Source organism: Amycolatopsis sp. cmx-8-4, from assembly GCF_046548675.1.
Classification (GTDB): Bacteria; Actinomycetota; Actinomycetes; order Mycobacteriales; family Pseudonocardiaceae; genus Amycolatopsis.
Map to the genome: position 1 here is coordinate 447,540 of NZ_JAEBDZ010000003.1, position 56,448 is coordinate 503,987.

53 protein-coding genes (1 of these 53 cut by a window edge) are annotated in these 56,448 nt (G+C 70.5%); 21 read left to right on the top strand and 32 right to left on the bottom strand.

The window, feature by feature from the left end; all coding sequences use genetic code 11:
• Positions 1 to 179 precede the first annotated feature (179 nt).
• Entirely contained in the window at positions 180 to 761 is a 582-nt protein-coding gene (locus ACLJQZ_RS08195; RefSeq protein ID WP_247059601.1) for a YqgE/AlgH family protein, read from the top strand.
• On the opposite strand, the gene ACLJQZ_RS08200 is transcribed toward ACLJQZ_RS08195, so the two are convergent.
• Positions 758 to 1,171, bottom strand: a complete 414-nt coding sequence (locus tag ACLJQZ_RS08200) for an SdpI family protein (protein WP_326945401.1) — start codon at positions 1,169 to 1,171, stop codon at positions 758 to 760. The genes ACLJQZ_RS08195 and ACLJQZ_RS08200 overlap by 4 nt on opposite strands.
• A 65-nt stretch (positions 1,172 to 1,236) precedes the next feature.
• Between ACLJQZ_RS08200 and ACLJQZ_RS08205 the strand changes: the two genes are divergently transcribed.
• The 3 genes from ACLJQZ_RS08205 (at position 1,237) to ACLJQZ_RS08215 (ending at position 6,266) form a co-directional block, all read left to right on the top strand.
• Positions 1,237 to 2,397 carry an esterase-like activity of phytase family protein gene (locus ACLJQZ_RS08205; RefSeq protein WP_410619439.1) on the top strand — a complete coding sequence of 387 codons (1,161 nt, stop codon included), beginning with the start codon at positions 1,237 to 1,239 and terminating at the stop codon, positions 2,395 to 2,397.
• Positions 2,398 to 2,548: 151 nt separating this feature from the next.
• Entirely contained in the window at positions 2,549 to 5,389 is a 2,841-nt protein-coding gene (gene leuS, locus ACLJQZ_RS08210; protein WP_410619440.1) for a leucine--tRNA ligase, read from the top strand.
• A 139-nt stretch (positions 5,390 to 5,528) separates the two neighbouring features.
• Positions 5,529 to 6,266, top strand: a complete 738-nt coding sequence (locus tag ACLJQZ_RS08215; RefSeq protein ID WP_410619441.1) for an SDR family oxidoreductase — start codon at positions 5,529 to 5,531, stop codon at positions 6,264 to 6,266.
• Here the strand turns inward: ACLJQZ_RS08215 and ACLJQZ_RS08220 are convergent.
• From ACLJQZ_RS08220 to ACLJQZ_RS08245, 6 genes are all read right to left on the bottom strand, one after another.
• Entirely contained in the window at positions 6,263 to 7,000 is a 738-nt protein-coding gene (locus tag ACLJQZ_RS08220) for a TetR/AcrR family transcriptional regulator (RefSeq protein WP_410619442.1), read from the bottom strand. The genes ACLJQZ_RS08215 and ACLJQZ_RS08220 overlap by 4 nt on opposite strands.
• Positions 7,001 to 7,072: 72 nt before the next feature.
• Entirely contained in the window at positions 7,073 to 7,693 is a 621-nt protein-coding gene (locus ACLJQZ_RS08225; protein WP_410619443.1) for a DUF3558 domain-containing protein, read from the bottom strand.
• Positions 7,690 to 8,100: a hypothetical protein gene (locus tag ACLJQZ_RS08230; RefSeq protein ID WP_410619444.1), complete on the bottom strand. Its 411-nt coding sequence runs from the start codon at positions 8,098 to 8,100 to the stop codon at positions 7,690 to 7,692. The genes ACLJQZ_RS08225 and ACLJQZ_RS08230 overlap by 4 nt, the downstream gene beginning before the upstream one ends.
• Positions 8,097 to 8,843 (bottom strand): ESX secretion-associated protein EspG, encoded by a 747-nt coding sequence (locus tag ACLJQZ_RS08235; protein WP_410619445.1) that lies wholly within the window; start codon positions 8,841 to 8,843, stop codon positions 8,097 to 8,099. The genes ACLJQZ_RS08230 and ACLJQZ_RS08235 overlap by 4 nt, the downstream gene beginning before the upstream one ends.
• The gene (locus tag ACLJQZ_RS08240; RefSeq protein ID WP_410619446.1) at positions 8,840 to 10,243 is read right to left on the bottom strand and encodes a hypothetical protein; all 1,404 of its coding nucleotides are present in this window, start codon (positions 10,241 to 10,243) and stop codon (positions 8,840 to 8,842) included. Before ACLJQZ_RS08240 ends, ACLJQZ_RS08235 begins: the two co-directional genes overlap by 4 nt.
• A 60-nt stretch (positions 10,244 to 10,303) precedes the next feature.
• On the bottom strand, positions 10,304 to 10,684 hold the full coding sequence (locus ACLJQZ_RS08245) for a hypothetical protein (RefSeq protein ID WP_410619447.1): 381 nt from the start codon (positions 10,682 to 10,684) through the stop codon (positions 10,304 to 10,306).
• 169 nt (positions 10,685 to 10,853) lie between these two features.
• Here ACLJQZ_RS08245 and ACLJQZ_RS08250 point away from each other — a divergent pair, with 169 nt between their 5' ends.
• The 7 genes from ACLJQZ_RS08250 to ACLJQZ_RS08280 all read left to right on the top strand — a co-directional run bounded on the left by ACLJQZ_RS08250 (position 10,854) and on the right by ACLJQZ_RS08280 (position 18,789).
• Entirely contained in the window at positions 10,854 to 11,366 is a 513-nt protein-coding gene (locus ACLJQZ_RS08250) for a YbaB/EbfC family nucleoid-associated protein (protein ID WP_410619448.1), read from the top strand.
• A gap of 25 nt (positions 11,367 to 11,391) precedes the next feature.
• Positions 11,392 to 11,730: a hypothetical protein gene (locus ACLJQZ_RS08255; RefSeq protein WP_410619449.1), complete on the top strand. Its 339-nt coding sequence runs from the start codon at positions 11,392 to 11,394 to the stop codon at positions 11,728 to 11,730.
• Positions 11,723 to 12,754 carry a hypothetical protein gene (locus tag ACLJQZ_RS08260; protein WP_410619450.1) on the top strand — a complete coding sequence of 344 codons (1,032 nt, stop codon included), beginning with the start codon at positions 11,723 to 11,725 and terminating at the stop codon, positions 12,752 to 12,754. Before ACLJQZ_RS08255 ends, ACLJQZ_RS08260 begins: the two co-directional genes overlap by 8 nt.
• 49 nt (positions 12,755 to 12,803) lie before the next feature.
• Positions 12,804 to 13,949 (top strand): DUF6346 domain-containing protein, encoded by a 1,146-nt coding sequence (locus ACLJQZ_RS08265; protein WP_410619451.1) that lies wholly within the window; start codon positions 12,804 to 12,806, stop codon positions 13,947 to 13,949.
• Positions 13,950 to 14,207: 258 nt separating this feature from the next.
• Entirely contained in the window at positions 14,208 to 15,077 is an 870-nt protein-coding gene (locus ACLJQZ_RS08270) for a ribokinase (protein WP_410619452.1), read from the top strand.
• A gap of 299 nt (positions 15,078 to 15,376) precedes the next feature.
• Positions 15,377 to 17,047 carry a phosphoenolpyruvate--protein phosphotransferase gene (gene ptsP / locus ACLJQZ_RS08275; protein WP_410619453.1) on the top strand — a complete coding sequence of 557 codons (1,671 nt, stop codon included), beginning with the start codon at positions 15,377 to 15,379 and terminating at the stop codon, positions 17,045 to 17,047.
• 350 nt (positions 17,048 to 17,397) lie between these two features.
• Positions 17,398 to 18,789, top strand: coding sequence for an MFS transporter (locus ACLJQZ_RS08280; protein ID WP_410619454.1), 1,392 nt, complete (start codon positions 17,398 to 17,400; stop codon positions 18,787 to 18,789).
• Between the two features lie 74 nt (positions 18,790 to 18,863).
• On the opposite strand, the gene ACLJQZ_RS08285 is transcribed toward ACLJQZ_RS08280, so the two are convergent.
• Positions 18,864 to 19,529 (bottom strand): DUF1707 domain-containing protein, encoded by a 666-nt coding sequence (locus tag ACLJQZ_RS08285; protein ID WP_326945384.1) that lies wholly within the window; start codon positions 19,527 to 19,529, stop codon positions 18,864 to 18,866.
• A gap of 96 nt (positions 19,530 to 19,625) precedes the next feature.
• Here ACLJQZ_RS08285 and ACLJQZ_RS08290 point away from each other — a divergent pair, with 96 nt between their 5' ends.
• Positions 19,626 to 20,648 (top strand): hypothetical protein, encoded by a 1,023-nt coding sequence (locus ACLJQZ_RS08290; protein WP_410619455.1) that lies wholly within the window; start codon positions 19,626 to 19,628, stop codon positions 20,646 to 20,648.
• Here ACLJQZ_RS08290 and ACLJQZ_RS08295 read toward each other — a convergent pair whose 3' ends face one another.
• The 3 genes from ACLJQZ_RS08295 to ACLJQZ_RS08305 are packed head-to-tail and all read right to left on the bottom strand — an operon-like array spanning position 20,649 to position 23,694.
• Complete coding sequence (locus ACLJQZ_RS08295) at positions 20,649 to 21,305, bottom strand: response regulator (RefSeq protein WP_410619456.1); 657 nt, start codon at positions 21,303 to 21,305, stop codon at positions 20,649 to 20,651.
• Positions 21,302 to 22,438, bottom strand: a complete 1,137-nt coding sequence (gene macS, locus ACLJQZ_RS08300; protein ID WP_410619457.1) for a MacS family sensor histidine kinase — start codon at positions 22,436 to 22,438, stop codon at positions 21,302 to 21,304. The genes ACLJQZ_RS08295 and macS overlap by 4 nt, the downstream gene beginning before the upstream one ends.
• Positions 22,435 to 23,694 carry an AI-2E family transporter gene (locus ACLJQZ_RS08305; RefSeq protein ID WP_410619458.1) on the bottom strand — a complete coding sequence of 420 codons (1,260 nt, stop codon included), beginning with the start codon at positions 23,692 to 23,694 and terminating at the stop codon, positions 22,435 to 22,437. The genes macS and ACLJQZ_RS08305 overlap by 4 nt, the downstream gene beginning before the upstream one ends.
• Before the next feature lie 200 nt (positions 23,695 to 23,894).
• Here ACLJQZ_RS08305 and ACLJQZ_RS08310 point away from each other — a divergent pair, with 200 nt between their 5' ends.
• Positions 23,895 to 24,824 carry a hypothetical protein gene (locus tag ACLJQZ_RS08310; RefSeq protein ID WP_410619459.1) on the top strand — a complete coding sequence of 310 codons (930 nt, stop codon included), beginning with the start codon at positions 23,895 to 23,897 and terminating at the stop codon, positions 24,822 to 24,824.
• Between the two features lie 227 nt (positions 24,825 to 25,051).
• Entirely contained in the window at positions 25,052 to 28,183 is a 3,132-nt protein-coding gene (locus ACLJQZ_RS08315; protein ID WP_410619460.1) for a beta strand repeat-containing protein, read from the top strand.
• Between the two features lie 100 nt (positions 28,184 to 28,283).
• Here ACLJQZ_RS08315 and ACLJQZ_RS08320 read toward each other — a convergent pair whose 3' ends face one another.
• Positions 28,284 to 29,048, bottom strand: coding sequence for a dioxygenase (locus ACLJQZ_RS08320; RefSeq protein WP_410619461.1), 765 nt, complete (start codon positions 29,046 to 29,048; stop codon positions 28,284 to 28,286).
• 67 nt (positions 29,049 to 29,115) lie between these two features.
• Positions 29,116 to 29,496 carry a MarR family winged helix-turn-helix transcriptional regulator gene (locus ACLJQZ_RS08325; RefSeq protein ID WP_410619462.1) on the bottom strand — a complete coding sequence of 127 codons (381 nt, stop codon included), beginning with the start codon at positions 29,494 to 29,496 and terminating at the stop codon, positions 29,116 to 29,118.
• 65 nt (positions 29,497 to 29,561) lie between these two features.
• Between ACLJQZ_RS08325 and ACLJQZ_RS08330 the strand changes: the two genes are divergently transcribed.
• The gene (locus ACLJQZ_RS08330) at positions 29,562 to 30,017 is read left to right on the top strand and encodes a MarR family winged helix-turn-helix transcriptional regulator (RefSeq protein WP_247059568.1); all 456 of its coding nucleotides are present in this window, start codon (positions 29,562 to 29,564) and stop codon (positions 30,015 to 30,017) included.
• Between the two features lie 3 nt (positions 30,018 to 30,020).
• Here ACLJQZ_RS08330 and dnaB read toward each other — a convergent pair whose 3' ends face one another.
• The 12 genes from dnaB to ACLJQZ_RS08390 form a co-directional block, all read right to left on the bottom strand.
• The gene (gene dnaB / locus ACLJQZ_RS08335) at positions 30,021 to 31,427 is read right to left on the bottom strand and encodes a replicative DNA helicase (RefSeq protein ID WP_328459140.1); all 1,407 of its coding nucleotides are present in this window, start codon (positions 31,425 to 31,427) and stop codon (positions 30,021 to 30,023) included.
• A 508-nt stretch (positions 31,428 to 31,935) separates the two neighbouring features.
• Positions 31,936 to 32,721, bottom strand: a complete 786-nt coding sequence (locus ACLJQZ_RS08340) for an ESX secretion-associated protein EspG (protein ID WP_410619463.1) — start codon at positions 32,719 to 32,721, stop codon at positions 31,936 to 31,938.
• A gap of 88 nt (positions 32,722 to 32,809) precedes the next feature.
• Entirely contained in the window at positions 32,810 to 34,219 is a 1,410-nt protein-coding gene (locus ACLJQZ_RS08345; protein WP_410619464.1) for a hypothetical protein, read from the bottom strand.
• Between the two features lies 1 nt (position 34,220).
• Positions 34,221 to 34,823: a DUF3558 domain-containing protein gene (locus ACLJQZ_RS08350; RefSeq protein WP_410619465.1), complete on the bottom strand. Its 603-nt coding sequence runs from the start codon at positions 34,821 to 34,823 to the stop codon at positions 34,221 to 34,223.
• Positions 34,820 to 35,173, bottom strand: coding sequence for a hypothetical protein (locus tag ACLJQZ_RS08355; protein ID WP_410619466.1), 354 nt, complete (start codon positions 35,171 to 35,173; stop codon positions 34,820 to 34,822). Before ACLJQZ_RS08355 ends, ACLJQZ_RS08350 begins: the two co-directional genes overlap by 4 nt.
• Positions 35,174 to 35,300: 127 nt before the next feature.
• Positions 35,301 to 35,756 (bottom strand): 50S ribosomal protein L9, encoded by a 456-nt coding sequence (gene rplI / locus ACLJQZ_RS08360; RefSeq protein ID WP_247059561.1) that lies wholly within the window; start codon positions 35,754 to 35,756, stop codon positions 35,301 to 35,303.
• A gap of 12 nt (positions 35,757 to 35,768) precedes the next feature.
• Positions 35,769 to 36,017, bottom strand: coding sequence for a 30S ribosomal protein S18 (gene rpsR, locus ACLJQZ_RS08365; RefSeq protein WP_003098744.1), 249 nt, complete (start codon positions 36,015 to 36,017; stop codon positions 35,769 to 35,771).
• Between the two features lie 41 nt (positions 36,018 to 36,058).
• Positions 36,059 to 36,583, bottom strand: a complete 525-nt coding sequence (locus tag ACLJQZ_RS08370; RefSeq protein ID WP_410619467.1) for a single-stranded DNA-binding protein — start codon at positions 36,581 to 36,583, stop codon at positions 36,059 to 36,061.
• Between the two features lie 17 nt (positions 36,584 to 36,600).
• Positions 36,601 to 36,936, bottom strand: coding sequence for a 30S ribosomal protein S6 (rpsF, locus tag ACLJQZ_RS08375; RefSeq protein ID WP_247059559.1), 336 nt, complete (start codon positions 36,934 to 36,936; stop codon positions 36,601 to 36,603).
• A gap of 113 nt (positions 36,937 to 37,049) precedes the next feature.
• Positions 37,050 to 37,970 (bottom strand): hypothetical protein, encoded by a 921-nt coding sequence (locus ACLJQZ_RS08380; protein WP_410619468.1) that lies wholly within the window; start codon positions 37,968 to 37,970, stop codon positions 37,050 to 37,052.
• Between the two features lie 100 nt (positions 37,971 to 38,070).
• Complete coding sequence (locus ACLJQZ_RS08385; RefSeq protein WP_410619469.1) at positions 38,071 to 38,976, bottom strand: hypothetical protein; 906 nt, start codon at positions 38,974 to 38,976, stop codon at positions 38,071 to 38,073.
• Positions 38,977 to 39,099: 123 nt separating this feature from the next.
• Complete coding sequence (locus ACLJQZ_RS08390; RefSeq protein ID WP_410619470.1) at positions 39,100 to 39,918, bottom strand: hypothetical protein; 819 nt, start codon at positions 39,916 to 39,918, stop codon at positions 39,100 to 39,102.
• Positions 39,919 to 40,032: 114 nt separating this feature from the next.
• Between ACLJQZ_RS08390 and ACLJQZ_RS08395 the strand changes: the two genes are divergently transcribed.
• Positions 40,033 to 40,806 carry a deoxyribonuclease IV gene (locus ACLJQZ_RS08395; protein ID WP_410619471.1) on the top strand — a complete coding sequence of 258 codons (774 nt, stop codon included), beginning with the start codon at positions 40,033 to 40,035 and terminating at the stop codon, positions 40,804 to 40,806.
• Here the strand turns inward: ACLJQZ_RS08395 and ACLJQZ_RS08400 are convergent.
• Positions 40,803 to 42,353 carry a glycosyltransferase family 87 protein gene (locus ACLJQZ_RS08400; RefSeq protein WP_410619472.1) on the bottom strand — a complete coding sequence of 517 codons (1,551 nt, stop codon included), beginning with the start codon at positions 42,351 to 42,353 and terminating at the stop codon, positions 40,803 to 40,805. The two genes, ACLJQZ_RS08395 and ACLJQZ_RS08400, sit on opposite strands and share 4 nt — an antisense overlap.
• A gap of 48 nt (positions 42,354 to 42,401) precedes the next feature.
• On the bottom strand, positions 42,402 to 43,460 hold the full coding sequence (locus ACLJQZ_RS08405; RefSeq protein ID WP_410619473.1) for an ROK family transcriptional regulator: 1,059 nt from the start codon (positions 43,458 to 43,460) through the stop codon (positions 42,402 to 42,404).
• A gap of 56 nt (positions 43,461 to 43,516) precedes the next feature.
• On the opposite strand from ACLJQZ_RS08405, the gene ACLJQZ_RS08410 reads away from it, so the two are divergent.
• Entirely contained in the window at positions 43,517 to 44,563 is a 1,047-nt protein-coding gene (locus ACLJQZ_RS08410; protein ID WP_410619474.1) for a Gfo/Idh/MocA family oxidoreductase, read from the top strand.
• Between the two features lie 67 nt (positions 44,564 to 44,630).
• Here ACLJQZ_RS08410 and ACLJQZ_RS08415 read toward each other — a convergent pair whose 3' ends face one another.
• The 4 genes from ACLJQZ_RS08415 to ACLJQZ_RS08430 all read right to left on the bottom strand — a co-directional run bounded on the left by ACLJQZ_RS08415 (position 44,631) and on the right by ACLJQZ_RS08430 (position 53,052).
• Positions 44,631 to 47,090 carry a transglycosylase domain-containing protein gene (locus ACLJQZ_RS08415; protein WP_410619475.1) on the bottom strand — a complete coding sequence of 820 codons (2,460 nt, stop codon included), beginning with the start codon at positions 47,088 to 47,090 and terminating at the stop codon, positions 44,631 to 44,633.
• Between the two features lie 78 nt (positions 47,091 to 47,168).
• Entirely contained in the window at positions 47,169 to 49,433 is a 2,265-nt protein-coding gene (locus tag ACLJQZ_RS08420) for a transglycosylase domain-containing protein (protein ID WP_410619564.1), read from the bottom strand.
• Positions 49,434 to 49,841: 408 nt separating this feature from the next.
• Positions 49,842 to 52,586 carry a transglycosylase domain-containing protein gene (locus ACLJQZ_RS08425; protein WP_410619476.1) on the bottom strand — a complete coding sequence of 915 codons (2,745 nt, stop codon included), beginning with the start codon at positions 52,584 to 52,586 and terminating at the stop codon, positions 49,842 to 49,844.
• Between the two features lie 67 nt (positions 52,587 to 52,653).
• A complete protein-coding gene (locus ACLJQZ_RS08430) occupies positions 52,654 to 53,052 on the bottom strand; it encodes a DUF5318 domain-containing protein (RefSeq protein WP_247059540.1) in 399 nt (132 codons plus the stop codon).
• Between the two features lie 245 nt (positions 53,053 to 53,297).
• On the opposite strand from ACLJQZ_RS08430, the gene ACLJQZ_RS08435 reads away from it, so the two are divergent.
• The 4 genes from ACLJQZ_RS08435 to ACLJQZ_RS08450 all read left to right on the top strand — a co-directional run bounded on the left by ACLJQZ_RS08435 (position 53,298) and on the right by ACLJQZ_RS08450 (position 56,362).
• Positions 53,298 to 53,852, top strand: coding sequence for a PadR family transcriptional regulator (locus ACLJQZ_RS08435; protein WP_247059539.1), 555 nt, complete (start codon positions 53,298 to 53,300; stop codon positions 53,850 to 53,852).
• 68 nt (positions 53,853 to 53,920) lie between these two features.
• Positions 53,921 to 55,009 (top strand): inositol-3-phosphate synthase, encoded by a 1,089-nt coding sequence (locus ACLJQZ_RS08440; RefSeq protein WP_247059538.1) that lies wholly within the window; start codon positions 53,921 to 53,923, stop codon positions 55,007 to 55,009.
• 94 nt (positions 55,010 to 55,103) lie between these two features.
• Entirely contained in the window at positions 55,104 to 55,634 is a 531-nt protein-coding gene (locus tag ACLJQZ_RS08445; protein WP_410619477.1) for an RNA polymerase sigma factor, read from the top strand.
• Positions 55,631 to 56,362 (top strand): hypothetical protein, encoded by a 732-nt coding sequence (locus tag ACLJQZ_RS08450; RefSeq protein ID WP_410619478.1) that lies wholly within the window; start codon positions 55,631 to 55,633, stop codon positions 56,360 to 56,362. The genes ACLJQZ_RS08445 and ACLJQZ_RS08450 overlap by 4 nt, the downstream gene beginning before the upstream one ends.
• Here ACLJQZ_RS08450 and ACLJQZ_RS08455 read toward each other — a convergent pair.
• On the bottom strand, positions 56,328 to 56,448 hold the end of the coding sequence (locus tag ACLJQZ_RS08455; RefSeq protein ID WP_410619479.1) for an HAD family hydrolase. 518 nt of this gene lie beyond the right edge of the window; the window shows 121 of its 639 coding nt (coding positions 519-639); its start codon lies beyond the right edge, outside the window; the stop codon is at positions 56,328 to 56,330. The two genes, ACLJQZ_RS08450 and ACLJQZ_RS08455, sit on opposite strands and share 35 nt — an antisense overlap.

The window sequence follows — 56,448 nt, forward strand, 5'->3', positions numbered from 1 at the left end:
ACGCACTGAGGTCGCCTCTCGGCGGCTATGCGCAGTGTGGCTCCAGCCGGACGGTATTCCACAAAGGCGGTTCTTCAGTGAGCCCGGGGGACACGGAGTGCGCCGACCACTGTTTCAAACGAGGCGGGTGGGGCGATTGTTCCCGAGCCGAAGTAATTCGCCGGGCCAGAGGTGAGATCATGGGTCGCGTGCCAGCGGACGCCGAGGTTGAGCCGGGAACGCTCCTGGTCGCCGCCCCCACCATGGTCGACCCCAATTTCCGGCGGACCGTGGTGTTCGTCATCGATCACCGCGACGAGGGCACGCTCGGCGTCGTCCTGAACCGGCCGAGCGACGTCGCCGTGCACGACGTGCTGCCGAACTGGGGCGGCCACGTCGCCGAGCCGCAGTCCGTGTTCGTCGGCGGGCCGGTGGAGAAGAAGACGGCGTTGTGCCTGGCCGCGCTGCGCACCGGCGAGACCGCGGCGAGCGTGCCGGGCGTGATCGCGGTCCGCGGGCCGGTCGCGCTGGTCGACCTGGACACCGATCCCGAGGTGCTGGTGCCGAAGGTCCGCGGCGTGCGCGTGTTCGCCGGCTACGCGGGCTGGGACTCGGGCCAGCTGGCGGGCGAGATCGAGCGGGACGACTGGGTGATCGTGCCCGCGCTGCCGAGCGACATCCTGGCCTCGCCGAGCGGAGACCTGTGGAGCCAGGTGCTGCGCCGTCAGGGCGTGCCGATCGCGCTGCTGGCCACCCACCCGGGTGACCTCCAGCGGAACTAGGCCTTCTTGAAAACGCCGCAGCCGCCCTCGCCGCACGCGCAGCCGCTGCAGCCGGCGGGTGCCGCCGGGGCCGGCGCGGGGACGGTCAGCGCGGCCCGGTTGCCGAGCACGCCACCGCCCACGACCAGCACGAACATCGCCACGATGCCCCCGAGTGCGGCGGCGATCAGGCCACCGGTGGACGGCATCGCGAGCCCGGCCAGCCCGGAGAGGATCGAGATCGCCCCGCCGGCCGCGGTCGGCAGCCCGGCGACGCGGTTCGCGAGCTTGAACGCGTCTTCGCTGCGCAACGCGGCCTGCGTGCGCACGCCGGTGCCGCCTTCGCGCGTCAGTTTTTCGCGGACGCCGAGGACACCGCCCCAGCCGACGACGACACCGAGCAGGATCGGAACCAGCGCGATAGCGAACACGGGTCAAGGATAAGCGTGACGTCCTGGCAACCTGCCGGATACCCTGATCGACTGTGCTACAGGCCATGTCACCCCGTGTACTGCCCACCGTGTTGGCCCTTGCCCTGATCGGGGGATTGGCCGCCGCGGCGCCGGCCGATGCCACCGAGAGTCACCAGCGGCCCGTCCGGCTGCTCGGCGAGAAGATCGTCCCGAACTCCCTGCAGTACCAGGGGACGACGGTCGGCGGCCTGTCCAGCATCGACTACGACCCCCGGACCGGCGGCTACGCCCTGATCTGCGACGACCGGTCGGCGATCAACCCGGCCCGGTTCTACACCGCGACGTTCCCGGTCACGGCGAACGGCGTCGGCGACGTCACCTTCACGAGCACGAAGCCGCTGCTGCGGCCGGACGGCACGCCGTACCCGCCGCTCACGCAGAACGACCCCGCCAAGCCGCAGAACGAGCAGACGATCGACCCCGAAGAGCTGCGCGTCGACCCGTGGACCGGCGACTACTACTGGTCACAGGAGGGCGAGCGCACCGCGACGACGTTGATCGACCCGTCGATCCGCGAGGCGCGTCGCGACGGCAAATACGTCCGTGACCTGCCGATCCCCGCGAACGAGAAGATGACGCCGACGGCGGGCCCGCGGCAGAACCTGGTGCTCGAGGGCATCACGTTCGCCGGCTTCGGCGCGCTGCTGGCCAGCGACGTCGAGGGGCCGCTCCTGCAGGACGGCCCGGAGTCGACGCCGACGACCGGCGGCGTCTCCCGGATCACGCTGCAGGGCCGCTACGGCCCAGTCCTCGCCCAGTACGCCTACCCGCAGGAGCCGATCTTCGCGTCACCGGTCCCGGCCGGCGCGTTCGCGACGACCGGCGTCTCGTCGATGCTGGCCGTCGACCAGGCCGACCCGACGAAGTTCCTGATGATGGAGCGCTCGTTCGTCACCGGCGTCGGCAACAAGGTGCGCGTCTACGAGATCGACACGAAGGGCGCGACGAACGTCCTGAACGTGCCGTCACTGGGTGCGGCGAAGCACGTCACGCCGGTCAAGAAGCGCCTGCTCTTCGACGCGGCCGACCTCGGATTGTCCACTGTGGACAACATCGAGGGCATGACCTGGGGCCCGAAGCTGCCGAACGGCGAGCGCAGCCTGGTGATCGTCAGCGACAACAACTTCTCGCCCACCCAGGTCACGCAGTTCGTCGCTCTGGCGGTCCCCTCCGAACGGCTTTGACCAGCAAGTTACGATGAAGCTATGAACACGGCTCGGCTGCTCCTTAGCCTGCCGCGCTGACCGGGCCCCGGCCGGCGCGGCGACCCCTCATGCCCTCGAGGCTGAGGGGTCGAGTTGTTTCTGGAGTACCTCGCGACGAAGGAAGACGGCGATGACCGAGACAACAGGGACCGACGTCCCGGCGCACCGCTACACGGCCGCGCTGGCCGGTCAGATCGAGCGGCGCTGGCAGGACTTCTGGGCCGACCACGGCACGTTCCACGCGCCCAACCCCGTCGGGCCGCTCGCGGTCGAGGGGCAGCCGGTCCCCAGCGACAAGCTGTTCGTCCAGGACATGTTCCCGTACCCGTCGGGCTCCGGCCTGCACGTCGGGCACCCGCTGGGCTTCATCAGCACCGACGTCTTCGCCCGCTTCCATCGGATGATCGGGCGCAACGTGCTGCACACGATGGGCTTCGACGCGTTCGGCCTGCCGGCCGAGCAGTACGCGGTCCAGACCGGGCAGCACCCGCGCAAGACGACCGAGGAGAACATCCGGACCTACCTGCGCCAGATCCGGCGCCTGGGCCTGGGCCACGACGAACGCCGTCGCATCTCCACGATCGACCCCGAGTACTACCGCTGGACGCAGTGGATCTTCCTGCAGATCTTCAACTCCTGGTACGACGTCGAAGCGGGTGGCGCGCGGCCGATCGCCCAGCTGGAGGCCGCCTTCGCCGACGGCTCGCGCCCGACACCGGACGGCCGTGACTGGGCGTCCCTGAGCGCGGTCGAGCGCAAGACGATCATCGACGACCACCGTCTGGTCTACATCTCCGAGGCGCCGGTCAACTGGTGCCCGGGCCTGGGCACGGTGCTGTCGAACGAAGAGGTCACCGCCGACGGCCGCAGCGAGCGCGGCAACTTCCCGGTGTTCCGCCGCAACCTGCGCCAGTGGATGATGCGGATCACCTCCTACGCCGATCGCCTGGTCGACGACCTGGACCTGCTGGACTGGCCGGAGAAGGTCAAGTCCATGCAGCGGAACTGGATCGGCCGCTCGCACGGCGCCCGCGTCACGTTCAAGGCCGGCGAAGACGCCATCGAGGTCTTCACGACCCGGCCGGACACCCTGTTCGGCGCCACCTACATGGTGCTGGCGCCGGAGCACCCCCTGGTCGACAAGCTGACCGCGGCCACCTGGCCCGAGGGCGTCGACAAGCGCTGGACCGGCGACGCGGCGACGCCCGCCGACGCCATCACGGAATACCGCGTCGCGGCGTCGCGCAAGTCCGAGCTGGACCGGCAGGAGAACAAGGAGAAGACCGGCGTCTTCACCGGCGCGTACGCGACGAACCCGGTCAACGGCAAGCAGATCCCGGTCTTCGTCGCCGACTACGTCCTGATGGGCTACGGCACCGGCGCGATCATGGCCGTCCCGGGCCAGGACGTCCGCGACTGGGAGTTCGCCGAGAAGTTCGGGCTGGAGATCATCCGGACCGTGCAGCCGTCCGACGGTTTCGACGGCAAGGCGTTCACCGGTGACGGCCCGGCGATCAACTCCGGCTTCTTGGACGGCATGGACGTCGCCGAAGCCAAGAAGACGATCATCGAGCGCCTGGCCGAGGACGGCACCGGCGTCGGCACCGTGCAGTTCAAGCTGCGCGACTGGCTGTTCTCGCGCCAGCGCTACTGGGGCGAGCCGTTCCCGGTGGTCTACGACGAGGACGGCCAAGTGCACGCCGTCCCGGAGTCGATGCTGCCGATCGAGCTGCCCGAGGTCGCCGACTACTCGCCGGTGACGTTCGACGCCGCCGACCGCGACTCGATGCCGTCGTCCCCGCTGGCCCGCGCGACCGACTGGGTCGAGGTCGAGCTGGACCTGGGCGACGGCCCGAAGACCTACCGCCGCGACATCAACACGATGCCGAACTGGGCCGGTTCGTGCTGGTACCAGCTGCGGTACGTGGACCCGACGAACGCGGAGTCCTTCTGCGCGCCGGAGAACGAGGCGTACTGGATGGGCCCGCGCGCCGCCGAGCACGGCGCGGACGACACCGGCGGCGTCGACCTGTACGTCGGCGGCGTCGAGCACGCGGTGCTGCACCTGCTGTACTCGCGGTTCTGGCACAAGGTGCTGTTCGACCTGGGCCACGTGACGTCCAAGGAGCCGTACCGGAAGCTGTTCAACCAGGGCTACATCGAGGCGTACGCCTACACCGACGCCCGCGGCGTCTACGTCGCGGCCGAGCAGGTCGAGGAGCGCGACGGCAAGTACTTCTTCGAGGGTGAGGAAGTCAGCCAGGAGTACGGCAAGATGGGCAAGAGCCTGAAGAACGTCGTCACGCCGGACGAGATGGCCGAGAACTACGGCGCCGACACGTTCCGGTTTTACGAGATGGCGATGGGCCCGCTGGCCATGTCCCGCCCGTGGGCGACCAAGGACGTCGTGGGCTCGCACCGGTTCCTGCAACGGCTGTGGCGCCTGATCGTCGACGAGGCGAGCGGCGAGCTGCGAGTGTCCACAGAGGACGCTTCGGAAGCGGATCGCAAGGTGTTGCACCGAACGGTGGCCGGCGTCCGCGAGGACTACGCGGAGATGCGCTTCAACACGGCCGGCGCCAAGCTGATCGAGCTGAACAACCACGTGACGAAGACGTACGGCGCGACCGCGTCGACACCACGCGAGCTGGCCGAGCCGCTGGTGCTGATGCTGGCACCGTTGGCCCCGCACATGGCGGAGGAGCTGTGGCGCCGCCTGGGCCACGCGGACTCGCTGGTGCAGGGCCCGTTCCCGGTGGTGGACGAGAAGTACCTGGTCGAGGACTCGGTCGAGTACCCGATCCAGGTGAACGGCAAGGTCCGCTCCCGCATCACGGTCCCCGCGAACGCCGCGCCGGACGCGGTCCAGGCGGCAGCACTGGCCGACGAGAAGGTCGCATCCCTGGTCGGCGACGGCACGCCACGCAAGGTGATCGTGGTCCCGGGCAAGCTGGTCAACATCGTCCTGTAGGCCGGTGGTGGCCCACCCAGTCCGCTGGGTGGGCCACCGTCCGCCGCAGCGCGACGGCGGAAAGGTGCCAGTGCTCGCAAGGTGTTCTCGATTTGATTGAGCGGTCAAGGAAATCCGCTCGATCGAAGGAGAACCCGGCATGACCCTCGACGGCAAGGTGGCCCTGGTGACGGGCGGCAGCCGCGGCATCGGTGCGGCCACGGCACTGCGGCTCGCCGAGGACGGCGCGGACGTCGCCCTGACCTACCAGCACAACGCCGGGCAGGCGGCCGAGGTGGTCGACAGGATCAAGGCCCTCGGCCGGCGTGCCCTGGCGATCCAGGCGGACTCGGCGGACGCCGCCGCGGTGTCGGCGGCGGTGGAAACCACGGTCGCGGAGTTCGGCCGCCTCGACGTCCTGGTGAACAACGCCGGCGTCGGCTTCGTCGGGCCGCTGTCGGACACCGCGATCGAGGACGTCGACCGCGTGCTGGCGGTCAACGTCCGCGGCGTGCTCGCGGTGACGAAGGCCGCGGCCGCCCACCTGGGCGAAGGCGGCCGCGTGATCACGATCGGCAGCTGCGTGGCCGACCGCGTACCCGGCCCGGGCATGGTCCTGTACGCGACGAGCAAGGCGGCCATGACCGGCCTGACCAAGGCCCTGGCCCGCGAACTCGGCCCGCGCGGCATCACGGTCAACCTGGTCCACCCGGGCCCGACGGACACGGACATGAACCCGGCCGACGGCCCGTACGCGGCCGACCAGCGCGCCCTGACGGCGTTCGACCGCTACGGAACGGCGGCCGAGGTGGCGTCGGCGGTGGCCTACTTCGCCGCCCCGGCCAACGCGTACGTGACGGCGTCGACCCTCTCGGTCGACGGCGGCCACGCGGCCTAACTGCGGTCGAGCCCGATTTCCTTCGCGAGGTCGATCAGCATGGCCTCGAACAGGACGTCCGGCTTGGACATCGGGATCGGGTAGTTGCCGAAGACCTCGAGCGTGACGTGCCCGTAGAGCCGGGCCCAGAACTGGATCATCAGGTACGTCACGCCGAGGTCGAGCCGCTCCGCCGGGATGTTCTGGCCGGACTCGGAGAGCACGTCGGCCAGCGACTGCTGGAACGTCATGAGGTCGTCGCGCAGTTCGTCCGGCACCCCGCTGCTGGGCGGCGTGACCAGGTCGTGCATCGCGAGCACCCGCCCGGCGGCGGCCAGGAAGATCCGCCCGAACGGCTCGTCGACCCGGCTCAGCGCACTCCCGGCCGCGGACCCGACCCCACCGGTCGGCGACGCGAACACGAGCGTGAATTCCTTCGTGTGGGTGAGCGCCCACCGCCGGAAGCCCTTGCAGATGGCGAACAGCTGCAGCATCCCGTCATCGGGGATCTCCGCGATGTCCTCGGCCAGCTCGTCGGCCAGGTCCGCGCAGACGTCCAGCCGCAGGTTCTCGACCAGGTCATCGCGCGACTCGTAGTACCGGTACAAGGCGGGCGCGGTGATCCCCAGCTCCCGTGCGATCGCGCGCAGGGTGACCGCCTCGGGCCCCTGCTCGACCAGGAGCCTCCGGGCGGTCCGCCGGATGTCCAGTTCGGTAGCCGCACGCGCGCGACCCCTCCGCGTGGGGTGGCTCATCCGAACAGTCTAGGCGCTTACGACAACAAGTCCCGAACCAACGCGGCGGCGAAGGTTACGGAAAGGTGCAGCTCAGGCCTTCGCCTTGAGGTTGGTCAGCACCGTGTCGGCGACGCCGCGCCCGAGATCGCACGCGTCTTTGCCTGCTGCCGTGGCTTTGTCCCCTAGCGTCAACGACACCGAGTAGGCGAGGTCATCCGAGACGCCGACCGTGATCACGCAGGTCCGGTTGTCCGAAGTCCCCACGTCCACGTAGCCCACTGCGGGATAGCCCTGGACGGGTTCCAAGTCGTCGACCCACCGAGACGCTTTGGGTTTGACGTTCTTGTAGGTGAGGCTGAGTCCTTGGCCGGTCTTGGTCTCGTAACCGACGAGGATGCCGGCTCCGCTGCCGGACTCACTTGCCCAGTCGCAGGACGGCCCCAAGACTTCGGTTTTTTCCTTGGGTGCGGATGTCCTCCCCAAGAAGCCGTTGAGCTGCTCTTTTGTGAGTGCGGTGTCGCAGGGACTGCCGTCCAACACGTTTTCCGGCAACGGGTTGTCCACCTTGGGGGCGCCGCTGTTGGGCAAGCCGGCTTCGGTGGAAGGTGCCGGCGTGGCGCTCCCTGGAGTCTTGTTGCCGCCAGTGCAAGCTGCCAGGAGGACCATCCCGACCGTGATGCTGGCGGCAATGGGCAGGCTGAGCCGTTTCATTCGACCGAACCGCCTGTCTGCTTGGTCGAGTCGGCAGCCTGCTGGTCCGCCGTCTCGGTGATTCCGAGCGCTTGTTCCATTCTCCGAATCAGCTCCGTGTAGTAGTCGTACTGGTAGCGCAAGTGGCCGAGGTAGTAGCTCCCGGTTTCGTTGATACCGTTCGGCCCGTTGACCGCGGCGTTGCTCACTGGCTCATCCGCAGGCGGTACTGCCTTGGTGATCCACTCGTTGGACCTGAGCTGAACGCCGATTGTTTGCCGCTGGTCTTCGGCCTTCTTGAGCATTGCCCGCATCTCCGAGCTGCTCATCGCGAACCCCTGCCCACCGGCCGGCCGCGAAGCCCCGCTGGGCATATCGGTCGCCCAGAAGCCGATGCCGCTGAAGATCGCTCCTCCTGGCGCCGTCATCGCGCTCCTTCTCCCAGTCCGTTGAGCGTCGCGTACAGCACGTCGACCAGTGCCGCGCGGGTGCCCGGCTGGATGCTGACCATCCGTTCACGCGCCGGGAACGCGTACGTCAGCACCCGCCCGACTCCAGCCGCGTCCACCGCCGTGATCGGGGCGCTGCGGGAACCGCCGTTGACCGCGTAGCACTGGTGCAGCCCCGTCCGCTTCGCCGCCATCAGCCGGCGGGCCCACGGCAGTGGGTCACGGGCGGCGTCGGACGTCGGGTCGGCGAGGTCGTACGACTCTTCGCGGCCCGAGAACCGCGACTCCGGGATCGCCACCCGCTCGATCCGGGCGGGCGGGACCGGCGGCAGCACGTCCACCAGCGACTCGGCGATCCGCGACGCCTCCACGGCGTCGATCCGGATCGTGTCGTCCTTCCGGATCAGCCGGAACGCGCGCGGGCCGTCGGCCGAGACCAGGACCGTGCCCGACTCGTCCGCTTCGATGTCGCCCAGCCACGCCGTGAACTGCCGCGGTCCGCGCGCCAGGACGCGCAGGACGTCGCGGAACTCGCGTGTCAGCGTGCCGCCGGTGGCGAGGCGAAGCGACGCGAGGACGTCGAGCACCTTCTCGTCGAGCCGCTTGCGGGTCTCGTCGCCGAGCCAGAGGTTGTCCGGGCCGAGGACCGCCGGGGGCGGGCCGTGCCGCTCCCACTCCCAGGCCGTCAGCAGCGCGGACTTGGGCAGGTAAAGCACCGTCACAGCCCGATCACCGGGGGCACGGTCCTTTCGTCGGACGCCCCGAAGATGCTCTCCGGGTCGGCTTCCACCAGGTACGACGCCCGCTGGTGCTCTTCGTCCTCGGTCTTGCCGCCCTTGGCTCCCTGGCCCATGCCGCCCATCCCCGGCGAGCCCGGCTTGCCCGCCGCGCCGCCGCGGATCCCGCCGGCCGCGCCCGGACGTCCTTCGCCGGGAAGCCCCGCGCCGGTGGACGCGCCGGGAGCACGGGCGCCGGTGGCGCTGCCCGTTCCCGGCGACGAGCCCGGGCCGAACCCGCCGCTGCCGCCTGGGCCGAAGCCACCGCCGGGCCCGAAACCGCCACCACCGGGGTCGAAGCCCGGGCCGAACCCGCTGCCGGGTGAAGAGGGCGAAGAGGGCGAAGAAGGTTGGTAGCCCGGCGGGAACTGCGTCGACGGCGGGACGTAACCCTGCGCCCGGACGTTGTCGTCCACGCCCGGTACCTGCGGGTGCGAGCCCGGCGGCACGACCTGACCCGGCGGCGTGACCTGACCGGGAGGCGGCGGCTGGACGGCTGGTGGCTGCACGCCCGGCGGGTGGACCGCCGGCGGCTGGACCTGCGCGCCGATCGGCCGGTGGTCGTCGTCGCCACCCCCGACGCGGGGGCGCTTGGCGGGCGGCTCGACCGGGTCCTTCGGGTCCTTGACCTCGAATTCGCCGCCGGTGTACTCGCGCAGCTGGCCGTAGTCGATCGTCCGGCCCGCGGTGTTCGTGCTGGACTGCTGCGAGTACGAGGTGTACCGCTCGACGTTCTCCTGGGCCTTCTGGTTGTACTGGTTGATCTTGTCTTCGGTGTCGGTGTCCCACGGCGTCGCGACGTCCCAGGCGCTGCGCGTCGGCGGCTGGTCGGTGACGTCCGGGTGCAGCGAGTTCTTCAGCTGGTGGAACTGGTCGATCTGCGTCTGGGACAGCGTCGAGTTGCGGTCCAGCGTCGCCGACGCCGAGGTCGCCGACGCCGTCAGCGGCTGGAGCCGCTCCCGTGCCGCGTCCGCGGCGCCGCCGGTCCATGCGGATTCGAGGCCGGACGTCAGCTCGCGCGTCCCCTGCTCCAGCTGCAGCTGGTACTTCGACTGGTCCACGCCGGCCCGGTGCACGCTCTGCAGCGACTCGGTGCCGGGCCCGGTCAGCACGGCCTGCACCAGCTGCCCGGGTGACAACCCGGCGGCCTGCGGGTTGTCCGCGCCCGTGCCGGTCTGTGAAGCGATGTAGCCACCCGCGACCGCGCCGAGCGGACCGCCCGCGAGCATGCCGATGCCGGCCCCGTTCAGGACCTTGCCGAGACCCTCGGCCCCCGACTCGACGGTGTGCGCGATCTCCGACCCGACGTGCTTGGCAGCGTCGAGCATGTCGCCGAACAACCCCACCGAACTGCGCTCCCCTCGCGTTCGATCTCCCCTCTTGCGTTACGCACGATAGCGCACCGGTTACAGCTGGTGGGAGGAATCGACCTGGTCGGGGACCCGGGTCTGCCACCGCGTCAGCGGCCGCAGCAGCCACATGCACGGAACGGCCATGCCCAGCGCGCAGAAGAAGTGCACGATCCAGGCCCCGGCCAGCGAGGGCCCGCCCCAAGACCCGGCCGCGTCGGCGTCGCTCCAGAAGAGCCCGTAGGTCGCGATCCGCCCGACGAGGTACCAGACCAGCAGCGCGACCGGGAACGCCGCGGCACTGGCGCCGACACCTCCCCGCCGAAGCTCGGCGCCCAGCAACCGCCGGGCCAGCCGTCGCCGCGTTTCGGGGCCGCCCAGGTACGCGGGGAGCGCGAGGAGGGCGTAGATCGTCCGCTTCCAGTCGGAAATGCTCATGACGCCGACGCTAGGACGCGCTGAGCAGCGCAAACATCCGGTTGACCGCCCACTCGGGTAGGGAAAGCCACGGGGCGTTCGTCACAAAAAGCGGAACCGCCCGCGACTGTCGGTGCCATATGCCACACTCGGTCGCCGTACGGTTACTGACGTGAACGGGGAGGTTCGCGTGACGAGCCCTGAGCAGCTTTTCGCGACCTTCGAGGCCAAGATGGCGCAGGCGCAACAGAAGGCCGACCGGATGCGCGCCGAGATGGCGACGGTCTCCGTCGCCGAGCGCAGCAAAGACGGCCAGATCGCCGTCAAGGTCAACCACCTCGGCAACCTCGTCGGCCTCGAGATCGGCCACGCGGTCCGCGACAAGCCGGATCTGGCCGGAGAGATCCTCCGGACCGTCCAGGTCGCGCAGAGCAGGCTCGCCGCCGCGGTCGAGTCCGGCGTGCCTTCGATCGCGGGCACCGAGACGATGAACGAGCTGGTCGGCCAGTTGCACCGCGAGTACCCCGAACCCGAGCCCGGCGGCTTCGTCGAAGGTGGCGGCGGTTACGGAGTTCGCACCGACGACGGTTCCCGCTTCATCGCCGAAGAAGAACCACCGAAGCCGGCTCCGCCCGCGGTCCGCCCGCCGGCGAACGACGGCGTGGACGACGACTACTTCGGCGACGGCGACTACCTGCGCTGAGCGCAGGAAGAGGGGGAAGGTAGACGTGGCCGGACAAACTGGCCCCGGGTTCGACGAGAACCCCGAGGCGATCGACGAGCACGCCAAGCAGATGGAAGCGACGTTCGACGTCCTCAAGCAGGCGTTGGCCCTCAGCCGTGACGACCCGATCGGCCCGGACGCGTTCGGGCTGATCGGCCGGCTGTGCCAGCTCAGCACCTGGTGCGGGCATCTGGCGGGGCAGGCGACGGACACGCTCGAGTCGGTGGTCGCCGGAGCCGACTACCACGTACAGGCGGTGCAGGCCTGGGCGAAGGCACGCCGGGTCGACGAAGAATCGGCGTCGGCACTGGTGAACCGGGCCTCGGAGGTCAGCCGTGGCTGAAAACCCGCTCATGGCGGAAGCCAAGCGTGAGACGGATTCCGAGAAATACCACGCTGACAGCCTCCTCGAAGGGGCCGGAGCCCTGCAGGACTACTACGGCGGCTTCGAGAAGATCCTGCACGGCGACTGGACCGAAGGCCTGTTCAGCCTGGCGAACGCCGGCCTCGGCGCCATGGACCTGGTCAAGGACGGGAACCCGCTGGAGACGCTGGTGAGCTGGGGTTTCGGCTGGGTGATCGAGCACGTCGACTTCTTGAAGGAACCACTCGACTGGGTCACCGGTGACCAGGACGCCCTGGATCTCGAAGGCAAGAAGTGGGAGACGATCGGCGAGCACGTCCAGAAGACCGCCGAGGAACTGACCGCCGAAGTGCGGAAGAACTGCCTCGACTGGAAGGGCAAGGTCGCCGACCAGTACCGGGTTTACGTCCAGCAGCAGCTGGACGCGTACGCGGCGCTGTCGGACGCGGCGACGAAGGTGGCGCAGGTCATCGGGATCTGCAAAACGATCCTCGACGTGGTCCGCACGTTGATCCGTGACCTCATCACCGACACGCTCGCGAAGGTCGTCATGATCCTGCTCCGCTACCCGCCGCCCGGGTATCCCGCCGCGCTGGCCGCGGAAGGCGTGCCGTTCGCGGTGAAGCAGGGCGGGAAGATGGTCGAGGAGTGCAGCCGGCTCGCGCGAGCTTTCTCGCGGGCGAAAGAGTTTCTCGGCGCGCTCGGCGACTTCTTTCGCAGGGTGGTCTCCGCCGTCGGAACCGCGGGCAAGGAAATGTTCGACGGCTTCGCGAAAGCGGCAGCACGGGAAACCGGCATGAAGGCGTTCGAGCAGCTGGCCACCGGACCTGGTCAATCCGCCGGGGAGTCGCAGCACGACCGTGACGCGACGTCGATCGTCCCGGAAGACCACTCGACCGCTTATCCGGTCGACAAGGTGCCTCGCTCCGGCCCGGTCACCGCCGACGACGGCCGGCCGTTTTCCGGGCAGCCGGGCGCTCAGCGGATCTCCGGGTCGATCTAGTCGCCGTGCCCTCGACATCGGAAGAGTTCAGGACCCGGAAGGCCGTCGCATGACCATTCCCACGGTCGGCCGACCGCAGTGGGTGCGAAGCGTCGTCATCGCGGTTCTCGCCGTGCTGTTCGTGGTGGGGTCGTGGACGGGGGTGGCGTGGGTGACCGCGAGCCACGGTCCGGACCGCGGCGGCACGCCCGTCGCTCTCGCGCGCGTCAAGTCGTGTGAGCGGCTCGGGCCGATCAGCCGCGGAGGTATCGGGTTCTACTGGATCTGCGTGGCCGACGTGACTCCCGTGGGTGACGCGACCAGGTCCGTGCGGTTCAGCCTGGACGAGCTGACGCCGGACGACTTCGGGAAGGCCGTTCCCGTCGTGGGCCGGAAGACGGATTTCCACCGTGATGTCGTGAAGTGGAAGATGCCGTCGTGGGTGCCGGCTCTGGTGGTCTTGCTTCTCGTCTTTTTGTGCTGGGCGGAACGTCGACGCTTCAGGCGGCTGCGGCGTCCGGTCGTGCACCACCCGGCCGATGTCCGGCTCACGGAGCCGGTCCGGGTGCCGAACCCGCCGGCTGCCGGCAGTCCCGACAGTGGTGCGTCGGTGATTTCGCCCGCCGAGTGGTCTCCGCGGAGGTACTGGCGCACCGCCGGTGCCTTGGTGGCGGTGGGGGGCGTGATCGCCGCGCTCGCGCTGCCGCTCGATGATCCTGAAAGCCGCAGAGCGCTCCTCACCCTCGCGGGGTTCGGGTTCGCCGCGCCGGTCTGGTTGATCTGCTGCACACCGCGCTGGTACCGGAAGAGCTCCTACTCCGCACAACTGACCATTTCGGCTGAAGGAATCAGCTGGAAGCGTCGCCGGCGCGAGGAGCACTTCACACTCGCCTGGCCGGACTTGGCCGAGGTCCGGGTCCTCACGGTCACCCACGACGAGCTGACTCTGCGCGTGGTCGATCTGCTCCCCGTCGATCCGGAGGCGCCGGACCGGCATCCCGAACTCCGCCGGTTCTGGCAGATCGGGGCGAAACTCGGCGTGTACCGGCTGCCCGGGGAGCCCCGGACCGTTCGGGTGCCCGAGGCGTTCAGCGACGCCGCGATCGGTCAGGTGCGGGCGGCGATGGCCGTCTTCCGGCCGGATCTCTTCCGGGAGTACGCCGCGGGCGTGGCGGCGGGGGCGCCGCCGACGCCGATCACTCGGGGGGCTACGTGATCGGCGCCGGCGACCCGATGCCCTGCCCGGCTCGCGCCGGTCGGGCAACGTCATCACGTCTCCGCGATGACGCTCCAAGAGAGCGGAGCCGGTCTGTGAAGTGACGTCCGGGGGACATGCATCCCCCGAACGAGTGACAGACATCCGCTGCTCGCATGATTGTCGCACCCAGCCCCGGATAAGTTACAAAAACCTTCACTTTCTTCCGCGGCGACCCTGATGACCTGGTCGGACGGCGTTTCGTGGCAAAGTACGGAGATGAACTCCGACGTGCTCGTGGTGGGATCCGCCAACGCCGACCTCGTCGTCGCGGTGGATCGGCGGCCGGGTGGGGGTGAGACCGTGCTGGGCGGGGACACCGTGCTCTCCCCCGGCGGCAAGGGCGCCAACACGGCGGTCGCGGCGGGGCGGCTCGGGGCGGACGTCGCGCTGCTCGGCGCCGTCGGCGACGACACCTACGGCCGGCTGCTGCTCGGTTCGCTCCGCGCGGCGGGCGTCGACACCGGGCTGGTCCGGACCAGCGACCGGCCGACCGGCATCGCCTACATCACCGTCACCCCGGACGGCGAGAACTCGATCCTGGTCTCCCCGGGTGCCAACTCGAGCCTCGAACCGGCCGACGTCGAGGCCGTCTTCGACGGGGTGCGGGTCATGGTCGCCTCGCTCGAGGTGCCGCTGCCGACCGTCGAGCACGCCGTCGCGAAGGCCGCCGAACAGGGCGTCAAGGTCCTGCTGAACCTGTCGCCGGCGGCGAAGCTCTCCGCCGGGACGCTGGCCAAGCTGGACGTCCTGCTGGTCAACGAGCACGAAGCCGCCTGGTTGACCGGGCCGGACGCGGACTTCCGGAAGCTCCTCGACTTCGGGCCGCGCGCCGCCGTCGTCACGCTCGGCGCGGCCGGCGCGGTCGTCGTCGAAGCCGGTTCCACCACCGAAGTCGCGTCGCCGAAGGTCGAAGCCGTCGACAGCACCGGGGCCGGGGACGCCTTCGCCGGCGCGCTCGCGGCGTCCCTCGCCGACGGCGCCGACCTGGTCTCCGCGGCGAAGCACGCGGTGCGGGTGGCGGCGTTCAGCGTGACCCGGCACGGCGCGCAGCCGTCCTACCCGACGGCCGCTGACCTGGGGGAATGATCGTCCGGACGCTCGTGCCACTCGACGAGACGCTGAAGGCGCTCGGCAGGCAGTTCGAGATCGACGAAGCCGCTTCGGCCTGTGGCTCGACGATCCGGCCGACTGGTTCCGGCTCGCCGACTCGGCCGAGGCCTGGGAATTCCGCCGTATGCTGGCCGGACGGCCGGTGTCCAGCCGCGGCGAACTGGCCGAAGCCTGGTGGCACGAGGAGGTCCGGCCGGTGCTCGATCAGGTACGCCGGCGCGGCTTGTGCCCGCCACCACGAGATATCCACGTCTATCTGAGCTATGGTCTAGACCATGTCGTCTGAGCTTGATGCCGCCTCCGCTGAGGGACGCACGTCGGCGGGGCCTTTGTCCGGGGTCGCCGTCAGCCCCGGCCGCGCGAGTGGTCCCGTCGTTCGCGTCGCGGAGCCGCTGGGTGAGCCCGCCGCCACCCCGGCCCCGGCCGATCCGGCCGCCGAGGCCGCCCGGATCGTGCCCGCCGCCGAAGCCGTGGCCGCGCGTCTGGAGAAACAGGCCGAGACGGCGTCCGGCGAAGCGGCGACGATCCTGATCACGACCGCCGCGATGGCCGCCGACCCGGCGCTCGCCTCGCAGGCGGAACAGCTGGTCAAGACCCAGGGACTGCCCGCCACGCGCGCCGTCTACCAGTCCGCCGAGGGCTTCGCCGAGGCGCTGGCCGCCGCGGGCGGGTACATGGCGGAGCGCGTCCGCGACGTCCGCGACGTGCGTGACCGGCTGATCGCCGAGCTGCTCGGCATCGCGCCGCCCGGGGTGCCCGAGCTGGCGACCCCGAGCGTGCTGGTCGCCCGCGACCTCGCGCCCGCCGACACCGCCGGTCTCGACCCGGCGAAGGTGCTCGCCCTGGTCACCGAAGAGGGCGGCCCGACCAGCCACACCGCGATCCTGGCCCGCGCGCTCGGCATCCCGGCCGTCGTCGCGGTCCGCGGCCTGCTGGCGCTGGACGCGCAAGCGCTTGCGGTCGACGGCGACACGGGTGCCGTCGAGGTCGCCGACCCCGCGGCCCCGGTCGTCACCGCGACGGTGGCGCAGCTGGCCGACTGGAACGGCACCGGCGCGACGTCCGACGGCCACCGCGTGAAGGTCTACGGCAACGTCGGCTCCCCGGCCGACGCGCAGGCCGCGGCGGACGCGGGCGCCGAGGGTGTCGGCCTGTTCCGCACCGAGTTCTGCTACCTGGACGCACCGGCCGAGCCGTCGGTGGCCGACCAGCGCGCGGCCTACACCGCGGTGCTGTCGCCGTTCCGCGGCAAGCCCGTGATCGTCCGGACCTTGGACGCGGGCGCCGACAAGCCGCTCGCCTTCCTGTCCCCGGAGGCCGAGCCGAACCCGGCGCTCGGGGTGCGCGGGCTGCGCGTGGCGTTCGACCGCCCGGAGATCCTGGACCGCCAGCTCGAAGCGATCGCGGGTGCCGCGGCGGATTCGGGCGCCGAGGTCTCGGTGATGGCTCCGATGGTCGCGACGGTCGAGGAGGCCGCCTGGTTCGCCGACCGCGTCCGCGCCGCGGGGATCGCCCGGGCCGGCGTGATGATCGAAATCCCGGCGGCGGCGCTGAGCGCCCGCGAAATCCTCGAGGTCGTCGACTTCGTCTCCGTCGGCACGAACGACCTGGCGCAGTACACGTTCGCGGCGGACCGCCAGCTGGGCGCGGTCGCGAAGCTGAACGACCCGTGGCAGCCGGCGCTGCTGCGCCTGCTCAAGCTGATCGGCGACGCGGCCAAGGCCACGGGCAAACCGGCGGGCGTCTGCGGCGAAGCGGCGGCCGACCCCCGGCTGGCGCTGGTCCTGGCGGGCCTCGGCCTGACGAGCCTCTCGATGAACGCCCCGGCGGTCCGCACGGTGGGCGCCGGCCTGGCGAGCGTGACGCTGGCGGAGTGCGAGGCGTTGGCGGAAGCGGCCCTGGCGACATCGAACCCGACGGCGGCGCGAGCAGCCACCCGCACCTGACCTGCGATCGGCCGTCGGTGCCCGGTCGTGAGGCTGGGCACCGAGGCGGATCCCCGGAGAACGGCGCGAACTCAACCTCCCGACGCGCCCCCCACCCTCCCCAGGGGGGCAGCCCCACGCTCAGTCTATCGGTCATCACCGACGGTCCGGGTTTGTGCGAACCTGGGACGCGGAGTTGTCCACAACGTTCGAGGGGTGTGGACAACGACGTCCCGTGAAGGTCACTTCGGACCCGGTCCGAGGTGGCCTTCACGGCGTTCGGACGAAAAGAAGAAAGAAGAAGTGTCGATTCCGGCCCGGCCCGCTCGACGCGTAGGTGAAGGAGAAAGCCGAGTCGGGAGGTAACGGTCATGACCACAGGTACCCGGGCCGGGCGGCGGGAGTGGGTTGGGCTGGCCGTGCTCGCGCTGCCCACGCTGCTCGTCTCGCTCGACGTCTTCGTGCTCCTCCTCGCGCTGCCGAAACTCGCCGTCAGCCTGCACGCCGATGGCACCGAACAGCTGTGGATCATGGACACCTACGGCTTCATGGTCGCCGGGTTCATGGTCACCATGGGGACCCTCGGGGACCGGATCGGACGCCGGAAGCTGCTGCTCATCGGGGCCACCGCCTTCGGGCTCGCCTCCGTCGTCGCCGCGTTCTCCACCAGTGCCGCGATGCTCATCGGGGCCCGGGCCGTGCTCGGGATCGCCGGGGCGACGCTCGCTCCCTCGACCCTCGCGCTCATCGGGACGATGTTCACCGACTCGCGGCAACGCGCGTCGGCGATCGGGATCTGGGCCGGGTGCTTCTCCGTCGGCGCGATCATCGGGCCGATGGTCGGCGGATTTCTGCTCGAACACTTCTGGTGGGGCTCGGTCTTCCTGCTCGGCGTCCCGGCCATGGTCCTGTTGCTGGTCATCGGCCCGAAGCTGCTGCCCGAGTACCGCGACGAGACCGCCGGCCGCCTCGACCTGCCCAGTGTCGCGCTGTCGCTCGCCGCGATCCTGCCCGCCGTCTACGGCGTCAAGGAGCTCGCTCGCGACGGCGTCCGCCCGCTGCCGGTCGCGGCCCTGGTCGCCGGGATCGCCGTCGGGTACGTCTTCGTGAAACGGCAGCGGACGCTCGACGAGCCGCTGCTCGACCTGCGGCTCTTCGCCGGGAAGGCGTTCCGCACCGCGCTCGGCGGGATGTTGCTGTTCAGCATGCTCGGCGGCACCACGATGCTGTTCGTCGCGCAGTTCTTCCAGCTCGCGCTGCACTTTTCGCCCATCGCCGCGGCGCTCGGACTGCTGCCCGGGATGGTCACCTCGACCATCAGCTTCCTCGTCGCTCCCGTACTGGCCCGGCGCGTCCCGACCGGCACGCTCATCGCGGGCGGGGTCGTCACCGCCGCGCTCGGCATGGTCGTGCTGGCCTTCGCCGGCGCCGACCCCGTGTGGCCGGCGATCGGGTTCGCGGTGACGTCTCTGGGGGTCGGGCCGATGGTCACGCTCGGGACCGATCTCGTCGTCGGGTCCGTGCCGCCGCGCCGGGCCGGGGCCGCCGCGTCGCTCGCCCAGACCGCCAACGAGTTCGGTTACGCCCTCGGCATGGCGACCGTCGGGACCCTGGGCAACGCCATCGTCCGCGCCCACGACGAAGCCGACGGCCTCCACGCCGTCGCCGGGCTGAGCGCGGTCGCCTTCGCCGTCCTCGTCTACTTCGTCGCCCGGCACCTGCGGACCGCCCAGCCGGTCGCCGCTCAGCCGGTCGCCGTATAACGGGCGAAGGCCTCCCCCGCCCGATGCCTGGGCAGGGGAGGCCTTCTTGACGCCGGGGGCAGAGGGGCCCCGGGCTAGCCGAAGAGCCCGCGTCGCGGGTGGCGGATGACCAGCGAACCGCCGTGGACGCGGCCGCTCAGCACGTACCGCGGGTTGCCCATGCGGCCGTTGCTGTGGGTCTTGTCCTCCATCGAGCCGAACTTGACGTCGCTGATCGCGTTGACGTCGACCGCCGCGTGCTCGGGGATGACGATCTCGACCGAGCCCCACTTGGCGTCCAGCTCGATGTGCACCACCGGCGACTGGACCTGGGCCTCGGTGAAGTCCAGCTTGGTCGAGCCGTACTTGTTCCGCACGACCATCTCCGACGGCACCACCCACGGGCCGCCGCGGTGCAGGGACGAGTACTTCGCGTTGAGCTCGAATCGCTGACCGGGCACGTAACCGCCGCTGAAGCCCACCGGGGGCGCGTACGACGGGGCCGCCGCCCCGGCCGCGGCCGGGTGGTAGAGGCCGGCGAGGTCGGCCAGCACGGTGTTCAGCTCGCCCCGCGTCTTCGACGCGAGCGCGCGGTCCGTGCGTTCGGTGAACTCGTCCAGGTCGATCATCCCGCGGCCGATGGCCTTCTGGAGCACTCCGACGACGTGCTCGCGCTCGTCGTCGGACACCCGAAGATCGCGCTCGCTCAACGGCTTGGTCTCGGTAGCCGGCTGTACCGTCGTGGTCTCTTCCTCGCCCATGTCCACGATGGTAGAACCGGATTCCTCCAGGGAGATCGGGGGAAAACCCTGAACGGACCCGTACTTCGCGGTGCCGCGCTCGGCGCGGCGCTCTTCGTGCTGGCCGGGTGCACCGGCGACGAGCCCGCCCCACCGCCGGCTCCGGCGCCGACCAGCGCGCCGCCGACCTCCGCGGCTGCCCTGCCGGAGGGCCTCCGCGGCGTGGCCGCCTCCGGCGGGATCGGCGTCACCGCGCTGCTCCCGACCACCGGCCCGACCCTCTTCGACGCCGACCGCGGGCCCGCGGGCACTCCGCCCGGTTACCCCGGCGGTGGTGCCGGGATGAGCGTCGTGCGCGTCGGGCAGTCCGCCGTCCTGACCGCCCACCACGACAACGACCTGTCCGACGTCTTCGGTTACTCGGGCCCGGCGAGCCCGCCGCGGTCGCTCGGCCGCGCCTGGTCGGTGGCGCCCGGCGTCGACGGCGCGAGCGTGTGGGTGATCCGGCAGGACGCGCCGGACAGCTGCCGGCTCCAGCACGTGCAGCTCGACGGCGGCGAGATCGGCCACGGCCAGTCCGCCAGCTGCCACACCCAGGTCCGCGCCGAGACGAAGAACGGCCTCCTGATCACCATCAACGCCGACGGCGCCGAGTCGACGGACGCGCTCATCGAGCCGGAGACCGGCCGCACGGTGCAGCAGGCGCCGCGCATCCTCGCCGTCGCCGGGGACCGGATGCTGCTCGACGGCCTGACCGATCTCACCCTGGTCGACCTGCGCGACAACAGCCGCAAGCAGCTCAGCAGGCCGACGATCGGGCCCGCGCCCACGGTGGTGCCCTCCCGCGAAGGCGCCGTGTTCGCCGCCGACTTCGCCGTCCACTCCTACCGGGCCACCAACACGCAGCTGCGTGACATCTGGCTGCTCCGCCCGGACTCGCTGAGCTGGGAACACGCGCCGGGGATGCCGTTCGTGACCGAGCACCTCAACGACGGTGGCGGGATGGACTGGAGTGACGCGGGTGATCTGGTGCTCGCCGACGGCGTCCTCGCCGCCTGGCACCCGGGCGAGCCGATGTGGCGGCTGGGCAAGGCCGCGCTGCCCGCGGGCGACTGGGACGGCATCACCGTCCTGCCGTGACTACTCTTCGTCGAGGCCGTGCTCGATCGCGTACCGGGCCAGCTCGACGCGGTTGTGCAGCTGCAGCTTCCGCAGCGTCGACTGCACGTGGTTCTCGACGGTCCGGTGCGACAGCACGAGCCGCTCGGCGATCTGGCGCGCGGTGAGCCCCTTCGCGACCAGGCGCAGGACGTCGGTCTCGCGCTCGGTCAGCCGCGGCGGCTCGGCCCCTTCGGCCGGGGCGTCGGCCATCCGCCGGTACTCGCCGAGCACCAGGCCGGCCAGGCCCGGGGTGAACACCGGGTCGCCGACGGCGGTCCGGCGGACGGCGTCCACCAGCTCGGCCGCGGACGCCGACTTCACCAGATAGCCGGACGCGCCGGCCTTCACCGCCTCGAGGACGTCCTTGTGTTCCCCGCTCGCCGAAAGCACCAGCACCCGCGTCGACGGCAGCGCCGCCGTGATCTCGCGGGTGGCGTTGACGCCGGAGGTGGTGCCGAGGTTGAGGTCCATCAGCACGACGTCCGGCCGCACGGTCCGCGCGATCCGCAGCGCCGCGTCGGCGTCCGGGGCGGTCGCCCGCACGTCGAAGCCGTGTTCGGTGAGGTCGCGGGCCACCCCGTCCCGCCAGATCGGGTGGTCGTCGACCACCATCACCGAAATCCGTGGTTCGCTCATGACGCGCTCCTGGTGCTCGGCACCCTGACCTCCCACTCCGTGCCCCGGCCGGGACCGGTGTCGAGGGCCGCGCTCCCGCCGAGGTCGCGCACCCGGCCCCGGATGGATTCCACCACGCCGAGGTGCCCGTTCGCGGCCGCTCGCTCGAGAACGCCGTCCGGAATGCCCGGTCCGTCGTCGCGGACGCTCACCACCACCTCGGTGCCGAGGTCCTCCAGCAGCACCCACGCGTGCGCGCCCGCACCCGCGTGCTTCTCGACGTTGGCCAGCGCTTCCCTGGTGACGGCGACGAGCTCGTCCGTGACGTGCGCGGGCAGCTCGACGTCGTCGGCCGGGGTCGAGACCTGCACCGACGGCGTCGCGAGCAACTGCAACGCCGTGCGCAGGCTCGTCGTCCCGGTCTCGCTCGGCTTCAGCGGTTCCGTCGTCACCAGCGACCGCAGCGCGATCTCCTGCTCGCCCGCCAGCCGGGCCAGCTCGGCCGCCTCGCCGCCGACCTCGTTGCCGCGCTTGCGGACGCGGGCCAGCACCTGCAGCACGCTGTCGTGGATCGACCGGGCCAGCCGCTCGCGTTCGGCGGTCGCCGCTTCCTTCCGCAGCGCCTGCGCCAGGCGGGTCGCGGCCTGCCGGCTCAGCGTCGCCGCCATCCCGACCAGCAGCCCGGCGGCGGCGAGCAGGACGCCGTCCCGCGCGACGTCGAGGTCGAACTTCTCGCGCGCGAGCCCGGTCGCCACCCCGACGACCAGGCCGGCGAGCACGCCGCCGACCGCGCCGAACCGCGCGCCCGCGGCCACCGGCGGCACCGCCGCCCAGACCGTCGTGATGAGCGGGACGCTCAGCGCGAACTGCGCGTCGCTCAGGACGTAGGGCGAGGTGAGCAGCAGTCCGGTGCCGACCACGACGTCGGCGACGACCAGCCACGGCGGCCGCGTCCGCTCGCGCAGGTACAGCAGGCTGATCACGACCGACCAGGCCGCCATCGCGCCCAGCAGCGTCCAGGCCAGCCACTCACGCCGGTACTGCTCGTGCTGCACGACGACCGTGCCGCAGGCGAACGCCCAGGTGAGCACGCGGAACGCGTTCACGCCGCGCCACAACGGCGTGATCGGGTCCGGCGTCCGCGCGGTGGTCATTCCTTCTTGTCGTCCTTGTTCACGGCCGTCGCCGCGCGGGCGTTCTTTTCTGCGTCTTCTTCGTCGTCCTCACCGATCGTCGGCACCTCCGCGTCGGGTGTGCCGGGTTCGGCGTCGTTCGGCTGCGCGGCCTGGTCCTTGAGGACGTCGACCTCGGCCGGGTCCGGGTTCCGCTCGTGCAGCAGCGACCGGACGCCGGCGTTCAGCACGGCCAGCAGCGGCACGGCCAGCAGCGCGCCGGCGATCCCGCCCGCGACCAGGCCGGCGGTGATGGCCAGGACCACGGCCAGCGGGTGCAGCTTCACCGCCCGCCCGAGCAGCAGCGGCTGCAGGATGTGGCTCTCCAGCTGCATCACGCCGATCACGATGCCGAGCACGATGACCGCGCCGATGGGGCCGTTCGTCACCAGCGCGATCAGCACGGCGACACCACCGGTCAGCACGGCGCCGATGATCGGGATGAAAGCGCCGATGAAGACCAGCGTCGCCAGCGGGATGACGAGCGGCACACCCATGATCCACAGGCCGACGCCGATGCCGACCGCGTCGACGACGGCGACCGCGGCCGTCGCGCGGACGTAGCTGACCAGGGAGGCGAACCCGCGGCGCCCGGCGACGTCGACCCGGTTGCGGACCCGGCCCGGCACGACGCGGACCAGGAACGTCCAGATGCCGTCGCCGCCGCTGAGGAAGAAGATCGTGATGAACAGCGTCAGCAGGAAGCCGGTGAGGATCTCGCCGACGGTGCTCGCCGTCGTCAGCGCCGTCGTGGTGATGGACGCCTGGTTGTTCTGGATGAAGCCGATCGCCTGGTTGATGAAGTCCTGGATCTGCTCCTGCCGCAGGTGCGGCGGCCCGTTCAGCAGCCAGTTCTTGATCTGGTCGAGGCTCGCGTTCAGCTGCTGCTGCAGCTGGGGCAGCCCGGAGGAGAACTGCGTGATGACGAACGTCAGCAGCCCGCCCAGCACGGCCAGCCCGGCGATCACCACGATCGCGGTCGCCAGCCCGCGCGGGAACTTCAACGCCACCAGCTTCTGCACCGCCGGCGCCAGCAGGGCGGAAACCAAGAGGGCGATGGACAGCGGGATGACGACCACCGAGAGGTAGCCGATCACCCACACCACCGCGTACAGCGCGGCGACGATCACGATGAACCGCCACGCGAGCGCCGCGCTGATGCGCAGCCCCCGGGGGATCAGTCCCGTGATGTCCTCGTGCTCCGGCAGGAACGGGTCTTCTCCTCGCGCGTGGCTCACCGCCACACCGTACTGGCTGGGACGTCCGATTCGCCGGACTGCCAGCCGTGATCACTGATCGTCAGAACAAAATACACCGTGTGTTCTTCACACGATGGGGGCATCAAGTCGTTTCGAGGGTGCGCGTCACGCCGTGTGTTTGGTTAGGTCGCTACCGCAACGTTATGTGGCAATGGGTCGAGTGCGTCAGGAGACGACGAGTGGCGAACACCGCGACGAACGAGGGGCAGGGCGCCAAGCGCTCGCGCCGTCTCGTGTCGCGTGCGCTGCTCGTCCTCGGTGGCGCCGTCGCCGGCACCGCCGCCGCGTGGCTCGTCTCCGGCGCCGCCGCGTCCGCCGACACCGTCGAGGTGGGCGCCACCCCGATCGCGGAGGCCGCCACCGGCAGCCTCGGCGACGTGAACGAAGGCGCGACGAACGCGGCGACCGACGTCTCGGCTTCGAGCTGCCACCAGGACGCCACGGCGTGGAGCAAGCCGTGCGCCCGCACCCTCGAGCACGAGGTCTCCGAGCGCGTCAGCGACTCGGTCTCGGACCTGGCCGAGGACGCCGTCGTCAGCCCGGCGCACCGCACCCTGGGCGCGGTCGAGCACATCGCCCGCAAGCCGCAGGACACCCGCGAGGTCCTCGAACAGACCTTCACCCCCGAGCCGGCGCACGATGTGCTTCAGTTGCTCGACCCGGCCGGCCAGGGCAACCTGGTTCCGCTCCCCCAGCTCCCGGGGCTCGCCCCGGTCGAGCCGCAGGAGCCGGTGACCGAAGAAATCGGTCAGGCCACGGACACGGTCGCCGTCTCGGCCGTCCAGCTCCCCGCCGTGTTGCGAGCAGCGCTCGCGATGCCGACGGGTGTCCAGCAGAACGACGTCACCGGTGCCGCGGGCGAGTCCCGCGACTCGCACCGTGATCTGCCGTCGTCGCCGCTGGTCCCGGTGCAGCTTCCGGCCGCACCGTCTGTTCCCACCGCCCCGGGTGGCAGCTCTGCCCCCGGTGGTCACCTCGACGGCTTGAACTTCGGCGTCCCCTCGTGGGTCTCCTCGGCCGTCAGCGATGCCGCCGCCAGCGCTTACCGCGGCGGCCTGCGGCACACGCCGCGCACCCCGGGCACGCAGCCCGGTGTCACTCCTGACTGAAACACCTCCCTCCACGGGTAGCTGACGCGCCCAAGTCCGTCTTCATCTGACGGCGCAGCGTCCGCACGAATCCCCGTGGCACGTCAAGCGGTGCGCGCGCTTTAAAAGTCTCAGCGCGCCCGCAAGAAGTTCCTTCCCCTCCCGGTGCTGCTCGGACTCCATTTCGACTTCGACGAGCGCACCCCCATAAGCCCGTAAGGGAACCCGAAATAAAGGAGAAACACCCCATGCAGACGTGGGCAAAGCGCGGCCTCCAGACCGCGCTGGTCACGGGTGGTTTGCTGATGCTGGGCACCGGCATCGCCTCGGCTGACGAGAACGTCAACCCCGACTCCCCGGCCTCCCCGCTCGACCTGAACGTGACGGCTCCGATCTCGGAAGCCAACAACGCGGTCGGCACCCCCTTCGGCCAGCTGGACCTGCCCGCCGGGCAGACGGAGCTGAGCACCAAGCCGGTCACCAAGGCCGCGAACGAGGCCGTCAAGCAGCTCGACGAAGCGAGCCCGATCAGCCAGAGCACCCTCGGCGGTGCCACCAAGGCCGACGGCGCGGGCGCCTTCACCCCGGGGAACCGCAACCTCAAGGGCAACAAGGTCGCCGGCGACGTCGTCGTGCCGATCCAGATCGTGGACAACGCGGTCGGCGTCATCGGCGACGCGAACGTCGACGGCACGGACCACTCGCAGACCTGGAGCCACAACCAGGACGTCGCGACCGACGGCTCCAAGTCCGGCCTCGCCGGCAACGCCGTCGTCCTCGACTGGGCGCTCCCGGTCCAGATCGCCGGCAACTCCGGCGGCGTGGCGGGCGGCAGTGGCGCGGTGCACGGCGGCTCGGCCAGCCAGAGCACCACCGAGACCGGCGACATCGACACCGACGGCACCGGCTCCGGCCTGTCCGGCAACGTGGTGGCCGGCCAGTTCGCCACCCCGGTCCAGGTGACCGGCAACGCCGTGTCGTACCTCCTCGGCAACGCGTACAGCCAGTACGACGCCGACAGCGACGCCACCTCGGGTGGCTCGATCAAGTCCGCCGGTGACGGTGGCTCGGGCTCGGGCAACGTGGTCGGCGCGCCGATCGCCCTGCCGGTCAAGTTCAACGGCAACGCCGGTGGCGTGTGGGGTTCGGACGCGGACACGCTGTCGAACTCCTCCGCCGACGCCAAGGCCGGGGACACCCGCGAAGGCTCGCTGGGCATCCCGACCTACGAAGAGACGAGCGGCAACGACTCGTTCCTCGACGGCAACGCGGGCGCGGTGTCGCTCTCGCCGGTCGCCAACGTGGCGGGTGTCGCGGCGTCGTGGATCGGCAACGCCGCCACCGGTGGCGCGCGTGCGGGTGACGAAGGCCAGGGCGGCAGTTCCTCCAGCACTGTCGACTCCGGCGGCTTCGTCAAGACGGCCGGCGACGGCTCGGGTGCGGGCGGCAACGTCATCAACCCGTCGGTCGCGCTGCCGGTCGAGGCGTTCGGCATCGGTGGCACGTACATCGGCAACTCGCACGCCAGCCACGACAACACCACCGACGCCAACGCGGGCAACGGGTCCTACACCAAGGGCAACGAAGCCGTCCTCGGCGGCAACATCGTCAACACCCAGGCCGCGGGCGCGCCCGAGGTCTACGGCATCGGCGCCAGCCACATCGGCAACGCATCCGGCCACTCGACCGAGGACAAGACGGTCACCGCCGGGGCGTACGACGGCTCGCAGGGTGACGACTCGTCCGGTTCGGGCAACGTCGTCCAGGTCCCGGTGGCCGTGCCCGCCGAGGTCTTCGGCGTGGGTGGCTCGTTCATCGGCCAGGGCACCGGCACCGCGGAGGAGACCAAGGTCGTCTCCGGCGGCGGCGGTGGCAGCACCAAGGACGACAACGGCTTCCTGAGCTCCAACCTGGGCACCGTCCCGGCGTCGCTCCCGGTGCAGGTCGCCAACATCGGTGGCGCCTTCATCGGCCAGGGCCACGGCAAGGGCTCGACCGACACGACGTCCAACGCGGGTGGCGACGTCAAGGCCAACGGCCCCGCGGGTGCGGGCGCCGGCAACATCGTCGAGGCCCCGGTCTCCCTGCCGGTGCTGGCCGCCGGCTCGGGTGCCGCCCTCGGCGGCATCGGCACCGGTGAGAACGACAACATCACCGACTCGTCGGCGGGTGGCGACGCCCTCACCGACGGCCAGGACGGCGCGATCGCCGGCAACATCGTCAAGGCTCCGGTCGCGGGTGCGGCGCAGCTGTTCAGCGACGGTGTCGCGGGTGCGGCGCTGGGCCACGGGCTCGGCACGAGCGACACGATGTCCTCCGCGGGCGGTGACGCCACGACCAACGGTGACCGCGGCGCGATCGCCGGCGACATCGTGGGCGTGGACGCGCTGCCGGTGGCGCAGATCTTCGGCGACGCGGTGAGCGTCGGCGGCGTCTCCAGCGGCAACGGGCAGAACACCACCACGGTGACCGACGCGGGCGACGACACCACCTCCGGTGTCGAAGGCGCGCTGGCCGGCGACATCCTGGACATCCCGGCGACGGCGATCGCCCAGTTCTTCGGTGACGCGGTGGCCGTGGGCGGCGTGGCCCACGCGAACGGTGACAACGTCCTCACCACGGAGAACGGCGGCGAGCCGGTCACCGAGGGTGATGGGTCGAGCCTGTCGGGGTACAACTTCTACCACGACCTCGTGGTGCCGGTGCAGATCTTCGGGGTCCCCCTGGAGCTGATCGGCAACGCGACCGCCGACTACACCGACATGACGAGCATCGACGGTGACACCGTCGACTCGGCGGACCCGATCTCCAACCCGGTCGAGGGTTCGGAGCTGGGCGCCGGCGAGCTGCCGTCGCTGACCGGGCTGGCCAGTGGCCTGCCGACCGCCGGGCTGCCCACCCAGGGCCTGCCCGCGCTGCCGACGGCCATCCCGACCCAGCGCGCCGACCTGCCGACGTCCGGGATGCCGCACCTGCCGACCCCGGGTCTGCCGATCGCTGGTGGCCTGCCCGGCCTGAGCAGCCTCTCCGCGCTGGGTGGTGCCCTGCCCGGGCACAGCACCGAGCGTGCGGACCTGCCGACCGGTGGCCTGCCGGTGCACGTCCCGGCCCTGAGCGGCGGCCTGCTGCCGACCCTGCCGGGTGTGGGTGGCGGCGTCCCGACGCTGCCCGTCGCGATCCCGGTGACCCCGGCCCTGCCGGCGAACCCGCAGCTGCCCGCCGCCCCGACGACGCTGCCGGCCGCGCCGGCCGCGCTGCCGGTCAACGCGAAGCTGCCCGTGCTCGACGGTGCGGCCCCGGCCGCGCAGGTCCCGGCCATGTCGGGCCTGGACTCCACCAGCTTCCTCTCGAAGCTGCTGGGTTTCGTCAAGCGCAAGTAGTTCTGATTCGCGCCAGTAGTACCTGAATAGACTCTCCCTCCCTGGAGACGACGAGCCCCAGGAGCCAGCGCCGGCTCCTGGGGCTCGTTCGCGTCCCGGGTCAGGAGAACTGGAGAGACCGCTTCGCCAGGCCGTGCCAGAACCCGTCGATCACCGTGCGCCCTTCGGCCGAACTGGCGCCGAGCGAGACGAACAGCGGCGCGAAGTGCTCGATCCGCGGGTGCGCGAGAGCCGCCGCGGGCGCCTTGTGCCGGAAGTCGAGCAGCGTGTCGACGTCGCCGCTGCGCAGCACCTCGTCACCCCAGTGATCGAACTCGGCCGACCACGCCGGTGGCGTCCCGTCGGTCGAGCGGGACATGCCGCTCAGGTTGTGCGTGAAGAAGCCGCTGCCGATGATCAGCACGCCCTCGTCGCGCAACGGCGTCAGCTTGCGGCCGAGGTCGTAGAGCTCCTGCGGGTCGAGCGAGGGCATCGAGACCTGCAGCACCGGGATGTCGGCGTCCGGGTACATCTCGACGAGCGGTACGTAGGCGCCGTGGTCGAGGCCGCGGTCGGGCGCGTCGTGGACCGGCGTCTCGGTCGCGCGAAGCAGCTTCTTCACCTTCGCCGCGAGCTCCGGCGCGCCGGGCGACGCGTACTTCACCTGGTAGTAGCGGTCCGGGAAGCCCCAGAAGTCGTAGACCAGCGGCACGGTCGTCGTGGCCGAGAGGGTCAGCGGCGCTTCTTCCCAGTGCGCCGAGACGACCAGGATCGCGGTGGGTTTCGGCAGGCCGGCGGACCAGCCGGCGAGCTGACGGGTCCACGTGGCGTCGTCGGCGAGCGGCGGCGCACCGTGGCTGAGGTAGAGGACCGGGCTGCGGGTCATCGACGGCTCCAGTGCTTGAAAGTTCAACTACTAGAGTACCTGACGCCGTCGCGGTCCCGGTTATTCCTCAGCCGGCTTCGAGGTTCGCCGCGCAGCGCTCGAGGGTGCGGATCGTCGTGCGGTAGTCGTCGTCGCTGACGCCGTCGGTCACCGCCGTGCGGAACGCTTTGACGCGCGCTTCGACGCGGGCGTGCACTTCGCGGCCTTCGCCGGTGAGCTCGCCGGTTTCGGCGACCCAGCCGCGCTCGCGCAGGTCGGCGACCTGCGCGGACGTCGAGCCGAACGGTGCCATCACGACGTCGATCTCCGCCTGCGTGCGGGCGCCGAGGGCGATCGTGTTGAGCACCTGCCACTGCCGGCGGGTCAGCGACTCCGCGTCGAGGGCCTGGGCCATGGAAGTTTCGAGGAGCTCGTGGACGTGGCGAAGCCACCAGCCGAGGGGTTTCATGGATACTCCGAATGTTGTCGGACAACTACATGTAAAAGTACATGCAGTTCGGGAGTGGAGCAACCATGACGGACGCGGTGGCCGAGGTCGAGCGCGCGATGATCGCGATCCGCCGCAGCCAGCAGCGGCGGGCGTTGAGCCGGATCGCCAAGGAGCGCGGCCGCGGCGGGCACGACCCGGTGCACGAGCTGCTCGACGTCGTCGAGGAGCTCGCCGAACGCGGCGAAGCCGGCACGGTGACGGCGCTGAGCACGGCGATGGGCGTCGACCAGCCGCGCGCGAGCCGGCTGGTCGCGCGCGCGGTCGAGCAGGGACTTCTCCGGCGCGAAGCCGATCAGCACGACGGACGGCGTGCGGTGCTCGTGCCGACGGAGGCCGGTCAGGCCCACCTCGACGAGCTGCACACCTTCCGCCGCGCGGTGTTCGCCGAGGTCATGGCCGGCTGGCCGGCCGACGACCGCGAGAACTTCGGCCGGCTGCTGACGGCGTTCGTCCGCGGGTACGGCGAACTCGGCCGCTAGCCGCTAGTCGTGGGACAGGTCGACGAAGCGGCTGTAGTGCAGCTGGTGCGCGACGACGATCGTCGCGGTCGGGCCGGCACGGTGCTTCGCGATGATCAGGTCGGCTTCGCCGGCGCGCGGGTCGTCCCGCTCCCAGGCGTCCGGCCGGTTGACCAGGATGACGAGGTCGGCGTCCTGCTCCAGTGAGCCGGACTCACGCAGGTCGGACAGCATCGGGCGCTTGTCGGTCCGCTGCTCGGGACCACGGTTCAGCTGGCTGATCGCGATCACCGGGACCTCGATCTCCTTCGCCAGCAGCTTCATCTGCCGCGAGAACTCCGAGACTTCCTGCTGCCGCGACTCGACGCGCTTGCCGGACGTCATCAGCTGCAGGTAGTCGAGGACCACGAGCTTGAGGTCGTGCCGCTGCTTCAGCCGGCGCGCCTTCGCGCGGATCTCCATCATCGTCATGTTCGGCGAGTCGTCGACGAACAGCGGTGCTTCGGAGACCTCACTCATCCGGCGGGCCAGGCGCGTCCAGTCGTCGTCGGACATCTTGCCACCGCGCATGTCGGCGAGGCGGATCTTCGCTTCGGCCGAGAGCATGCGCATGACGATCTCGGTCCGGCTCATCTCCAGCGAGAAGATGACGCTGGTCAGGCCGTGGCGGATGGACGCCGAGCGCGCGAAGTCCAGCCCCAGCGTCGACTTGCCGACACCGGGGCGGGCCGCGACGATGATCATCTGGCCCGGGTGCAGGCCGTTCGTCAGCTCGTCGAAGTCGGTGAAGCCGGTCGGGATGCCGCGGGACTGCCCGCCGCGGGACGCGATCGCGTCGATCTCGTCCATCGTCGGCTGCAGCAGCTCTTCCAGCGCGACGTAGTCCTCGCTGGTCCGGCGCTCGGTGACGTCGTAGATCGCCGCCTGGGCGCGGTCGACGACCTCGTCGATGTTCGCGCCGTCCGCGGCCGCCGCGCCGTAGCCGTACTGCACGATCCGGGTGCCCGCCTCGACGAGCCGGCGCAGCACCGCCTTCTCCGCGACGATCTCCGCGTAGAAGCCGGCGTTCGCCGCCGTCGGCACCGTCGCGATCAGGGTGTGCAGGTACGGCGCGCCGCCGATGCGGCCCAGCTCGCCCCGGCGCTCCAGCTCGGCGGAGATGGTGATCGGGTCGGCGGGCTCGCCGCGGCCGTAGAGGTCGAGGATGCAGTCGTAGATCGCCTGGTGCGCCGGGCGGTAGAAGTCGTCGGGGCCGAGGGCCTCGATGACGTCGGCGACGGCGTCCTTGGACAGCAGCATGCCGCCGAGCACGGACTGCTCGGCCGTGATGTCCTGCGGCGGCTGGCGGTCGAACCCGCCACCGGAGCCGGGGTCGCTCGGACCCGGGTCGTTCTCCGCATACATCGGACCGCGGTCGTCGGTCAGCGCCACCGCTCCGGACACCTCCTCGTCATCATGCGAACACCCGTTCGATTATGCCGGAACTTCACTCTCGAAGCACGTGGCGCGAGCCGCGCCACCAGTCCTCTTCCGCCGTGTCCCCCGATGATCGCGAAGACGGGTCACGAGTGTCCGACCGCCACGCCGGACACCACCGTGAGTACCGGCTCGGCGGGGACGCTATGTCCCCCGGAAGGCCGAAAGCAATTCAGGGTGGGGACCCATCTGTGGACAACCTGTGGATGAATGGGGGCAACCAGTCACAGGTGCCGCGATAGCTGTGGACAAGTTGGGGACAAGGGTGATCGGCATCCGCGAATCCCCAGGTCAGGGCCTGTGAGTAAGGTGTGGAGAACTTCCGCAAAACTCGTGCGGCGTGTCGTGTGAAACCCGTTGCTCGGCGTGTCGTGGACCAGCTCAGGCCCATTGACCCCCACAGCCTGTGGATGAAAACTACGGACGGTAGAGGCGTAACCCGGTGGGCTGAACGGCCGTCGCATCACGCCGCGGTGAGCCGGCCCTGTGCGCTGCGTAACCGATCGGCGAGAACGCGCTGGTCGGCCGGGGTGAAGGCGATCCGGCTCTCCCCACGCCCCGGAATCTCCTCGGTCAGCCAGCGGCCTTCCGAGGTATCGATGTAGTTCACCGGCCGTTCGACGCGGTGCCACGATCCGGTACGGCTGCGGGCCGCGACGTACAGGCTGCCGCTGCCCATTCGGCGTAGCGCGAGGATCCGCCGGAGCTCTTCGGCCTCCTGCGAGCCGTCGGCCGGCCGGTCGTTGCGCATCAGCGCGAAGCCGTCGTCGTCGCGGCGGCCGCCTTCGAGCTGGCTCTTCGGCACCGCGATCGGCGTGCCGCGGCCCGGCGCGAGCTTCGGGATCTGGCCGAGGAAGTCGTCCAGCACCTCACCGGGGCGGGTCGACTCCAGCACGACGACGTCCAGCTGCTCGTGCTTGGCCAGCACGAACGCCTCGCCGCCGGCGCTCCCGGCCAGCAGCCGGTAGCTGACCGCCTTGCCCTGGAAACCGCCGTCCACCCAGCCGTAGTACTCCAGCTGCGGCCGCGCGACGGCTTCGATCGTCGCGACGAACCCCGGGTGCATGCCGCGCGGGCCGAACAGGCCCGCCTTGGTGAGCTCGGCGTTGACGCGCTCGTCTTCGGCGCGCTGGGCCTCGTCGCTGTACCAGGTCGGCGTCTCGGCCAGCACCGTGTGCGGCTCCCCGCCACGGCGCCGGATCAGGTTGATCACGGTGCCGGTCGAAAGGGTGACCTGCCTGTCCAGCACCGCTCTTCCCCCTAGTGAAGATCAGCTTTGATGAACCCGGAAAGCCGGGCGCGCCCATCTTGGCACGCGCCCGGTGGCCCCGCGTGCGTTACTCGCCGATGACCGGCGGCGCGGTCAGTTCGTCGGTGCCGAAGATGTCGTTCGGGTCGTCGCCGAGCAGGTACTTCGACGTGCGTTCCTCGTCGCCGCCGCCCTGGCCCTTCGCGCCGTGGCCCATGCCGCCCATGCCACCCATCCCGGTGGAGCCGCCGCGCCCGGCCGCCGCGCCGCCCGCGCCCATCGCGCCGCCGGCTCCGGCACCCATGCCGCCGCGGCCGGCGCCGGACGCGCCCGCACCGCCCGGCATCGCCGCGCCGGTCGAGCCTCCGGGCCCGAAGCCGCCGCTGCCACCCGGCCCGAAGCCCGCCGTCGGGTCGCCGATCCCACCAACTCCACCGACCCCGCTGGAGCCGCCCGGCCCGAAACCGCCGGCACCGCCGCCGCCCGAGAAGCTCGGGCTGCTCCCCGGGCCGAAGCTCGGCACTCCCGGGACGTCCGAAGGCGAGAAGCCCGACGAGTGCGTGCCGTCGCTGTTGAAGTTCGGCGGGGTGTAGTTCCCCGTCGGGATCTTGGACGGGTCGTAGTTCCCGCCGGGGACCTGTGACGGGTCGAAGCCCGGCACCTTGGACGGGTCGTAGCTCCCGCCCGGCACCTTCGACGGGTCGAAGCTGCCGCCGGGGACGTTCGGGCTGCCGAAGGACGGGACGCTGCCCGCCCCCGGCATGGTCACGCCGCCGGGACCTCCGCCAGGCCCGCCGCCGGGACCCCCACCGGGGCCGCCGCCCGGACCGCCGCCGGGTCCGGTCCCGTCGCCGTTGCCGTTCTTGTCGTCCTTCTTCTTGCCGTTCTTGCCCTGGTCGACGTCGACGTTCTCCTGCTGGCCCTGCAGCGCGGAGTACGTCGGCATCTTCTGGCCGTTGTCGTTGCTCACCTTGTAGTAGGTGTTGAAAGCGTCGACGTTGGCCTGGCCCTTGGTGTTGTAGTCGCGGATCGCCCGGTCGGTGTCGGTCGTCCACGGCGTCACCGCGTTGAGCAGGTTGTTCTTCGGCGGGTCCTTCGGGACCTCCTGCACCTGGGCGTGCACCGTGGTGAAGGCGTTGTTCTGCTCGCCGAGGTACTTGTCGGAGTCGGTCAGCTTGGTGCCCGAGTCCTCCATCCAGGTCCGCAGCGGGTGCGCGCCCGCGTTCTGCGCCGCCTCGGAACCGCCGCCGGTCCAGGCCGCGTCCATGTCCTTGGCCAGGCCGTCGATCGTGGTGAGCCGGTCCTGGTAGGCGCCCTTCAGCCGGCTCGCCGCCGCCTGCCCGTTCGAGATCGAGCCCGTGCCGGGGCCGGTGGTGATCTGGTTCCAGATGTCGTAGCAGTCGATCTTGCGATCACCCTGCACCGAGTTGTGGTCGTCCGAGTGCGTGGTCGCCATGTTGTACGCGGCGAACCCGCCGAGCAGGACCAGTTCGAGCATCTCAGCCCCCCATCAAGGTCTGGATCATCGACTCGCCGAACTTCTGCACCACCGCGCAGGGGTCCGTCGCGCCGGCGCCGTTGTCGTACTGCACCAGGATGTTGACCGCCAGCTCGTCGGTCACCCCGATGAAGACGCCGCACTTGCCGTCCTTGCGGTCGTCCACCGCGGCGGCGTAGACGGCGGGGTACCCGTAGGCCTGCGTCTCTTCGAAGTAGGCGTCGTTCGCCTTGGTGTCGTAGACGTCCTGCAGGCCGTTCTTGTTCGCCGTCACCGTGGTCACGTCGATCTGGTTGCCCGGATCGGCGGCCTCCTGGAAGGTGCAGCTCGGGCCGTTCGCCGTGGTCCGCGGGGTGCCGTCGCCGAGGGCGAGCTTGGCCCGGCCGGTCGCGTCGATCGTCGCGCAGGCGTCCGACGTGATGTTCGCGGTGTTCAGCGGGCTCGGCACCCGCGGCGCGGAGTCGGCGGCGGACCGCGACGTCTCGCTACCGCCGGATTCGGCGGTCGGCGCCGGGTTGGCGGTGCCCCCGGTCTTGCTGGAGCAGCCGGCGACCGCAAGCACGGCGAAGGCCAGGGCCGGGACGGCGAGCAGTCGGCGGTTCACGTGGCCTGGTTCCCCGTCTTCGAGAGGTCGGCCTGCGTGTCCGACTCCTTGGTGGTGATCTTCTGCTTCGCGGCGGTCAGCGCCTCGATGTAGTTCTTGACGTATTCCTGCATCTTCTTGTTCTGCTCGAGGAACGCCTTGCCGGACGGGTTCGCGAGCTTCTCCCAGTCGCCGCTGGCGAACTCCTTGCCGGGCGCCTTGACGTTCGCCATCAGGTTGGCGTCGTCGTAGTCGCGCTTCAGGTCGGCCTGGAGGTCCTGCCACTGCTTGATGACGCCGTCGATCTTGTCGGCGTCGAACGTGAACCCGCCGCCGCCGGCCGGCGCGGACATGTTGACCTCGTTACCCATCCGGATCCATCCCCTTCGCGTCCCCGCCCATTCTCCTACGACGTGGCCGTGGTGTCCGGGGTTCCCCCGAAACGCGTGAAGGCGGGCCGCCCACCAGGGGCGACCCGCCTTCAGCACGTGCTACGGGCTACTTGGCCTTGACCTCGAGCCGGACCTCGACCTTGACGTCGGGGTGCAGCCGGGCGCCGACCGAGTGCTTGCCGACCGTCTTGATGTGGTCGCGCAGCTCGATGACGCGCTTGTCGAGCAGCGGGCCACCGGCCGCCTTGATCGCGTCCACGATCTCGGCCGAGGTGATCGAGCCGAAGAGCTTCTTCGAGCCCTCGGCCGACTTGCCGGTGAGCTGGATGGCGCCGAGGCCCTCCAGCGTCGCCTTGATCTCCTTGGCGTGGTCGAGGTCGCGGATGCGACGGCTCTCCTGCGCGCGCTGGATCGTGCGGACGTTCTTCTCCGCGCCCTTGGTGGCCGCGATCGCGTAACCCCGCGGGAGCAGGTAGTTGCGCGCGTAACCGTCCTTGACCTCGACGATGTCGCCGGGGCCGCCGAGGTTGGCCACGTCGGTGGTGAGGATGATCTTCGCCATCTCCGGGCCTCCTTAGCGCGCGGTCGAGGTGTAGGGCAGCAGCGCCATTTCGCGGGAGTTCTTGACCGCGATGGCGATGTCACGCTGGTGCTGGCTGCAGTTGCCGGTGACGCGACGGGCACGGATCTTGCCGCGGTCGGAGATGTACTTCCGCAGCAGGTTGGTGTCCTTGTAGTCGATCAGTTCCGGACGGCCCTTTTTCTCGGCCTTGCAGAACACGCAGACCTTCTTCTTGGGCTTGCGAATGGGTGGCTTGGCCACTGGTTACTCCTGGAATTCAACTCTTGTGGATGTGTACGAGATCAGAAGGGAGGCTCGTCGGAGAAGCCGCCGCCACCGCCACCGCTGCTCGCGGCCGGGGCGGAGCCCCACGGGTCGTCGGCCGGCATTCCGCCGCCACCGCCGCCACCGCGGTTTCCGCCGCCGCCGCCACCGCCGAAGTCACCACCGCCGCCGCCACCGCGGCTGACCTTGTTGACCTTGGCCGTGGCGTACTTCAGCGAAGGGCCGATCTCGTCGACCTCGAGCTCGACGACGGTGCGCTTCTCGCCTTCCTTCGTCTCGAACGACCGCTGCTTGAGCCGGCCCTGGACGACGACGCGAGCGCCGCGCGTCAGCGACTCGGCGACGTTCTCCGCCGCCTGCCGCCAGATGTTGCAGCGCAGGAACAGCGCCTCGCCGTCCTTCCACTCGCCCGACTGCTTGTCGAGCGTGCGGGGCGTGGACGCGACGGTGAAGTTCGCGACCGCCGCACCGGACGGGGTGAAACGCAGTTCCGGGTCGGACGTCAGGTTGCCGATCACCGTGATGACGGTGTCTCCAGCCATCGGGAATACCCTTCGGCTCAGGCCTTGGCGGCGACGACGGGCGGCTTGGCCGCGGCGGCGCGCTTGATCTCGCGACGCATGACCTTGGTGCGGAGCACGGTCTCCTGAAGCGACAGCTGGCGGTCCAGCTCCTTCACCGCGTCCGAGGACGAGTTCAGGTCCAGCAGGGCGTAGATGCCCTCGGCGTGCTTCTTGATCTCGTACGAAAGCCGGCGCCGGCCCCAGACGTCGACCTTCTCGACGCTTCCGCCCGAAGTGCGGATCACGTTGAGAAAGGTGTCCAGCGTCGGAGCGACAGTGCGCTCGTCGAGCGTGGGGTCCAGGATGACCATTACCTCGTAATGGCGTGACACAACCACTCACCTCCTATGGGCTCGCGGCCACGGACTGTCCGTAGCAGGAGGGTTTGTCCAGGTAAGGCTACCTGGGGGTGCCGATCGGGCCGGACGGCGGGGTCGGCTGGGGCTCAGGCGGCCCGGCGCAGGACCCAGGTCCGCACGAGCGCCGCGGTGACGCCGGCGAGCACGATCACCGCGAGCAGCATCGGCAGCTGGACGTCGTCCGGGCCGACGGGCGAGGACAGCGACTGCGCGTTGCCGGCGTCGCGGACGTCGGCGCCCTGGCCGGCCTGGTCGCCGGTGCCGACCTGCGGCGCGGAGGCGTCACCGGGCAGCGTGCCGTTGGCCGGGTAGCGCACCCCCGGCGCGACGGCGGTGCCCGGGGTCGCGGTGGGGAGGCCGCTGTAGTCGCGCATCGGCGCGGTGCCGCCACTGCCGCCCGCGGTGCCCGGGTTCAGGTTCGAGAGGTTGCCGGTCGAGCCGCCGGGGTTGGTCGCGGTCCCGCCGCCCTGCTGCGCACCGGTCCCGCCGGCGCCGGGCTGGCCCGGGGCGACGTAGTTGGTGGCGATGGTGGTCAGGCCGCAGCTCTTGGCGACGCTCGCCGAGACCGCACTGAGCACCTCGTTCTTGGTGCCGTCGAGCACGCCGAGACCGTTGGAGCCCTTGAGCGCGGTGGCGACCGCGCTGCCGACCGCGGAACCCGCGATCGTGCCGCCCGCGGCGTTCGGCACCTGGCCGACGGCCAGTGCGCCCTTGCCCGCGATGGTGTCGGCGATCGTGTTCGGCCACACCGAGAGGGCGGTCCAGAGGTGGGAGTTCACATAGTCCTGCGCGCCCTTGCGGACGATCTCCTTCACGGAGGTGCCCTGCACGGCGACCGTGTCGCCCATGCTGCCGTTCACCGAGCCCGTGCAGGTGCCGGCCAGCGTCGTCGCGGCCGAGGCGGTGCCCGCGGAAAGGAAGGCACCCCCGGTGACGAAGGTGGCGATGGCGGTGACGGTCAGTGCGCGGCGGGTCGTCTGCCAGGTGGGGATCTTCCGCACGAGCACTGACCTCCGGAGGTCTATCGGGGCGTCGTCCTGGGCAACAGCAACACCAGGTGTACCAGGATCAACGACGGGGGTACGTGAAAGATACTCGGCAGTCGGCTCAATTAGCAGCGGCCATCCGGCGGAGCACCCAGGTGCGGACCAGGCCCGCGCTGACTCCGGAGAGTGCCAGAACGGCGATCAGCAGGGGCAAATTCGACCCGTTCGTGAAGCCGTCCTGTGCGGACGGTAGCGCTTCGGCCCGTCCCGCGGTCTGGATTCCGGAGTTGCCGGCGGCCGCGTCGTTCGGGCCGGTGAGGCCGTACTGCGGGGCGTAACCCGGGATCTGGCTGCCGTACCGGATCGCCGGCGACGGCGTGAACAACCCGGCCGTCGCGAACGGGATGCCGCCGTAGTCGCGCATCGGCGCGTAGCCGGTGCCGACGGAGAACGGGAAGCCGCCGAACACCGGGCTCGTCGCGAAGCCGGGCAGGAGCGGGCTGTTGGCGTCCGGGATCGGGGTGGTGCCCTGCGGGGTCCCACCCTGCGGCGCGCCCCCGGTCCCACCCTGTGCGGGCGGTTGCTGCGGGTTGCCACCGGTGCCGGGCGCCGGGGACTGCTGCTTGCCGCCGCCGCCGTTGATCGTGTTGAGACCGCCGGTCGCGGCGGAGTTGAGGTCGTTGGCGCCCTGGTTGACCGCGCTCGCCAGCGGCGCGCCGACCACCGGGACCGGCGACACCACGGTGTTCACGACGTTGACGGTGACCTTGCAGAGCGTGTTGAGCAGGCCGCCGACGGTGGCGGTGAGCACGGTGGTCGCCTGGCCGACGATGCCCAGGTCGATCGGCGCCAAGCCGAGCAGGGTGCCGGTGATCTTGTCGCCGGGTTTCGCGGTCACGGTGCTGCCGCAGGGCACGGTCTTCGTTTCCGCGGCCGAGGCGGTGCCCGGCACGCCCAGCACAGCCGAACCCGCGAGGACGAACGCCGTCGCACCGACCGCCGTTGCTCTGCGTGCCCGGTTCTCCATGCTCGCCGCCCCTTGCCTCGTGCCCTCTGCCCAGGACTAACGACGTTAAGGCAGACGAGTAACGCCCGCTCGCTCAGGAATGTCCGGCATTCGAGTGGAAGCGGGCGTCACGGTGGGTGAATCTCACGCGGGGCGGCGGCGGATCCAGGCCCGGACGAGGGCCGCCGCGACGATCGCGAGGGCCAGCACCGCGAGCAGCATCGGCAGTTTCGCCGGCGGCGTGACACCGGGCAGCGCCTCCGCGGAGCCGGACTTCTGCTCGTCGACCGTCGGGACCTGCTCGCCCGGGATGATCTGGGCGATCACCGGCACCTGCACCAGGCTGCCGGGCAATAGCGCGGCGTTGGTGAAGACGCCCGAGATCGCGTCACCCGGCAGGCTCGCGCCACCGGCACCGGTGAGCACCGGGCCGAGGCTGTCGCCGGGCAGGGTCTGACCGGGAGGTGTCTGCCCGGGCGGCGGCGTCGGCGGGCCCGGCTGCTGGGGCGGTGGGGGCGGCGGCGTCCCGGGCGGCACGGGCAGCTGCGGCGCGCCGGCGTCTCGCAGGATGCTCTGTGTCGTGTTTCCGACCGCGTTGACCGTGCCCTGCGCGACGGGGCAGACGGCCTTCGCGGCGACGTCGCCGACCACCGGCACGTCACCGAGGCCCAGCGCCCGCACGGTGTCGCCGAGCGGGAGGGTCAGCAGGGGCGCCGAGCTGTTGGTGTTCTTCGCGCTCGAGTCGAGGCCGACGGTCAGCCGGTCCGGCGAGTTGAGCGGGGCGCCCGCGTCCAGCAGCAGGCCGTTCGGCCCGCTGCGGGCCTGGCCGTTCTGGAGGGTGGCCGCGCAGTCGCCGCCGAGGGTCGGACTGGGATCGGCGCTCGCCACGCCCGGTGCCGCGAAGGCGGCGGAAGCGGCGAGCGTGAACCCCAGTGCGGTGATCCGGGCGACGTGCTTCCCCATCGATGCCCTCCGGCAGTCGGACCAATCTGGATCACGGAACGCGCTCACGGTACTCCACGAGCGTCACCATCCGGGTCCGCAGGCCGAAGTTCATCCGGGAGTAGCGTGCTCGGCATGCTGATTGGCGCCCATGTCCGTGACGACGACCCGTTGACCGCGGTCGCCGACCGCAAAGCCGACGTCGTCCAGTTCTTCCTCTCCGACCCCCAGGGCTGGAAAGCCCCGAAGCCGCACCCCCACGGCGAGGCCATCCTGGCCGACCCGGTCGAGGTGTTCATCCACTCGCCCTACCTCATCAACGTGGCGTCGCTGAACAACAAGATCCGGATCCCGTCCCGCAAGAACGTCACGCAGCACGCGGACGGGGCCGCCGCGGTCGGCGCGAAGGGCCTGATCGTGCACGGCGGGCACGTCGGCGCCAACGACGACGTCGAGGCCGGGCTCGACAACTGGCGCAAGCTCTTCGAGCGCGAGCAGGAGAAGGGCGGCTTCAAGGTCCCGATCCTGATCGAGAACACCGCCGGCGGCGAGAACGCGATCACCCGCGACCTCGACGTCATCGCCCGGCTGTGGGACAAGGTCGGCGAGTTCGGCGCCGGGTTCTGCCTGGACACCTGCCACGCCTACGCCGCCGGCTGGGACCTCGCGACCGCCGTCGAGAAGGTCAAGGCCATCACCGGCCGGATCGACCTGGTGCACCTCAACAACTCCCGCGACGAGTTCGGCTCGACGCGGGACCGGCACGCGAACGTCGTCGAGGGCGAGGGCACGATCGACCCCGAGGCCCTGGTCGCGGTCGCCCGCGAGGCCGGTGCCCCGGTGATCGTCGAAACCCCGGCCGACGGTCAGGCCGCCGACATCGCGTACCTGAAAGACCAGCTCGGCTAGACGGCCACGGCCCGCCGGCGGCGCCGGGTGGCGTTCGGGATGATCACGTCCCGGGCGCCGTCGAGGAAGCCGCCGGCCGGGTCGTCGTCGCCGGCGATCCGGACCAGGTCGGTCGCCGGGCGGTAGATCTCGCGGATCACCAGCACGCACAGGCCGACGACGGCCAGGTCGCGGAGCACGACCGCGCCCAGGAAGAAGCCTTCGGGCAGGCCCTTGTGGTCGACGCCGAGGTAGTAGAACATCCGCGGCACCCACACCAGCGCGTCGATCAGCATCCAGCCGAGCAGCAGCCGCCAGCGTGGGATGGCCAGCACGGCCAGCGGCACCAGCCACAGCGAGTACTGCGGGCTCCACACCTTGTTGGTCAGCAGGAACGCGGCAACGACGAGGAACGCCAGCTGCCCCAGCCGCGGCCGTCGCGGCGCCGCCAGCGCCACGTACGCGATGCCCGCGCAGCAGGCCAGGAACAGCACGGCGATCGTCCAGTTGAGGTAGGTCGGCGGCTGGTTCTTCTGCAGCACGCCGTCGAACCCGGCCCAGCCGGTCGTGTACGAGAAGACGTTGTAGAGCGAGTCCGGGTCCATCGGCCGCAGGGTGTTCAGCCGGAAGAACTCCCACCAGCCGCGGGTCGCGGTGAGGATGAACGGCGCGTTCACCGCCACCCACGTCACGACGGCGGCCGCGGCGGTGCGCCAGAACGGCGTCAGCTTCCCCGCGCGCAGGCAGAGCACGAACAGCACGCCGAGCAGCAGCAGCGGGTAGAGCTTCGCCGTCGCGCCCAGGCCGAGCAGGAGCCCGGCGAGCACCGGCCGTTTCCGGGACCAGGCGAGCAGGCCGGTGGCCGTGAACGCGGTCGCGACCGCGTCGAAGTTGGTGAACGCGTGCACCAGGACCAGCGGTGACGCCGCCACCAGCACCATGTCCCACGGCCGGCGTTTCATCGTCCGGCCGGTCGCCCACACGGTGACCAGCCAGGCCATCGACAGGAAGAACGCGGAGATGTTGAAGTAGATCGCCACGGGCAACGCGCCGGGCAGCCAGCCGGTCTCGGCGATGTTGAGCCAGCCCGCCGCCAGCTTCGCGTTCACCCACTGGAAGAGCCCGGTGAACACCGGGTACTCCATGTACCGGGTGTCGTTCTCCGCGGTCTGCGAGCTCTCCTTCCACGACGTGTAGTACGGGAAGGTGCTCGGCCGGTCGAGCCGCTCGGAGCTGTAGAGCGGCACGATGTCGGAGTAACACATCGCGACGAACGGGCGGCCCGCGCGCCAGTCGAGCTGGGTGGCGCCGCTGGAGTCCTGGTACTGCTGGATGCAGGATCCCTTGCCGAACCAGCAGAGCATCAGGGCCAGCGTCGCCAGCAGCAGGCCGACGCGCTGCGGGGACCAGAACCAGTGCCTGCCGACCGCGGCGTGCTCGCCCAGCGGCCCGCCGACGGGTCTGGTGACCGCCGCCGCGAGTGGGTCGTTCCAGCTCGGGACGACCCGATCCGCCCTGCTCAGCGTCACGGGGCCGGGGTCCGGCTCGCGCGTGGTCTCCTCTGGCACGACCGGGATGTTATCGGTGATCGCCCGACGGCGAGGGGAAGGCGACGATCATGCCGGATTCGCGTAGTACGAGGCCAGGACCTCGGCGGCCGCGCCACGCGTGACGATCTCCTCGCCGAAGGAGTCCTCGACGACCTCGATGCGCTGCCAGTGCGGCAGCGGCAGCAGCTCCTCGAGCCGTTCCGAAACGGCGTCACGGTAAGTGCCCGGTTCGTCCCGCACCGCGCGTCCGGCCAGCACGATCCGTTCCAGATCGAGCACCTGGACGAGGTCGGCGAGGCCGATCCCGAGGAAGCCGGCGGCGGTCCGCGTGTCGGGGGCCTGCTTGGCCATGATCTCGACGCAGCCGCGCCGCCCGCAGGCGCAGCGGGGGCCGTCGTAGGCGATCGTGGTGTGCCCGAACTCACCCGCGTTGGTCCGCGGCCCGCGGTAGAGGTGCCCGTCGATCAGCAGGCCGACGCCGATGCCGGTACCGACGAGCACGACGGCCGTCGCCGTCGGCTCGCCGTGCGGCCACAGCTGGGCGAACGCGGCGGCGTTGGTGTCCTTGTCCAGCACCACCGGCAGCCCGGTGCGCTTCTCGAGCAGGTCGCGCAGCGGGACGTCGTGCCAGCCGGGCATGCTCGTCGCGTCGCGGACCAGGCCGGCGAGGTGGTCCAGCGGGCCGACCGCGCCCAGGCCGAGGCCGAGCACTCCGAAGCCGTCCGCCAGTTCGAGCGCGGTGGTACCGATGGCTTCGACGGCCTGCTCGGGGGTGAACCCGACCGGGAGCGGGCCGCCCGCCGTCTCCTCGACCTCGCCGATGAGGTTGGTCCGCAGCACGCGGTACTCGTCGCGGTCGAGGCGCGCGCCGAGCGCGTGGCGGGCGCCGGAGCGGACGGTCAGCTGCGTGCGGGGCTTGCCGACGCCCGCGGACGGCTGCCGCTCTTCGTCCAGGAGGCCGGCGTCGAGCAGTTCGGGCACGATCTTGGACACGGCCTGCTGGGTGAGGCCGGTGCGTTCGGCGAGCTCGACCCGGCTCAGGCCACCGGCCCGCAGGATGTGCGTGAGCAGGAGGGCGCGGTTGTGCTCGCGCACGTTGCGCAGGTTCCGCCCGATGGCCGCCATGGACCGGATCTTCGCACGCCTGGTCAATTTCGCAACACTGTTGTTTAATGGGCGCCATGGTTGACGACTTGCGGGTGGGCATCCTCGGCTACGGCATCGGGGGACGCGTCTTCCACGCACCGCTGGTGGCGGCGACGCCCGGGCTGACCCCGGCGGTGATCACGACCTCGGGCAACGCCGTCCAGGCGCGCACCGACAACCCCGGCGCGGAGATCGTCCCGGACGCCGACGCGCTGTTCGAGCGCGCGGGCGAGCTCGACCTGATCGTGGTGAGCACGCCGAACCGCACGCACGTCCCGCTCGCGCTGCGGGCCATCGCGGCCGGCGTGCCGGTGGTCGTCGACAAGCCGTTCGCGCCGACCGCGGCCGAGGCCGAGCAGGTCGTCGCCGCGGCGAAGGCGGCGGGCGTCGGGCTCACCGTCTTCCAGAACCGCCGCCTCGACTCCGACTTCCTCACCGTGCGGCAGGTCCTCGACTCCGGCCGCCTCGGCGAGGTGTTCCGCTTCGAGTCCCGCTACGACCGATGGGTGCCCAAGCCGAAGGACAACTGGCGCGAGTTCGGCGACCCGGCCGAGGCCGGCGGGCTGCTCTACGACCTCGGTGCGCACATCGTCGACCAGGCGCTGCAGCTGTTCGGCCCGGTCACCCGGGTCTACGCGGAGGTCGACCGCCGCCGGGCAGGCGTCCAGGTCGACGACGACGTCTTCGTCGCGCTGCACCACGCCAACGGCGTCCGCTCGCAGCTGTGGGCGTCGGCGCTCGCGGGCACCCAGAACCCGCGGTTCCGCGTGCTCGGCGACCAGGCGACGTTCACCAAGTACGGCCTCGACGTCCAGGAACCCCAGATCAAGACCGGGATGCGCCCCGGTGACGACGGCTGGGGCGTGGAACCGGCGGCGGACGCGGGCAAGATCGGCGTCGGCAACGACGTCAAGACCGTGCCCACCGAAACCGGCCGCTACGAGCAGTTCTACGCCCAGGTGCGCGACGCGCTGCGCGGCGAAGGCGAGTTCCCGGTCGACCCGGAGTCGTCGGTCGCGGCCCTGCGCGTGATCGAGGCGGCGCACCGCTCCGGCGTCGAAGGGATCGTCGTCGAGCTCTGACCCGCAGACCGGCCGTGACCTCGGTGTCCCCCAGCTCCGAGGTCACGGCCTTCTCTTCGGCCGCGGGTCAGCCGCCGGGTTTCGGGTTGCCGCTCTGGCCGGAGTCGTTGCCCCCGTTGCCGGTCCCGTTGTTCCCGGTGCCGTTGTTCCCCGTGGTGTTGCCGTTGTTGTTACCGCCGTTGCGGTTGCGCTGGCGGTCCTGCAGCTCCTGAAGCCGTTGCTGGAACTGGCGGAGCTGGTCCAGCTGCTGCTGCCGGTCACCGGGCTGGGCCTGGTTCCGCTGGTCGCGCGGCTGCTGCTGCTGCTGTTGTTGCTGCTGCGGGGGTACCTGGACCTGCACCTGCTGCTGGTCCACCGGCGAGCTGATCGCCGCCACGCGGTCGAAGCGCTCCCCCGGCTTGCCCTGCAGGTACAGCTGCATGAAGCGGTCCCAGATCGGGCCGGCCAGCGTCGACCCGAAGATCGGGGCACCACCCGGGCCGTGCAGCGCCTTGTCGCCGTCGCTGCCCACCCAGACCGCCGCCGAGACCGAGGGTGTGTAGCCGACCATCCACGTCTGGGCGTTCGCGTTGGCGGCCGACGCCGGTTCGTCGTTCTGCGGGGTGTGCTGCTGGGTGCCGGTCTTGCCCGCGCACTCGTGGCCGGCCGGGCAGGTCAGATGCGAGAACTGGATGACCGGCGCCAGCGCCGCTGTCACGTTGCCCGCGATCTGCGCGCTGCGGGCCGCGTCGTTGTCGGCGAACGCGTCCGTGGACCGATCCTTGGCCTCGTACGCCGTTTCGCCGTTCGCGTTGGTCACCTTCTGCACGAAGTGGCGCTCACGCTGGACACCGCCCGCCGCGAACGTCGCGTAGCCCGAGGCCATGTCCGCCGGCGTCACCTGCGTCGCGCCGCCACCGATCGAGATGTTGTTGTCGCCGGTGAACAACGCGCTGCGGCCGCCGTTGTCCTTCGTGCGGACGCCCGCTTCCTGCGCGGCTTCCGCCACCCCGGACGGCTTCGTCACGTTCAGCACCATGTCGTAGAACACCGTGTTCGTGGACCGCTGCATCGCTTCCGCGACGGTGCACTGGTCGGAACAGCTGCTGCTGTCGCCCGCGTTGCGGATCGGCAGGTCGACGCCCGGGAACGTGCGCGGTGAGGTGCCGTCGAACCGCGCGTCGAGGCCGCGGCCGAGCTTGAGGAACGCGGCCAGGTCGAACGGCTTCATCGACGACCCGGGGTTGTGCGCCTCGTCGGCCCAGTCGCGGCCGGCCTGGTCTTCGCCGTTCGGGCCCTTCACCACCGGATCGCCGCCGTAGTAGGCGAGCACGCCGCCGGTCTTCGGGTCGACGGCGACCAGCGCGTCGAGGATCTGGGTGTCGGTCTGCTCGGCCATCTGCTCGGTCACGGCCTGCTCGGCCGACTGCTGCGCCTGCGAGTCGATCGTGGTGAACACCTGGAAGCCGCCGCGGTAGTACTGCTGCTCGCTGATCCCCTGCGCCGCCAGCTCGGCCTTGACCTGCTTCTTGACGAACGGGTTCAGCGCGCCGGCCTGCTTGCTTTCCACCAGCGGGATCGGGGCCGGGAACTTCGCCGCGGCGCGCTGGGCCGGGGTCAGGTAACCGTTCTTGAGCATCCGGTCCAGCGCCGTCGTCCAGCGGGCCGTGGCGACGGCGGTGTTCTCCGAGCGGCCCGGCTGCTGGATCAGCCCGGCCAGCAACGCGGCCTGCGAGTAGTCGAGCTGGCCGACGTCCTGGCCGAAGTAGGCCTGCGCGGCGGCCTGGATGCCGTACGCGCCGCGGCCGAAGTAGATGATGTTGAGGTAGGCGGTGATGATGTCCGCCTTCTCGTAGGTCTGGTTCATCTTGAACGACTTCGCGAGCTCGGTCCACTTGCGCGTGAGCGTCGGATCGTCGTCGCCGGACGCGTTCTTGATGTACTGCTGGGAAATCGTCGAACCGCCGCCGGACCCGCCGGTGACCTGGTTGTACGCCGCCCGCAGGATGCCGCCGACGTCGAAGCCCGAGTTCGTCTCGAACGACGCGTCCTCGGTCGCGATCACGGCTTTCTTGACGACGTCCGGGATCTGGTTCGCCGCCAGGATCTGCCGGTTGCCGCCGGTGGGCACGTCCTTGCCCATCTCGGTGCCGTCGCGGTAGAGGTACGTCACGGCCTGGCCCTGCGCCTGCGCGACGGTCTCCGGTGACGGGACGTCGACGGCCAGGTAGGTGATCGCGAACGCGATCCCGGGGACGACGACGAACAGCCCCGCCGCCACGTACCCGATCCGCCGCCAGCGCCGTTTCCGCACGTCCTGCTCGGTGCTCGGCCGGGGCCGCCGCGGCGGCTGACCCGGGCGGGGCAGCAGGATCGGCACCGTCGGCGGGTCGTCCGGCTCGGTGCCGTTGTGGACGTGGTGGGTGATCAGCTCCGGTTCGCTGCCCTGCAGCCCGGCGCGGGGCAGCGGCCGGGCGGCCGGTCGCCGGGTACGGCGACGGGGATCGGGAGCGCGACCGCGCGAAGTGCGGGTTCGGTCGTTGGTCACGGGCCGGCCTCCACGGTGGGCTGCGGACGCAGTCCTCTCGGAGGGCACACGTACCGCGGCCCACCGTGGTTCAGGCCGTCAGTGGCCCGGGTCGTCTCCCGAGGTCGGCGTCTCCTTCGACGACGACGGTTTCGTGTGCTTCGGCGTAGTCTCCTGCGACGACGACTGGTCGCCGCTGTGGTCGTTGCCGTCGTTCCCGCCGTTGTCGCCCTGGTCGCCGCCCTGGTCGGGGTTCTCGCCCGTGGGCGTCGAGTCGGTCGTCGTCGCGACGTCCGACGACGGCGGCGGCGGGGCGACCTCGCCGCCGATGCGGTCCACCTTGTCGAACTTCTCGCCCGGCTTGCCCGCCAGGTAGAGCGACATGAACTTCTGCCACATCGGGCCGGCGATCGTCGAGCCGTAGATCGGCGAGTTGTTCTTGCCGTGCAGCGGCTTGTTGCCGTCGCCGCCGACCCAGGCCGCCACCGAGACGGACGGCGTGTAGCCGACCATCCACGTCTGCGAGTTCGCGTTCGCCGCCCACGACGGCTCACCCGCGGTCTTCGTGTGCTGCTGCGTCCCGGTCTTGCCGGCGCACTCGTGGCCGGCCGGGCACTTCAGGTGCGAGAAGTCGATGACCGGCTTCAGCGCTTCGGTGACGTTCCCGGCGATCTGGCGGGACTTGTCCGAGTCGCTGTCGAACGCGGGCTTGGCGTCGGTCGGCGCTTCGTACGCGACTTCGTTCTGCCCGTTGACGACCTTCGTCACGAAGTGCCGCGCCCGCTGCTCGCCGTTGGCCGCGAAGGTCGCGTACGCCGAGGCCATGTCGGCCGGCGTGATCTGGGTTTCGCCACCGCCGAGCGAGATGTTGTTGTCCTTGATCGAAATGATCGACTGGCCGCCGTCGTCCTTGGTCGTGACGCCGGCCTCCTGCGCGGCCTGCTTGACCGGGCCCTGCTTGGTGTCGTTGAGGACCATGTCGTAGAACACCGTGTTCGCCGAACGCATCATCGCCTCGGACACGGTGCACTGCTGCGAGCAGCTGCTGCCCGGGCCGGCGTTGCGGACGACGCGGCCGTCGAACGTCCGGTTGTTGGAACCGTCGAACGTCGCGTCGAGGCCCTTGCCCATCTTCAGGAACGCCGTGAGGTCGAACGCCTTCATCGACGAACCCGGGTTCTGCGGGGTGTCCGCCCAGTCGCGCCCGGCCTGGTCCTGCCCGTTGACCTGGACGATCGGCTTGCCGCCGTAGTAGGCGAGCACGCCGCCGGTCTTCGGGTCGACCGCGACCAGCGCGTTGAGCAGCTGGTCGTCGACCTGGCCCTTCATCGCGTCGGTGGCCGCCTGTTCCGCGGCCTGCTGCGCCTTCGGGTCGATCGTGGTGTGCACCTGGAAGCCGCCGGAGTAGTAGCGGTCCTCCGGGATGTCGTGCGCGGCGAGCTCGTCCTTCACCTGCTGCACGACGAACGCGGGCGGCGCGCCGGCCTGCTGCTTGCTGTCCTCCAGCGGGATCGGCGTCGGGAACTGCGCCGCCGCGCGGTCGGCCGCGCTGATGTAGTTGTTCTTCACCATCCGGTCCAGCGCCGTGTTCCAGCGGTCGTGCGCGACCTTGTCGTTCTCCGACCGGCCCGGCTGCTGGATCAGTCCGGCGAGCAGCGCCGCCTCCGAGAAGCTCAGGTCCTTCGCATCCTTGTGGAAGAAGGCCTGCGACGCCGCGCCCACCCCGTACGCCCCGCGCCCGAAGTAGATGATGTTCAGGTACGCGGTGATGATGTCCTTCTTCTCGTACGTCTGGTTCATCTTGAAGGACTTGGCCAGCTCGGTCCACTTGCGCGTCAACGTCGGGGCGTCGTTGTCGGTGGCCTTCTTGATGTACTGCTGGGAAATCGTCGAACCACCGCCGGTACCGCCGGTGGCGTTGTTGAACACCGCGCGCAGCAGGCCGCCGACGTCGAAGCCGGAGTTCGTCTCGAACGAGTCGTCCTCGGTCGCGATCGCCGCGTGCTTCATGATGTCGGGGATCTGGTCCGGGCCGAGCAGCACCCGGTTGCCGCCGCGCGGCACGTCCTTGCCCATCGGCGAGTTGTCGGCGTAGAAGTACGACACCGCTTGGCTCTGGTTCTGCGCGACCTCCGTCGGCGACGGGACGTCGACCAGGAAGTACGTGATGACGAACGCGATCGCCGGGAGCACGACGAACACCCCGACGACGCCGTAGCCGACGCGCCGGATGATCTTCCAGCGCCGCTTCTTGCGCTGTTCCGGGGTGAGGACCGGTTTGCCGTCGCCGTCCGGCTCGACGTCGTCGTAGGCGTCCGGCTCCTCGTACGCGTGGTGCGTCATCAGCTCGGGCCCGCCGCTCATCGGCGGCGGCTCGGGCCGGTAGCCGCGCGGCTGCTGCCACGGCTGTTGCGGCTGCGGCGGGGGTTGCTGCTGCGGCCGGCCCCCCGGCGGCGTCGGCGGGCGGCGCGGGCCCTGGCCGCGCGGTCCCTGTGGTCCGGACGGCCCCTGACGGCGCGGATCAGGACCCTGGCCGGGCCAGGAGCGGGATCGATCGTCGGGCACGGGGCAGTCCTCCAGTCGATGACATCCGGGACTTCGCCCCGGCCGGGGGCTCCGCCACCCGGAACCCCCGCAAAACAGCCAGTGGGCGGCAATGGTCGCCACCCCTGTTGGAAGGGACGCGCGTGAAGCGCCCGGGTTGCCGGATGATCACTCCGGAAACAGTTCAGGGCCCTCCGCGCGATCGCGGAGGGCCCTGAACGGAGTTGGCTAACCCGGGCCTGCGCCCGGTGGGGCAGCGATCCCGCCACCACCTCCGTTGCCGAACGTGTTGCCGATCCCGGGATCGGGGGTTCCCGGCGGGCCGGGTCGCGTCCGGCTCGTCTTCGTGGTCGACGTGTTCGTTTCGGTGCCCGTCGGCTCGGTGCTGGTGGTCGTCTCCGGGGTGCTCGGCGGCGGCGTCGTGGTGGTCGGCGTGTCCGGCGGCTTCGTCGGCGTGGTCGTCACGTCGTTGACGTCCTTGCCGATCGCCTGCACCTTGTCGAACTTCTCCGCCGGTTTGCCCTTGAGGTAGAGCTTCATGAAGTTTTCCCACGTCGGACCGGCGACGGTGGCACCGAAGATCGGCTTGTTCTTCGGGTCGTGCAGCGGCTTGTTGCCGTCACCGCCGACCCAGACCGCGGCCGACACGGACGGTGTGTAGCCCACCATCCACGTCTGCGCGTTGCGGTCCTTGTACGCGGCCGGGTCGCTGTCCTTCGCCGTGTACTGCTGCGTACCGGTCTTGCCGGCGCACTCGTGGCCGGTCGGGCACTTCAGGTTCGAGTGCGCGATGACCGGCTGCAGCGCCTCGGTGACGTTGCCCGCGATCTGCTGGCTCTTCGACGCGTCGTCGGCGAACGCCGGGTTGGTCTTGATGTTGTTCTCGTCGAACTCCACCTCGTCCTGCCCGTTCGTCAGCTTCCCGACGAAGTGCTGCTCGTGGTAGACACCGCCGCTGGCGAACGACGCGTACGCCGCCGCCATGTCCTCCGGCGTCACGGCCGTGCCACCACCACCGAGCGAGATGTTGTTGTCGTCGGTGTAGAGGACGCTCTTGCCGTCCGGCGCGACCTTGACCCCGGCTTCCTTCGCCGCTTCCGCGACCCGCGACGGCTTCGTCACGTTCAGGACCATGTCGTAGAACACGGTGTTCGCCGAGATCTCCATCGCCTTCGCGACGGTGCAGTCCTTGCCGCAGCTGGCGCTGTCACCCGCGTTCCGGACGACACGCCCGCCCAGCGACCGGTTGTTGGAGCCGTCGAACACCTCGCCGAGGCCCTTGCCCATCTTCAGGAACGCCGTGAGGTCGAACGCCTTCACCGACGAACCCGGGTTGCGTGCCTGATTGGCGCGGTCCTGGGCGATCTGGTCCTTGCCGCTGGCGTCCTTCACCAGCTCCGGGCCGCCGTAGTAGGCGATCACCCCGCCCGTTTTCGGGTTGACCGCGACCAGCGCGTTCAGCAGGTTCTCGTCCGTCTGGCCCTTCATGCCTTCCTGGGACGCCTGCTCCGCGGCCGCCTGGGCCGCCGGGTCGATCGTGGTGTAGATCTTGGCGCCGGTCGAGAACAGCTTGTTCTCGTCGTAACCCTTGGCCGCCAGCTCGTCCTTGATCCGCTGCTGGAGCTGGTAGGTCATCTTCCCCGAGTCCTGCTCCTTGTTGGAGTTCTTCGGGATCGGCGTCGGGTACTGGAAGCCGGCTCGCTCGTCCTGGCGCAGCCACTTGTTGGCGACCATCTGGTCCATCACGTACGCCCAGCGCTTCTGGGCGTACGCCTCGTTCTCCGAACGGCCGGGCCCCTGGATCAGGCCGGCCAGCAGCGATGCTTCGGAGGCGTTGAGGTCCTTGGCGTCCTTGTTGAAGTAGGCCTTGGCGGCCGCCTGGATGCCGTTCGCCCCGCGTCCGAAGTAGACGATGTTCAGGTAGGAAGTGATGATCTCTTCCTTGGACTGCTGGTTGTTCATCTTGAACGACTTCGCCAGCTCGGTCCACTTGCGGGTCAGCGTCTGCTGGTCGTTCTGCGTCGCTTGCTTGATGTACTGCTGGGAGATGGTCGAACCACCGCCTTGGCCGCCGGTCACCTGGTTGAAGACCGCGCGCAGGATGCCGGTGACGTCGAAGCCCGAGTTGGTCTCGAACGTCGCGTCCTCCGCCGAGTAGACGGCGTGCTTGACGACCTCGGGCACCTCGCCCGGCTTCAGCAGCTGGCGGTCGCCGCCCGGGGGCAGCTCGCGGCCCAGCTGCTGGCCGTTGGCGTCGAAGTAGGTGATCGGCTGGCTCTGCAGCGCCTTGATGCTCTCCGGCGTCGGCACGTCGACCAGGAAGTAGGTGATGACGAACGCGATCGCGGGCACCACGACGAACAACCCGAAGAAGACGTACGCGCACCGGCGGATGATCTTCCAGCGGCGCTTCTTCTTCTGCGCCGGCGTCAGGACCTTGTTGCCCTTTTCGTCGAGCTCTTCCTGAGGCTCGACGTCATCCGCGTACTCGTTGAAGGCGGCGTCTTCGTAGCCGTCGTCGTACGGGTCGCGGCCGATGTCGTCGGTGCCGTTGTGCGCGTGGTGGGTGATCAGGTCCGGCTCGCGCCCGGGCGGCGGCACCGGACGGCGGCCGCCCGGTGGCTGGCGGAAGCCCTGCGGCGGCGACCCGGGCGGACCCTGCTGCGGCCGCTGGCCGGGCGGCGGCGGGACCGGCCGGCGCGCCGGCATGCCCTGCTGCCGGGGTCGCTGCGGACGGCGCGCGGGTTCGTCGGCGGGCCACTGGGGACCGCCTTCGTCGCCGGCCGGCCACTCGGGCGCGGCGCCACGGCCGTCGGGGACACCGCGCGGCGGCGTGCCGCGCTGGGGTCGCCGGGGGGCCTCTTCGCCGGGCCAGGCCGGTCCGGGGTCTTCCCCCGGCCACGGGCCTGACTGGGCACGGCGAGGTGCATCTGGCTCCTGGCCGGGCCAGGAGCGGTTGCGATCGTCGTTCACGAATGGGCCTCCCAGACCGGCGCCCGGTAGTGCGCCGTTCTGCGCTCTTCAGCGGTAGTGATGCAGCTCACCGGCCCGCGGTCCTTCGTGGACCGTCGGCCGGCTCCCCCGTGCCCAGGACGTACGACCGGACCAGGTGGTTCCAGTGGCACGCCCGGCACACCTCGACGTCGTACACGGTGAACTCGGCGAACGAGCCGGCCATCCTGGCCAGCTCTTCGGGGGTCCTTGCCGAGCCCGCGACGTGCTTGAGTTCGTCACCGTAGACCCAGGACACCAGGGTCAACGGTTCCTGGCGGCAGATCGGGCAGGGCTGGTCACCGGCCCGGCCGTGGAACTTCGCCGCCCGCAGCAGGTACGGGCTCGCGTCGCAGGCCTCATGGCTGCCGACGCGCCCGGAGCGGACTTCGGCCAGCAGCGCACGGCGCTGCAAGGCGAAGTCCACGACCTGCCGCTGGTTAATCACCAGGACAGAGTACGGGCTCTTCCTGTGTGGTCCACGCCCCCTAGCGTGACCTCTCTCGCGACCGGTGGGGACACGCCGGACGTTCGATAACTCTCCGGTGACTTTCGCCCACGATCTGCTGATCTCGCCTGTTGGCTTCGCCACTTCGATGTATCGGGGCGATATAGTGGCTGGGTAGGTTGAACCGAGGCGATCATTCGGAGCAACGCGGATCGCTGAGGTTTGTTCCCGGAAGGGGGTGCGGTGTGCTGGAGTTCGCGATCCTGGGTCTTCTGCACGAAGCGCCCATGCACGGGTACGTGCTGCGCAAGCGGCTGCACGACACGCTCGGCACGCTCCGGACGTTCTCGTACGGCTCGCTGTACCCGACCCTGCGGCGGCTGCTGCGGGCCGGGTACCTGGTCGAAGAGCTCGACGAGGCCGACGACCGAGCGTGGTCCCGGCGGGGCAAGCGGGTCTACAAGCTCACTGCGGAGGGCAAGGAGCGCTTCAGTGAGCTGCTCGGCGACGCCGGGCCGCAGACCTGGGACGACGAGGGGTTCGGCGTGCACCTGGCCTTCTTCTCGCGGACCCCGGCCGACGTGCGGATGCGGATCCTCGAAGGCCGGCGGCGGCGCGTCGAAGAGCGCCGCGAAGGTTTACGCGCCGCGCTGGCCAGGACCGAGGAGAGGATCGATCGCTACACCCGCGAGCTGCACCGGCTGGGTCTGGAGACCAGCGAGCGGGAGGTGCGCTGGCTCAACGAGCTCATCGCGCACGAACAACACGAACAAGCCGAGCGGCAGGGTCCCGAGACCTGAGCCGGGCGGCCGCGCCGCAGCGTAGCGGCAGACCTACTGAACAGACACGGATTGAAGGAGAAACCCCCATGGGCGAGAACCGCCGCGTACGGGTGGCCATCGTGGGCGTCGGCAACTGCGCGGCGTCGCTGGTCCAGGGTGTCCAGTACTACCGCGACGCGGACCCGGCCACCCGCGTTCCCGGTCTGATGCACGTCGACTTCGGCGGCTACCACGTCCGCGACATCGACTTCGTCGCCGCGTTCGACGTGGACGCCAAGAAGGTCAGCCGCGACCTGTCGGAGGCGATCTTCGCGTCCGAGAACAACACCATCAAGATCGCCGACGTGCCGCCGCTCGGCGTCACGGTCCAGCGCGGTCACACCCACGACGGCCTCGGCCGCTTCTACCGCGAGACGATCGAGGAGTCCGACGAGACCCCGGTCGACATCGTCGCCGCGCTGCGCGAAGCGAAGGTCGACGTGCTCGTGTCGTACCTGCCGGTGGGCTCCGAAGTGGCCGACAAGTTCTACGCGCAGGCCTGCATCGACGCGGGCGTCGCCTTCGTCAACGCGCTGCCGGTGTTCATCGCCTCCGACCCGGAGTGGGCGAAGAAGTTCACCGACGCCGGCGTCCCGATCGTCGGTGACGACATCAAGTCCCAGGTCGGCGCCACCATCACGCACCGCGTGCTGGCGAAGCTGTTCGAGGACCGCGGCGTCCAGCTCGACCGGACGATGCAGCTCAACGTGGGCGGGAACATGGACTTCCTGAACATGAAGGAGCTGGAGCGCCTCGAGTCGAAGAAGATCTCGAAGACCCAGTCCGTCACCTCGCAGATCGACCGCGACCTCGGCAAGGCCAACATCCACATCGGACCGTCCGACTACGTGCAGTGGCTCGACGACCGCAAGTGGGCCTACGTCCGGCTCGAGGGCCGCGCCTTCGGCGACGTGCCGCTGAACCTGGAGTACAAGCTCGAGGTGTGGGACTCGCCGAACTCGGCGGGCATCATCATCGACGCCGTCCGCGCCGCGAAGATCGCGCTCGACCGCGGCATCGGCGGCCCGATCCTGTCGGCCTCCTCCTACTTCATGAAGTCGCCGCCGGAGCAGTACGACGACTCCACCGCGCGCGACGCCGTCGAGAAGTTCATCCGCGGCGAGCTCGAGCGGTAGAAGCAGTCCCCCCCGTCGAAGGCCGTCACCGCTGGTGGCGGCCTTCTTCGCGTGGTGCACTAAACCGGTGGGGTGGGGCGCGCGTGAGCGTGGTGTGAGTGCGAGCGTCGGGGAGAGCGTGCCGGGGGACCTGGGCGCGCCGACCTTCCACGCCCTGTTCCAGGAGTACTTCGCCCAGATGACCCGGCTCGCGCACCTGCTCGGCGCGGACGACGCGGAAAACGTCGTCCAGGAGGCTTTCGTCAAGCTCCACCAGCGTTGGGACACCCTGACCGACCACACCCGCGTGGCGGGTTACCTGCGCGCGACCGTGGTGAACATGTCGCGGTCGCGCACCCGGCACCTGCGGGTGGTCCGGCGGACGCCGCAGGAGCTGCCGCCGGACGAGCTGTCGGCGGAGGTCCGGGCGGTGGCCAACTGGGAACACCAGCGGATCCGCGCGGTTCTGGGCAAACTGTCCAGGAGGCAGCGCGAGGTGCTGGTGCTGCGCTACTGGCTGGACCTGAGCACGGCGGGCATCGCGGAGACGCTGGGGATCTCCCCGGGCACGGTCAAGGCGACCACCCACCACGCGATGGAGAATCTGCGCAAGCACCTGGGGGACGACCTGGGAGGTGAGCGATGACCGACCTCGAACGCAAACTGGCCGAGACACTGCGGGAGCAGGGCGGGGAGGTCACGCCCGACCTCGCCGGCGCGTGGGCGGAGCAGCTGCGTCGCCAGCGACGGCCGCGAGCGGCCCGCCGCCGGCTGACGGTGCTGGTCGCCCCGCTGGCGGCGGCGCTGGTGGTGCTGACCAGCGTGCTGCTGGCCACCCAGCTGAACTCGGCGCCGACTCCGGTGCCGCCCGCGAGCCGGGGCCAGGAGCTGACGCTTCCCAAGCCCGAGTACTCGCCCGCGGGCTTCGCCGAGACGGGCGAGCCGATCGCCCTCACCGACTTCGCGGGGCAGACGGACAACTGGACTTCCTACGCGGTCTTCGCCTCGGCCATGGGCACGACCTTGTTCTGCGTCGAGGCGTTTCCCAAGGGCCTGACCGGAGCGCCGGTCCACGGTGAGGTGGCGTCGCAGTTCGGCACCAAGTCGCCGTCGTGCGTGCCCCTCTCGACGGGCACCGTGTGTGCCGGGTACGTGGGTGAGACCGGCGGCCCGCTGCCGGCCGGCAAGGCGATCTACCTCGTCAACCCGGCCGTGCGGGAACTGAGCCTCTTCGACGCCAAGGGCGACCTGAGCCAGGCCAAGCGGGTCGGCATGCTGGGCCAGCAGCAGCTCTTCCTCGCCGACGTGACTCCCGGTTCGCCGCCGGTGCGCTTCGACGTCAGCTCGGACGAAGCGCGTCCGGCAAGTCGGTGATCTTCTCCACCACCGCCGTGGCCTGCTTCAGCACCTCGGGGTCCGGCGGGAAGTGCGGGTTGGGCACCGCGTAGACCGCCATCCCC

Coding starts and splice junctions, on each gene's coding strand:
- ACLJQZ_RS08195 (WP_247059601.1), top strand. CDS start 180: ATGGGTCGCGTGCCAGCGGACGCCGAGGTTGAGCCGGGAACGCTCCTG.
- ACLJQZ_RS08205 (WP_410619439.1), top strand. CDS start 1,237: ATGTCACCCCGTGTACTGCCCACCGTGTTGGCCCTTGCCCTGATCGGG.
- leuS (WP_410619440.1), top strand. CDS start 2,549: ATGACCGAGACAACAGGGACCGACGTCCCGGCGCACCGCTACACGGCC.
- ACLJQZ_RS08215 (WP_410619441.1), top strand. CDS start 5,529: ATGACCCTCGACGGCAAGGTGGCCCTGGTGACGGGCGGCAGCCGCGGC.
- ACLJQZ_RS08220 (WP_410619442.1), bottom strand. CDS start 7,000: ATGAGCCACCCCACGCGGAGGGGTCGCGCGCGTGCGGCTACCGAACTG.
- ACLJQZ_RS08225 (WP_410619443.1), bottom strand. CDS start 7,693: ATGAAACGGCTCAGCCTGCCCATTGCCGCCAGCATCACGGTCGGGATG.
- ACLJQZ_RS08230 (WP_410619444.1), bottom strand. CDS start 8,100: ATGACGGCGCCAGGAGGAGCGATCTTCAGCGGCATCGGCTTCTGGGCG.
- ACLJQZ_RS08245 (WP_410619447.1), bottom strand. CDS start 10,684: ATGAGCATTTCCGACTGGAAGCGGACGATCTACGCCCTCCTCGCGCTC.
- ACLJQZ_RS08265 (WP_410619451.1), top strand. CDS start 12,804: ATGACCATTCCCACGGTCGGCCGACCGCAGTGGGTGCGAAGCGTCGTC.
- ACLJQZ_RS08270 (WP_410619452.1), top strand. CDS start 14,208: ATGAACTCCGACGTGCTCGTGGTGGGATCCGCCAACGCCGACCTCGTC.
- ptsP (WP_410619453.1), top strand. CDS start 15,377: ATGTCGTCTGAGCTTGATGCCGCCTCCGCTGAGGGACGCACGTCGGCG.
- ACLJQZ_RS08280 (WP_410619454.1), top strand. CDS start 17,398: ATGACCACAGGTACCCGGGCCGGGCGGCGGGAGTGGGTTGGGCTGGCC.
- ACLJQZ_RS08285 (WP_326945384.1), bottom strand. CDS start 19,529: ATGGGCGAGGAAGAGACCACGACGGTACAGCCGGCTACCGAGACCAAG.
- ACLJQZ_RS08295 (WP_410619456.1), bottom strand. CDS start 21,305: ATGAGCGAACCACGGATTTCGGTGATGGTGGTCGACGACCACCCGATC.
- macS (WP_410619457.1), bottom strand. CDS start 22,438: ATGACCACCGCGCGGACGCCGGACCCGATCACGCCGTTGTGGCGCGGC.
- ACLJQZ_RS08315 (WP_410619460.1), top strand. CDS start 25,052: ATGCAGACGTGGGCAAAGCGCGGCCTCCAGACCGCGCTGGTCACGGGT.
- ACLJQZ_RS08320 (WP_410619461.1), bottom strand. CDS start 29,048: ATGACCCGCAGCCCGGTCCTCTACCTCAGCCACGGTGCGCCGCCGCTC.
- ACLJQZ_RS08325 (WP_410619462.1), bottom strand. CDS start 29,496: ATGAAACCCCTCGGCTGGTGGCTTCGCCACGTCCACGAGCTCCTCGAA.
- ACLJQZ_RS08330 (WP_247059568.1), top strand. CDS start 29,562: ATGACGGACGCGGTGGCCGAGGTCGAGCGCGCGATGATCGCGATCCGC.
- ACLJQZ_RS08345 (WP_410619464.1), bottom strand. CDS start 34,219: ATGCTCGAACTGGTCCTGCTCGGCGGGTTCGCCGCGTACAACATGGCG.
- ACLJQZ_RS08355 (WP_410619466.1), bottom strand. CDS start 35,173: ATGGGTAACGAGGTCAACATGTCCGCGCCGGCCGGCGGCGGCGGGTTC.
- rplI (WP_247059561.1), bottom strand. CDS start 35,756: ATGGCGAAGATCATCCTCACCACCGACGTGGCCAACCTCGGCGGCCCC.
- ACLJQZ_RS08370 (WP_410619467.1), bottom strand. CDS start 36,583: ATGGCTGGAGACACCGTCATCACGGTGATCGGCAACCTGACGTCCGAC.
- ACLJQZ_RS08385 (WP_410619469.1), bottom strand. CDS start 38,976: ATGGAGAACCGGGCACGCAGAGCAACGGCGGTCGGTGCGACGGCGTTC.
- ACLJQZ_RS08390 (WP_410619470.1), bottom strand. CDS start 39,918: ATGGGGAAGCACGTCGCCCGGATCACCGCACTGGGGTTCACGCTCGCC.
- ACLJQZ_RS08395 (WP_410619471.1), top strand. CDS start 40,033: ATGCTGATTGGCGCCCATGTCCGTGACGACGACCCGTTGACCGCGGTC.
- ACLJQZ_RS08405 (WP_410619473.1), bottom strand. CDS start 43,460: ATGGCGGCCATCGGGCGGAACCTGCGCAACGTGCGCGAGCACAACCGC.
- ACLJQZ_RS08410 (WP_410619474.1), top strand. CDS start 43,517: ATGGTTGACGACTTGCGGGTGGGCATCCTCGGCTACGGCATCGGGGGA.
- ACLJQZ_RS08420 (WP_410619564.1), bottom strand. CDS start 49,433: ATGAGCGGCGGGCCCGAGCTGATGACGCACCACGCGTACGAGGAGCCG.
- ACLJQZ_RS08440 (WP_247059538.1), top strand. CDS start 53,921: ATGGGCGAGAACCGCCGCGTACGGGTGGCCATCGTGGGCGTCGGCAAC.
- ACLJQZ_RS08450 (WP_410619478.1), top strand. CDS start 55,631: ATGACCGACCTCGAACGCAAACTGGCCGAGACACTGCGGGAGCAGGGC.